This window comes from Streptomyces sp. HP-A2021, from assembly GCF_022807935.1.
Classification (GTDB): domain Bacteria; phylum Actinomycetota; class Actinomycetes; order Streptomycetales; family Streptomycetaceae; genus Streptomyces; species Streptomyces afghaniensis.
Window position 1 is genome coordinate 3,071,164 of the sequence record NZ_CP094344.1, and the last position, 56,968, is coordinate 3,128,131.

General features: G+C 71.2%; 53 protein-coding genes and 1 riboswitch (2 of these 54 running past the window's edge). Of the genes, 16 read left to right on the forward strand and 37 right to left on the reverse strand.

Annotated elements, in window-relative coordinates:
* From MQE23_RS13800 to MQE23_RS13825, 6 genes are all read right to left on the reverse strand, one after another.
* A protein-coding gene (locus MQE23_RS13800) for a bifunctional diguanylate cyclase/phosphodiesterase (RefSeq protein ID WP_243379294.1) crosses the window boundary here: on the reverse strand, positions 1-2,069 show its 5' portion. It extends 229 nt beyond the left edge of the window; 2,069 of the gene's 2,298 nt are visible here — the first part of the coding sequence; its start codon is at positions 2,067-2,069; the stop codon falls past the left edge of the window.
* A gap of 257 nt (positions 2,070-2,326) precedes the next feature.
* Positions 2,327-4,522: an NAD-dependent DNA ligase LigA gene (gene ligA, locus MQE23_RS13805; protein ID WP_243379295.1), complete on the reverse strand. Its 2,196-nt coding sequence runs from the start codon at positions 4,520-4,522 to the stop codon at positions 2,327-2,329.
* 15 nt (positions 4,523-4,537) lie between these two features.
* Positions 4,538-5,545 (reverse strand): methionine synthase, encoded by a 1,008-nt coding sequence (locus MQE23_RS13810; RefSeq protein ID WP_243379296.1) that lies wholly within the window; start codon positions 5,543-5,545, stop codon positions 4,538-4,540.
* 29 nt (positions 5,546-5,574) lie between these two features.
* Complete coding sequence (locus tag MQE23_RS13815; RefSeq protein WP_020269530.1) at positions 5,575-6,273, reverse strand: SDR family oxidoreductase; 699 nt, start codon at positions 6,271-6,273, stop codon at positions 5,575-5,577.
* Between the two features lie 41 nt (positions 6,274-6,314).
* Positions 6,315-6,854 (reverse strand): TIGR00730 family Rossman fold protein, encoded by a 540-nt coding sequence (locus MQE23_RS13820; protein WP_020269531.1) that lies wholly within the window; start codon positions 6,852-6,854, stop codon positions 6,315-6,317.
* On the reverse strand, positions 6,851-7,654 hold the full coding sequence (locus MQE23_RS13825) for a class I SAM-dependent methyltransferase (protein ID WP_020269532.1): 804 nt from the start codon (positions 7,652-7,654) through the stop codon (positions 6,851-6,853). The genes MQE23_RS13820 and MQE23_RS13825 overlap by 4 nt, the downstream gene beginning before the upstream one ends.
* A gap of 81 nt (positions 7,655-7,735) precedes the next feature.
* On the opposite strand from MQE23_RS13825, the gene MQE23_RS13830 reads away from it, so the two are divergent.
* A complete protein-coding gene (locus tag MQE23_RS13830) occupies positions 7,736-8,059 on the forward strand; it encodes a DUF427 domain-containing protein (protein ID WP_020276688.1) in 324 nt (107 codons plus the stop codon).
* A gap of 61 nt (positions 8,060-8,120) precedes the next feature.
* Positions 8,121-8,903, forward strand: a complete 783-nt coding sequence (locus MQE23_RS13835) for an alpha/beta hydrolase (RefSeq protein ID WP_020276689.1) — start codon at positions 8,121-8,123, stop codon at positions 8,901-8,903.
* 26 nt (positions 8,904-8,929) lie between these two features.
* Here MQE23_RS13835 and mnmA read toward each other — a convergent pair whose 3' ends face one another.
* Complete coding sequence (gene mnmA, locus MQE23_RS13840) at positions 8,930-10,060, reverse strand: tRNA 2-thiouridine(34) synthase MnmA (protein WP_243379297.1); 1,131 nt, start codon at positions 10,058-10,060, stop codon at positions 8,930-8,932.
* 60 nt (positions 10,061-10,120) lie between these two features.
* On the opposite strand from mnmA, the gene MQE23_RS13845 reads away from it, so the two are divergent.
* Positions 10,121-10,786: a peptidoglycan recognition family protein gene (locus MQE23_RS13845; protein ID WP_020276691.1), complete on the forward strand. Its 666-nt coding sequence runs from the start codon at positions 10,121-10,123 to the stop codon at positions 10,784-10,786.
* A 28-nt stretch (positions 10,787-10,814) separates the two neighbouring features.
* Here the strand turns inward: MQE23_RS13845 and MQE23_RS13850 are convergent, their stop codons facing one another.
* The 3 genes from MQE23_RS13850 to MQE23_RS13860 all read right to left on the reverse strand — a co-directional run bounded on the left by MQE23_RS13850 (position 10,815) and on the right by MQE23_RS13860 (position 12,621).
* Positions 10,815-11,984 carry a cysteine desulfurase family protein gene (locus MQE23_RS13850; RefSeq protein ID WP_020276692.1) on the reverse strand — a complete coding sequence of 390 codons (1,170 nt, stop codon included), beginning with the start codon at positions 11,982-11,984 and terminating at the stop codon, positions 10,815-10,817.
* Positions 11,985-12,133: 149 nt separating this feature from the next.
* Entirely contained in the window at positions 12,134-12,400 is a 267-nt protein-coding gene (locus tag MQE23_RS13855) for a hypothetical protein (protein WP_020276693.1), read from the reverse strand.
* 53 nt (positions 12,401-12,453) lie between these two features.
* Positions 12,454-12,621, reverse strand: a complete 168-nt coding sequence (locus tag MQE23_RS13860; RefSeq protein WP_010041793.1) for a hypothetical protein — start codon at positions 12,619-12,621, stop codon at positions 12,454-12,456.
* A gap of 116 nt (positions 12,622-12,737) precedes the next feature.
* Between MQE23_RS13860 and MQE23_RS13865 the strand changes: the two genes are divergently transcribed.
* Positions 12,738-13,376, forward strand: coding sequence for a TetR family transcriptional regulator (locus MQE23_RS13865; protein WP_020276694.1), 639 nt, complete (start codon positions 12,738-12,740; stop codon positions 13,374-13,376).
* 105 nt (positions 13,377-13,481) lie between these two features.
* Here the strand turns inward: MQE23_RS13865 and MQE23_RS13870 are convergent, their stop codons facing one another.
* On the reverse strand, positions 13,482-14,459 hold the full coding sequence (locus MQE23_RS13870; protein ID WP_243379298.1) for a YafY family protein: 978 nt from the start codon (positions 14,457-14,459) through the stop codon (positions 13,482-13,484).
* Between the two features lie 101 nt (positions 14,460-14,560).
* On the opposite strand from MQE23_RS13870, the gene MQE23_RS13875 reads away from it, so the two are divergent.
* Positions 14,561-15,145, forward strand: coding sequence for a TIGR03086 family metal-binding protein (locus MQE23_RS13875; RefSeq protein WP_020276697.1), 585 nt, complete (start codon positions 14,561-14,563; stop codon positions 15,143-15,145).
* On the opposite strand, the gene MQE23_RS13880 is transcribed toward MQE23_RS13875, so the two are convergent.
* Entirely contained in the window at positions 15,132-15,992 is an 861-nt protein-coding gene (locus MQE23_RS13880; protein WP_020276698.1) for a thioesterase family protein, read from the reverse strand. The genes MQE23_RS13875 and MQE23_RS13880 overlap by 14 nt on opposite strands.
* Before the next feature lie 135 nt (positions 15,993-16,127).
* Between MQE23_RS13880 and MQE23_RS13885 the strand changes: the two genes are divergently transcribed.
* Positions 16,128-17,363 (forward strand): alpha/beta hydrolase-fold protein, encoded by a 1,236-nt coding sequence (locus MQE23_RS13885; protein WP_020276699.1) that lies wholly within the window; start codon positions 16,128-16,130, stop codon positions 17,361-17,363.
* Here the strand turns inward: MQE23_RS13885 and MQE23_RS13890 are convergent.
* From MQE23_RS13890 to MQE23_RS13930, 9 genes are all read right to left on the reverse strand, one after another.
* Entirely contained in the window at positions 17,254-17,928 is a 675-nt protein-coding gene (locus tag MQE23_RS13890) for a trimeric intracellular cation channel family protein (protein WP_082320062.1), read from the reverse strand. The two genes, MQE23_RS13885 and MQE23_RS13890, sit on opposite strands and share 110 nt — an antisense overlap.
* 64 nt (positions 17,929-17,992) lie before the next feature.
* Positions 17,993-19,114 carry a dipeptide ABC transporter ATP-binding protein gene (locus MQE23_RS13895; RefSeq protein ID WP_243379299.1) on the reverse strand — a complete coding sequence of 374 codons (1,122 nt, stop codon included), beginning with the start codon at positions 19,112-19,114 and terminating at the stop codon, positions 17,993-17,995.
* 14 nt (positions 19,115-19,128) lie between these two features.
* Complete coding sequence (locus MQE23_RS13900; protein WP_020276701.1) at positions 19,129-20,211, reverse strand: ABC transporter ATP-binding protein; 1,083 nt, start codon at positions 20,209-20,211, stop codon at positions 19,129-19,131.
* Positions 20,208-21,218 carry an ABC transporter permease gene (locus MQE23_RS13905; RefSeq protein WP_037673243.1) on the reverse strand — a complete coding sequence of 337 codons (1,011 nt, stop codon included), beginning with the start codon at positions 21,216-21,218 and terminating at the stop codon, positions 20,208-20,210. Before MQE23_RS13905 ends, MQE23_RS13900 begins: the two co-directional genes overlap by 4 nt.
* Before the next feature lie 91 nt (positions 21,219-21,309).
* Positions 21,310-23,079: an ABC transporter substrate-binding protein gene (locus MQE23_RS13910; RefSeq protein WP_243379300.1), complete on the reverse strand. Its 1,770-nt coding sequence runs from the start codon at positions 23,077-23,079 to the stop codon at positions 21,310-21,312.
* Positions 23,080-23,087: 8 nt separating this feature from the next.
* Complete coding sequence (locus tag MQE23_RS13915; protein WP_020276704.1) at positions 23,088-24,086, reverse strand: ABC transporter permease; 999 nt, start codon at positions 24,084-24,086, stop codon at positions 23,088-23,090.
* Positions 24,087-24,427: 341 nt separating this feature from the next.
* Positions 24,428-25,228, reverse strand: a complete 801-nt coding sequence (locus MQE23_RS13920; RefSeq protein ID WP_020276705.1) for an enhanced serine sensitivity protein SseB C-terminal domain-containing protein — start codon at positions 25,226-25,228, stop codon at positions 24,428-24,430.
* A 163-nt stretch (positions 25,229-25,391) separates the two neighbouring features.
* Positions 25,392-26,180, reverse strand: a complete 789-nt coding sequence (locus MQE23_RS13925) for an enhanced serine sensitivity protein SseB (RefSeq protein WP_020276706.1) — start codon at positions 26,178-26,180, stop codon at positions 25,392-25,394.
* Positions 26,181-26,247: 67 nt separating this feature from the next.
* Entirely contained in the window at positions 26,248-26,916 is a 669-nt protein-coding gene (locus MQE23_RS13930; RefSeq protein ID WP_020276707.1) for an AAA family ATPase, read from the reverse strand.
* Positions 26,917-27,098: 182 nt separating this feature from the next.
* Positions 27,099-27,198: riboswitch (glycine riboswitch) on the forward strand.
* Positions 27,199-27,344: 146 nt separating this feature from the next.
* Between MQE23_RS13930 and gcvT the strand changes: the two genes are divergently transcribed.
* From gcvT to MQE23_RS13955, 5 genes are all read left to right on the forward strand, one after another.
* Positions 27,345-28,466 carry a glycine cleavage system aminomethyltransferase GcvT gene (gcvT, locus tag MQE23_RS13935; RefSeq protein ID WP_243379301.1) on the forward strand — a complete coding sequence of 374 codons (1,122 nt, stop codon included), beginning with the start codon at positions 27,345-27,347 and terminating at the stop codon, positions 28,464-28,466.
* A 100-nt stretch (positions 28,467-28,566) separates the two neighbouring features.
* Positions 28,567-28,944, forward strand: a complete 378-nt coding sequence (gene gcvH, locus MQE23_RS13940) for a glycine cleavage system protein GcvH (protein WP_020276709.1) — start codon at positions 28,567-28,569, stop codon at positions 28,942-28,944.
* A gap of 14 nt (positions 28,945-28,958) precedes the next feature.
* Positions 28,959-30,221 carry a serine hydroxymethyltransferase gene (gene glyA / locus MQE23_RS13945; protein WP_020276710.1) on the forward strand — a complete coding sequence of 421 codons (1,263 nt, stop codon included), beginning with the start codon at positions 28,959-28,961 and terminating at the stop codon, positions 30,219-30,221.
* A 95-nt stretch (positions 30,222-30,316) separates the two neighbouring features.
* Entirely contained in the window at positions 30,317-31,684 is a 1,368-nt protein-coding gene (locus MQE23_RS13950) for an L-serine ammonia-lyase (protein ID WP_020276711.1), read from the forward strand.
* A gap of 135 nt (positions 31,685-31,819) precedes the next feature.
* Entirely contained in the window at positions 31,820-32,377 is a 558-nt protein-coding gene (locus tag MQE23_RS13955) for a GH25 family lysozyme (RefSeq protein ID WP_020276712.1), read from the forward strand.
* A gap of 25 nt (positions 32,378-32,402) precedes the next feature.
* Here the strand turns inward: MQE23_RS13955 and MQE23_RS13960 are convergent, their stop codons facing one another.
* Positions 32,403-33,065 carry an NAD(P)-binding domain-containing protein gene (locus tag MQE23_RS13960; RefSeq protein WP_243379302.1) on the reverse strand — a complete coding sequence of 221 codons (663 nt, stop codon included), beginning with the start codon at positions 33,063-33,065 and terminating at the stop codon, positions 32,403-32,405.
* A 78-nt stretch (positions 33,066-33,143) separates the two neighbouring features.
* Positions 33,144-33,836: an FCD domain-containing protein gene (locus MQE23_RS13965; protein ID WP_037673249.1), complete on the reverse strand. Its 693-nt coding sequence runs from the start codon at positions 33,834-33,836 to the stop codon at positions 33,144-33,146.
* Between the two features lie 195 nt (positions 33,837-34,031).
* Between MQE23_RS13965 and MQE23_RS13970 the strand changes: the two genes are divergently transcribed.
* Both MQE23_RS13970 and MQE23_RS13975 read left to right on the forward strand, forming a co-directional pair.
* Positions 34,032-35,744, forward strand: a complete 1,713-nt coding sequence (locus MQE23_RS13970) for a 2-isopropylmalate synthase (RefSeq protein WP_243379303.1) — start codon at positions 34,032-34,034, stop codon at positions 35,742-35,744.
* Complete coding sequence (locus tag MQE23_RS13975; RefSeq protein ID WP_020271013.1) at positions 35,741-36,532, forward strand: ATP-binding cassette domain-containing protein; 792 nt, start codon at positions 35,741-35,743, stop codon at positions 36,530-36,532. The genes MQE23_RS13970 and MQE23_RS13975 overlap by 4 nt, the downstream gene beginning before the upstream one ends.
* A 64-nt stretch (positions 36,533-36,596) precedes the next feature.
* Here MQE23_RS13975 and MQE23_RS13980 read toward each other — a convergent pair whose 3' ends face one another.
* From MQE23_RS13980 to MQE23_RS14015, 8 genes are all read right to left on the reverse strand, one after another.
* Positions 36,597-36,809: an EF-hand domain-containing protein gene (locus tag MQE23_RS13980; RefSeq protein ID WP_020271014.1), complete on the reverse strand. Its 213-nt coding sequence runs from the start codon at positions 36,807-36,809 to the stop codon at positions 36,597-36,599.
* A 48-nt stretch (positions 36,810-36,857) separates the two neighbouring features.
* Positions 36,858-37,772 (reverse strand): MerR family transcriptional regulator, encoded by a 915-nt coding sequence (locus MQE23_RS13985; protein ID WP_020271015.1) that lies wholly within the window; start codon positions 37,770-37,772, stop codon positions 36,858-36,860.
* A gap of 46 nt (positions 37,773-37,818) precedes the next feature.
* Entirely contained in the window at positions 37,819-38,454 is a 636-nt protein-coding gene (locus tag MQE23_RS13990) for an ADP-ribosyltransferase (protein WP_020271016.1), read from the reverse strand.
* Between the two features lie 93 nt (positions 38,455-38,547).
* Positions 38,548-39,726, reverse strand: coding sequence for a YncE family protein (locus tag MQE23_RS13995; protein ID WP_243379304.1), 1,179 nt, complete (start codon positions 39,724-39,726; stop codon positions 38,548-38,550).
* Between the two features lie 108 nt (positions 39,727-39,834).
* A complete protein-coding gene (locus tag MQE23_RS14000; protein ID WP_037667854.1) occupies positions 39,835-40,338 on the reverse strand; it encodes an ATP-binding protein in 504 nt (167 codons plus the stop codon).
* Between the two features lie 272 nt (positions 40,339-40,610).
* Positions 40,611-41,378, reverse strand: a complete 768-nt coding sequence (locus tag MQE23_RS14005) for an enoyl-CoA hydratase-related protein (RefSeq protein ID WP_243379305.1) — start codon at positions 41,376-41,378, stop codon at positions 40,611-40,613.
* An 87-nt stretch (positions 41,379-41,465) separates the two neighbouring features.
* The gene (locus tag MQE23_RS14010; RefSeq protein WP_243379306.1) at positions 41,466-42,692 is read right to left on the reverse strand and encodes an Ig-like domain-containing protein; all 1,227 of its coding nucleotides are present in this window, start codon (positions 42,690-42,692) and stop codon (positions 41,466-41,468) included.
* 161 nt (positions 42,693-42,853) lie between these two features.
* Complete coding sequence (locus tag MQE23_RS14015) at positions 42,854-44,098, reverse strand: Ig-like domain-containing protein (RefSeq protein WP_037667856.1); 1,245 nt, start codon at positions 44,096-44,098, stop codon at positions 42,854-42,856.
* Between the two features lie 186 nt (positions 44,099-44,284).
* Here MQE23_RS14015 and glgX point away from each other — a divergent pair, with 186 nt between their 5' ends.
* Positions 44,285-46,552, forward strand: a complete 2,268-nt coding sequence (gene glgX, locus MQE23_RS14020; RefSeq protein WP_243379307.1) for a glycogen debranching protein GlgX — start codon at positions 44,285-44,287, stop codon at positions 46,550-46,552.
* A 79-nt stretch (positions 46,553-46,631) separates the two neighbouring features.
* On the opposite strand, the gene MQE23_RS14025 is transcribed toward glgX, so the two are convergent.
* Together MQE23_RS14025 and MQE23_RS14030 are read right to left on the reverse strand one after the other, a co-directional pair.
* A complete protein-coding gene (locus tag MQE23_RS14025; RefSeq protein ID WP_020271024.1) occupies positions 46,632-47,315 on the reverse strand; it encodes a TetR/AcrR family transcriptional regulator in 684 nt (227 codons plus the stop codon).
* 117 nt (positions 47,316-47,432) lie between these two features.
* Entirely contained in the window at positions 47,433-51,287 is a 3,855-nt protein-coding gene (locus tag MQE23_RS14030) for a type I polyketide synthase (protein WP_020271025.1), read from the reverse strand.
* Positions 51,288-51,539: 252 nt separating this feature from the next.
* Here MQE23_RS14030 and MQE23_RS14035 point away from each other — a divergent pair, with 252 nt between their 5' ends.
* Positions 51,540-52,358 carry an AfsR/SARP family transcriptional regulator gene (locus tag MQE23_RS14035; protein WP_243379308.1) on the forward strand — a complete coding sequence of 273 codons (819 nt, stop codon included), beginning with the start codon at positions 51,540-51,542 and terminating at the stop codon, positions 52,356-52,358.
* An 8-nt stretch (positions 52,359-52,366) separates the two neighbouring features.
* Here the strand turns inward: MQE23_RS14035 and MQE23_RS14040 are convergent, their stop codons facing one another.
* From MQE23_RS14040 to MQE23_RS14055, 4 genes are all read right to left on the reverse strand, one after another.
* A complete protein-coding gene (locus tag MQE23_RS14040) occupies positions 52,367-53,122 on the reverse strand; it encodes an alpha/beta fold hydrolase (RefSeq protein ID WP_243379309.1) in 756 nt (251 codons plus the stop codon).
* Between the two features lie 98 nt (positions 53,123-53,220).
* Positions 53,221-54,453 (reverse strand): beta-ketoacyl-[acyl-carrier-protein] synthase family protein, encoded by a 1,233-nt coding sequence (locus tag MQE23_RS14045; protein ID WP_020272691.1) that lies wholly within the window; start codon positions 54,451-54,453, stop codon positions 53,221-53,223.
* Positions 54,453-54,692 (reverse strand): phosphopantetheine-binding protein, encoded by a 240-nt coding sequence (locus MQE23_RS14050; RefSeq protein WP_020272690.1) that lies wholly within the window; start codon positions 54,690-54,692, stop codon positions 54,453-54,455. The genes MQE23_RS14045 and MQE23_RS14050 overlap by 1 nt, the downstream gene beginning before the upstream one ends.
* A gap of 65 nt (positions 54,693-54,757) precedes the next feature.
* Complete coding sequence (locus MQE23_RS14055; protein WP_243379310.1) at positions 54,758-55,768, reverse strand: beta-ketoacyl-ACP synthase III; 1,011 nt, start codon at positions 55,766-55,768, stop codon at positions 54,758-54,760.
* 355 nt (positions 55,769-56,123) lie between these two features.
* On the opposite strand from MQE23_RS14055, the gene MQE23_RS14060 reads away from it, so the two are divergent.
* Positions 56,124-56,968, forward strand: the 5' portion of a protein-coding gene (locus MQE23_RS14060; RefSeq protein WP_037669253.1) for an aldo/keto reductase. The gene runs 148 nt beyond the window's last position; the window shows 845 of its 993 coding nt (coding positions 1-845); it begins with the start codon at positions 56,124-56,126; the stop codon falls past the right edge of the window.

Consider the following 56,968-nt stretch of genomic DNA (forward strand, 5'->3'; position numbering starts at 1 on the left):
AGGTCGACCGTGCAGCGCACGATCTCCGCGTCCTCGGTGTCGACGGCGAGCCGGGCGACGAACGAGCGGTCGATCTTCAGCTCGCTGACCGGGAGCTTGCGCAGGTGCACCAGCGAGGAGTAGCCCGTGCCGAAGTCGTCCAGGGACATCTTCACGCCGTGGCCGGTCAGCCCGTTGAGGGTGTCGGCGGCGCGCTGCGGGTCCTCCAGGAGGACGTGTTCCGTTATCTCCAGTTGGAGCGCTCCCGCCGGGACGCCGTGCCGGGCCAGCCGGGCGGCGACCGAGCCGGCGAAGCCGGGGGTGTGCACGTCACGCGGAGAGACGTTGACCGCGACCGGGACGAACAGTCCCTGGGCCCGCCACCGCGCGACCTGGCCGAGCGCGGTCTCCAGGACGTACTCGGTGAGGTGGGGCATCAGGCCCGAGGACTCGGCGATCGCTATGAACTCGTCCGGCGGGACCTTGCCCCGCTCGGGGTGCACCCAGCGGACCAGGGCCTCCAGACCCGCGACCTGTCCGTCGAAGCGGACCTTGGGCTGGTAGTGCAGCTCGACCTCGTGGGCGTCCAGCGCCCTGCGGAGGTCTCCCAGCAGACCGAGCCGGTCCGGGGTGTTCGAGTCGCGCTTGGACTCGTAGACCTCCACGCCCGTACGGTCCCGCTTCGCCTGGTACATCGCCACGTCCGCCCGTCGCAGCAGCCCCTCGGCGTCCAGCGCGTGGTCGGGGAAGACGGCGACCCCGGCGCTGGCCTCCAGGACGAGGGTGAGGCCGTCGAGGTCGAGGGGTGAGCTGAGCGCGGCGACCAGGTTGCGGGCGACCCGGGTCGCGGACGTCGTGGAGTCGGCGACCGGCAGTAAGACGGCGAACTCGTCCCCGCCGAGCCGCGCGGCCTCCGCCCCGCGCGGCAGCGCCACCCGCAGCCGGTCGGCGATCTGGAGGAGCAGCCGGTCACCGGCCAGATGACCGAGCGTGTCGTTGACGGACCGGAAACGGTCGAGGTCGATCAGCATGAGGGCGGCGCGCGCGTCGATCCGCTCGGCGTCGTCGAGTGCGGTCCAGATGCGCTCCAGCAGCCACTGACGGTTGGGCAGCCCGGTCAGCGGGTCGCGCAGCTGCTCCTCGGCGCGGGCCCGGGCTATCCAGAGGGTGGAGTCCAGGGCGATGAGGGGGATGGAGAACAGCGGCAGCAGGATCGGCTTGGCCATGGCCACCACGCAGACCAGCGGCGCGATCCCCAGCAGCGCGACGGCGACCAGCCCCTGTCTGACCAGGGCCGTGCGGGCGACGGTGGGCAGGCCGGGGCGCGGGGCGTGCAGGTACCAGAGCAGGACGCGGGTGATCGCCAGGTAGGAGACGGCGACCAGGACGACCTCGGGCGCCGTGTAGAGAGTCCAGCTGTCCGGATCCGAGGGGGACTCGACGGACGGTACGGACCCGAAGACGCCCAGCACCAGTGCGCCGGCGCCGATGCCGAGGAGGTCGACCGCCCCGTGCAGGATGCCCTGGCGCCAGCGGTTGCGGCGGGCTATGCCGACCAGCACGACGACCGTGAGGCTGACCATGCCGGCCGGCAGCCAGCCGTACAGCAGCAGCACGGCGAGCGTGAGGGCGGCGCCCGAGCCGGTGCCGCCCCACCAGCGGGAGCGGCCCAGCATGACGAGGTGGCCGACGATGATGCCGGTCAGCACGGCCAGCGCCCAGCCGGCCGTGCCGGACGGGAAGAGCGCGTGGCCGCCGGTGAAGGCGCGGTAGAAGCCGGCGCCCAGGACGAACCCGGCCGCCGCGACGACGGCCGCGGGCAGCGCGGGCCAGGACAGGTGCCGTTCGGGGTCCGCGTCCGCGCCGGTCAGGCCGGATGTGTGCTCGGTGACCGGCTGTGCGCCGCCGCGGCCGTCCGCCGCGGCGCGCCCCCCGGGGGTGCGCCCGTCCGCGGTGTACTGTCCGACGGCGCGCACTTTCGCGCCCGGACGCCCCGCCGGCCGGCCCGTCCCACGGACTGCACGCCAGACGACCGCCATGCGGCGCAGGCGCAGCCGTGAGCCCGGCACGGCGCTCTCGGTCGGTTCCATTCCCGTCCCTCTCACAGCCGGCGGTGCCCACGCCCCGCGGCCCGGTGCCCGACAACCCTTGGGCGGCCCGCGTTGGAAAAAACTTCCTCGTGCTCCGCGAGCACGAAGATGCCCCGACCGCAGCTGGGCACGGCAGGCGCACATCTCAACAGTAGGCCGCAGAAGGCTTCCACGGGCAGCGGTCGCCGACGGTTGCCTGAATGCGCCCCGGCCACCCGTATGCATCTGGTATGCGCCGAACGGGTGGCCTTCAACCGCTACTCCTCGGCCGAAAGAGCGACTTCGGCCGCCGCGTCCGGTCCTTGTTCCAGCAGGACCCCGAAACCCTCCTCGTTCAGGACCGGGACCTTCAACTGCATCGCCTTGTCGTATTTCGATCCAGGACTGTCACCCACAACGACGAATGAAGTCTTCTTCGAAACCGAGCCGGTCACCTTCGCTCCGCGGCTCTGCAGCGCCTCCTTGGCGCCGTCCCGCGTGAAGTGTTCGAGGGTGCCCGTGACGACGACCGTGAGCCCTTCGAGCGGGCGCGGTCCCTCGTCCTCGCCGGTGCTCTCCTCCTCCATGCGGACGCCGGCGGCCTTCCACTTTCGGATGATCTCGCGGTGCCAGTCCTCGGCGAACCACTGCTTGAGGGAGGCGGCGATGGTCGGGCCGACGCCCTCGGTGACCGCCAGCTCCTCCTCCGTGGCCTTGTCGATGCGCTCGATCGAGCGGAACTCGCGGGCCAGCGCCTCGGCGGCGACCGGTCCCACGTGACGGATCGACAGGCTGGTGATGATGCGGGCGAGCGGGCGCTGCTTGGCCGCCGCGATGTTCTCCAGCATGGCGAGCGCGTTCTTGCGGGGCTGGCCCTCCTGGTTGGCGAAGATCGTGGCGACCTTCTCCTCGCCGGTCTTCGGATCGCGCTTGGGCAGGCCGCTGTCCGAGTCGAGGACGTACGCCTTGATGGGCAGCAGCCGGTCGACGGTGAGGTCGAACAGGTCGCCCTCGTCCACCAGCGGCGGGTCCTCGGGCTCCAGCGGCTTGGTGAGGGCGGCGGCGGCGACGTAGCCGAAGTGCTCGATGTCCAGCGCCTTGCGGCCCGCGAGGTAGAACAGGCGCTCGCGCAACTGGGCCGGGCAGGTGCGGGCGTTCGGGCAGCGCAGGTCGACGTCGCCCTCCTTCATCGGCCGCAGGGCCGTACCGCACTCGGGGCACTCGCTCGGCATGACGAACTCGCGCTCGCTGCCGTCGCGCAGGTCGGCGACCGGGCCGAGGATCTCCGGGATGACGTCACCGGCCTTGCGCAGCACCACCGTGTCACCGATGAGGACGCCCTTGGCCTTGACCACGTCCTGGTTGTGCAGCGTGGCGAACTCGACCTCGGAGCCCGCGACCGTGACCGGCTCGACCTGGGCGTACGGCGTGACCCGGCCCGTGCGGCCCACGCCCACGCGGATGTTGACGAGCTTGGTGTTGACCTCCTCCGGCGCGTACTTGTACGCGATCGCCCAGCGCGGGGCGCGCGAGGTCGAGCCGAGGCGGCCCTGGAGCGGGATCTCGTCGAGCTTGACGACCACGCCGTCGATCTCGTGCTCCACGGAGTGGCGGTTCTCGCCGAAGTACGCGATGAACTCCCGTACGCCGTCGAGGCCGTCGACCACCTTGTTGTGCCGGGAAGTGGGCAGGCCCCAGGTCTTGAGCAGGTCGTAGGCCTGGGAGAGGCGGGTCAGGCCGGTGAAGCCCTCCAGGGCGCCGATGCCGTGGACCACCATGTGCAGCGGGCGGGTGGCGGTGACGCGCGGGTCCTTCTGGCGCAGGGAACCGGCCGCCGCGTTGCGCGGGTTGGCGAACGGCTTGTCACCGGCCTCGACCAGACGGGCGTTGAGCTCCTGGAACTTCTCCATCGGGAAGTAGACCTCGCCGCGGATCTCCACGAGGTCGGGGACGGAGTCGCCCTTGAGGCGCTCGGGGATCTCCGCGATCGTCCGGACGTTCGGCGTGATGTCCTCGCCTGTGCGACCGTCGCCGCGGGTCGCCGCACGGGTGAGACGGCCGTGCTCGTAGGTGAGGTTCACGGCGAGGCCGTCGACCTTCAGCTCGCACAGGAAGTGGTAGTCCTGCTCGCCCAGTTCCCTGGCGATGCGCTCCGTCCAGGCGGCCATCTCCTCGTCGTTGAACGTGTTGTCGAGGGAGAGCATGCGCTGGCGGTGCTCGACCGCCGTGAACTCCGTCTCGTACGCGCCGGCGACCTTCTGCGTCGGCGAGTCCGGGGTGCGCAGCTCCGGGAACTCCTCCTCCAGCGCCTCCAGGGAACGCAGCAGCTGGTCGAACTCCGCGTCGCTGACGACGGGAGCGTCCTTCACGTAGTAGCGGAAGCGGTGCTCCTCGATCTGCTCCGCGAGGCGCGCGTGCTTCTCCCGTGCCTCGGCGGGCACCGTCGTCGTCTCCGCTTGCTTGTCGCCGGCCACCGTGTCGTCCTCCCGTTACTCTGGGTTGTCCGCGAGGGATCTCGCCGCCCGGGCGCAGTGCGCGAGAGCCGTGCGCGCGTACCCCGGGGAGGCCCCCGCGAGTCCGCACGCCGGAGTGACCGTGACCGCCTCCGCGAGAAGCCCCGGTGACAGCCCCAGCCTGCGCCACAGCGTCCTGACACCCATGACGCTACCGGCAGGGTCTGACAATGGGCCCTCCGCGGACGGGACGACACCGGTGAAGAGCCGGGTACCGCCCTCCACCGCCTCCCCGATCGCCTCGTCGTCACGCTCGGTGAGCAGGGAGAAGTCGAAGGAGACGGCCGCGGCACCCGCCCGGCGAAGCAGGGCGAACGGGACGTCGGGGGCACAGGAGTGGACGACGACCGGCCCGTCCGTGTGCATCCCGACCAGGTCGCGCAGCGTCTGCTCGACGATCTGCCGGTCGGCGGCCCGGTGGGTGCGGTAGCCGCTGGCGGTCTTCACCTGGCCGCGCAGGACGGCGGTGAGGGACGGCTCGTCGAGCTGGAGGACGAGCTGCGCGCCGGGGATCCGCCGCTGCACCTCGGCGAGGTGCTGCCGGAGGCCTTCGGCGAGGGAGGCGGCGAGGTCGCGGCAGGCGCCGGGGTCGGAGAGGGCGGCTTCGCCGTTGCGCAGCTCCAGGTTGGCGGCGAGGGTCCAGGGCCCCACGACCTGCACCTTCAGCGGCCCCGCGTACCCCTGCGTGAATTCCTCCAGCGCGTCGAGGTCCTCGCCGAGCCAGGAGCGGGCCCGTTTGGTGTCCCGCCCCGGGCGGTCGCCGAGCCGCCAGCCGCTGGGCTCCACGCGCGCGTACAGCTCGACGAGCAGGCCGGCGGTCCGCCCGATCATGTCCGCGCCGGGTCCGCGGGCGGGCAGTTCGGGCAGGAAGGGGAAGTCCTCGAAGGTTCCGGTGACCGTTTTGACGGCTTCCCGGGCGTCGCCCCCGGGCATGGAGCCGACACCGGTGGCGGCACCGAACCTGAACTGGCTGTTTTCGCTCACCGCAGCAGCCTACGCAGCGGCCCGGCCGGTCAGTTCCCCGGTCGGACCGTCAGGTCGTTGACCTCGGCGTCCCTCGGCAGGTCCAGGGCCATGAGGATCGTCGTCGCGACCGACTCGGGGTCGATCCACTTCGACGCGTCGTACTCCTTGCCCTCCTGCTGGTGGACCTTGGCCTGCATGGGGCTGGCCGTGCGGCCGGGATAGACGGAGGTGACGCGGACGCCATTGCCGTGCTCCTCGTGACGGAGGGAGTCGGCGAGGGCCTTCAGACCGTGCTTGGAGGCGGCGTACGCGGACCAGCCGGCGTGGGCGTTGAGCCCGGCCCCGGAGTTGACGAAGACCACGTGGCCGCGGGCGGCGCGCAGCTGGGGCAGGAAGTGGCGGGTCAGCTCGGCCGGGGCGACGAGGTTGACGTTGAGCTGGTGGCGCCAGGTCTTCGGGGTGAGCTCGCCGACCGGGCCGAGGTCGACGACCCCCGCGATGTGCAGCAGCGAGTCCACGCGGTCGGGCAGCGACTGGTGGGAGAAGGCCCAGGAGAGCCTGTCGGGGTCGGCGAGGTCGCCGACCAGGGTCCTCGCCCCGGGGAACTCGGCCGCCAGCTCCTTCGCGCGGCCCGCGTCGCGCGCGTGCAGCACGAGGTCGTCCCCGCGCGCGTGCAGACGGCGGGCCACGGCCGCGCCGATGCCGGAACCGGCTCCGGTGATCACATGAGTAGCCATGCCCGCCATGCTCGCATCACGCGGCGGTCACACAGGGCGCAGGCCCAGGTTCACGCCACGCCCCGGCTCTCCTCCAGGTACGCCAGCGCGCCCACCGGCTCCTCCGCGAAGAACACCAGGTCGGTGAGCGGGCGGGGCAGGAAGCCCTCGTCCTCCATGCGGCGGAACTGCTCCTTCAGGCCGTCGTAGAAGCCCGCGGTGTTGAGCAGGACCACGGGCTTGTCCGTGTGGCCGTGCTTCTTCAGTTCCAGGATCTCCGTCGCCTCGTCGAGCGTGCCGGTGCCGCCGACCATGATCACCACGGCGTCGGCCTTCTCCAGAAGCAGCTTCTTGCGCTCGGCGAGGTCACGGGCGACGACCATCTCGTCGACGCCGGGGCGGGCCTTGGCGGAGAGGAACTGCACGGAGACCCCGACGAGCCGGCCGCCCGCCTCCTGCACCCCGTCGGCGACCACCTTCATGAGGCCGACGTCGGAGCCGCCCCACACGAGGGTGTGGCCGCCCTTGCCCAGCAGTTTGGCGAACTCCCGCGCGGGAGTGGTGTAGCGCTCGTCGAGGTCGGCGGCGGAGAGGAAGACACAGATGTTCATGAGCCCACCGTACGGGCCCGGTCCGCCGTCGCGGTGATCCGCATTTTGGACTGCCGGTGCGGGAGTTGTTCCCAGTCGTCCATGAACCGGGCGTTCAGGCCGTACTTGGCGGCGAGTGCCGTCAGCGTCGCCGTCCGGTAGTAGAAGTCCTCGTGCAGCACCTGGTGCTCCTCGCCCTCGGTGCGGTCGAACGTGAAGTCGAAGAACCCGCCGGGCGCGAGGATCCGGCCGACGTGGGCGAAGCACTCCTCGATGACGTGCAGCGGGGAGTGCGAGAAGACGCTGTGCGCGTGGACGACGTCGAAGTGCGCGTCGGGCAGGAAGGCGAAGGTGAGGTCGTCGGCGAGCGCCAGGTAGGGCAGTTTGGACTGGAGGCCCTCGGCCACGAGGGTGTCCTGGGCGGCGAGCAGGATGTGCGGCGAGATGTCGATGCCGTAGTAGTGCGCGGTGTCGAGGTAGTCGATGAAGAGGCGCCCGGCGCGCAGGTTGCCGCAGCCGATCTCCAGCATGCGGTGGTGCGGCTGGAGGCCGTGTCCCACGAGGTAGTCGAACTGCATGCGCCCGATCCGCGTCCACGCCTCGCGCGAGGGGTTGTGCCCCACCGCCGCTTCCGCGCTGCGCGCCGCGTCGGAGGCCATGACGGCGCGGTAGTACGCGATGTGGTCGCGGTAGCGCAGCCGCAGCCAGGCGTCCCGCACCGCGCGCCGGGCGTGCGCGGGCACGCGCTCGGGGTGGCGCAGGGCGTACCGGATCTGGTGGACCAGGGCGCTGCGGTTTCGGGCCCGTTCCGTGGCTCGCATGGGTGGCCTCCTGCGGCGAGGGAAGAACTCCGCTTCAGCGTGCGCTGTATCCGGGGAGTCGGCTACCCAAGGAGCGCGATCGTGACCACCGGGCATCGCATCACCGTCGAGAAGAGTGACCGGCCCGTGCGGGTGGCGCACGCCGGGCAGGTCCTGGCCGAGAGCGACCGGCCCCTGGTCCTGCGCGAGACGGGCTGTCCCGACCGCTACTACATCCCGGCCGAGGACGTCCGCCTCGACCTGCTGACCCCGTCCGGCACGCGCACGTACTGCCCGTTCAAGGGCACCGCGTCCTACTGGTCCCTGCCGGACGCCGCGGACCTCGTCTGGGCGTACCCGGAGCCCAAGCCGGACGTCGCGGAGATCAAGGACCACCTGTGCTTCTACGAAGTGGAAGTGTTGTGATCGGCTGACGCACGGCCCGCCTCACCCATGAACACCGTGCCGTGCGGCAGTCTGCACTGACATGGACAAGAGGATCCTTTCGCGCGACGGCACCCGCATCGCCTACGAGAGCACCGGCCGGGGACCCGCCGTCGTCCTGGTGAGCGGTGCGATGTCGACGGGCGGCACCCTGGCGCCGCTCGCCGTGTCGCTCTCGGAGCGTTTCCAGGCCGTCGTGTACGACCGCCGGGGCCGCGGTGCCAGCGGGGACACGGCGCCGTACGCAGTGGAACGCGAGGTCGAGGACCTGGCGGCGGTGATCGAGGCGGTGGGCGGCGAGGCGTTCCTGTACGGCATCTCGTCGGGCGGGGCGCTGGTGCTGGAGGCGGCGGCGAGCGGACTGCCGGTGCGGCGGGTCGCGGTGTACGAGACGCCGTTCGCGATGTCGGAGGAGGGTGCCGAGGAGCGCGCGGAGTACACCCGGCGGCTGACTCAGGCGCTCGGTGAGGGGCGGCGCGGGGACGCGGTCGAGCTGTTCCTGCGGCTGACCGGCCTGGCCGAGGGGGTGATCCAGGGCGCCCGGCAGTCCCCCATGTGGGCCGGCATGGAGTCGATCGCCCCGAGCCTCGCCTACGACGACGCCGTCATGCGCGACGGGCGGGTCCCCCGGGACCGGCTGGCGTCGGTCGGCGTCCCCGTCCTGGCGATCGCGGGCGACGCGAGCCCCGGCTGGCTGCGCGAGGCGGCCCGGGCGATCGCGGACTCCGTCCCCGACGGGTCGTACCGCACGCTCCAGGGCCAGACGCACATGGTGGAGCCGAATGTGATGGCGCCGGTGCTGGTGGAGTTCTTCTCGCGGGGGTGAGAGGGACGGCGGCCTGTCCGCCCAGGTCAGGCCACGCCCGCCGTCGCTCGCCTGGTCGACGCGATCGTCGCCGAGCCCACCACGCGTGTGCCGTCGTACAGGACGATCGCCTGGCCGGGGGCGACGCCGCGGACCGGCTCGGCGAAGGACACCTCCAGCCGGCCGTCGACCAGCTCGGCGGTGACCTCGGTCTCGCCGCCGTGGGCGCGGAGCTGGGCCGTGTAGGTGCCCGGGCCGGTGGGGGCGACGCCGCACCAGCGCGGCTTGATCGCGGTCAGGGCGCTGACGTCCAGCGCGTCGGCCGGGCCGACCGTGACCGTGTTGGTGACCGGGGAGATGTCGAGGACGTAGCGCGGCTTGCCGTCGGGGGCCGGGGTGCCGATGCGCAGGCCCTTGCGCTGGCCGATGGTGAAGCCGTACGCGCCCTCGTGCGTGCCGAGCCGGTTGCCGGACTCGTCGACGATGTCGCCCTCGGAGCGGCCGAGCCGGTTCGCGAGGAAGCCCTGGGTGTCGCCGTCGGCGATGAAGCAGATGTCGTGCGAGTCGGGCTTCTTGGCCACCGCCAGGCCCCTGCGCTCGGCCTCGGCGCGGATCTCGTCCTTGGTGGTGACCGTGTCGCCGAGCGGGAACATCGCGTGGGCGAGCTGCTTGTCGTCCAGGACGCCGAGGACGTAACTCTGGTCCTTGGCCATGTCGGAGGCGCGGTGCAGCTCGCGGGTGCCGTCCTCGTGGACGATCACCTTGGCGTAGTGGCCCGTGCAGACCGCGTCGAAGCCCAGCGCGAGCGCCTTGTCCAGCAGCGCCGCGAACTTGATCTTCTCGTTGCAGCGCAGGCAGGGGTTGGGGGTGCGGCCGGCCTCGTACTCGGCGACGAAGTCCTCGACGACGTCCTCACGGAAGCGGTCGGCGAGGTCCCACACGTAGAAGGGGATGCCGATGACGTCCGCGGCGCGGCGGGCGTCGCGCGAGTCCTCGATGGTGCAGCAGCCCCGCGCGCCCGTGCGGAAGGACTGGGGGTTGGCGGAGAGCGCGAGGTGGACGCCGGTCACGTCGTGGCCCGCCTCGGCCGCGCGGGCGGCGGCGACGGCGGAATCGACTCCGCCGGACATGGCGGCCAGGACGCGGAGGGGACGGGAGCGCTGCGGGGTGTGAGTCATAACGCTTCCAGGGTAAGGGGGCGCGGGAACCAGGGCCGCCGGGTATCCGTTGGCGATCACATGGGGGCGAGACGAGCATCCAAGGACACGGACCGGCGCATCGGGCGGCGGGCCCTGATCGTCGGCGGGGTGGCGGCCGCCGCGGGTTCCGCGGTGCTGGCCCGGGACGAGCTGGGCCGGCTGTGGTGGCGCGTGCCGGGCGTGGAGAAGCCGCGCAAGGAGGGCGAGGTCGACTACGCGGGCGCGCGCTGGGTGGCCGCGTCGGACGCGAACTGGCGCCGTGCGGACCGGCCCGACGACTACGGGATAGACATGGTGGTCATCCATGTCACCCAGGGCAGCTTCGACAGCGCGGTGAAGGCGTTCCAGGACCCGGCGCACAAGGCGGCCTCGCACTACATCGTCCGCAAGGACGGGCACATCGCCCAGATGATCCGCGAGCTGGACGTGGCGTACCACGCGGGCAACCGCGACTACAACGAGCGCAGTGTCGGCATCGAGCACGCGGGTTTCGTGGACCGGCCGCAGGACTTCACGGACGAGATGTACGAGGCCTCGGCCCGCCTCACGGCCCGGATCTGCGCGCGCTACGACATACCCGTCGACCGCGAGCACATCATCGGCCACGTGGAGGTCCCGGGCACGGACCACACGGACCCGGGGCGGCACTGGGACTGGGACAGGTACATGCGGCTGGTGCGTGAGGCGCGTACGTCACCGGCCTGACCGGCCGAGCAGGCGGAGACGGCGGAGACTACGTCAGCCCCGCCGCCCGCGCCCGTTCCACCGCCGGGCCGATGGCCTTCGCCAGGGCCTCCACGTCGGCCTCCGTGGAGGTGTGGCCGAGGGAGAAGCGGAGGGTGCCGCGGGCCAGGTCCGGGTCGGTGCCGGTGGCGAGGAGGACGTGGCTGGGCTGGGCGACGCCGGCGGTGCAGGCCGAGCCGGTGGAGCACTCGATGCCCTGGGCGTCGAGCAGGAGCAGCAGGGAGTCGCCCTCGCAGCCGGGGAACGTGAAGTGCGCGTTGGCCGGGAGGCGCCCCTCCGGGTCCGGGTCGCCGCCGAGGATCGCGTCCGGCACGGCCTCACGGACGGCGGCGACGAGGGCGTCGCGCAGGGCGCCGATCTCGCGGGCGAACCACTCGCGCTGCTCGGCGGCCAGCCGCCCGGCGACGGCGAAGGAGGCGATGGCGGGCACGTCGAGGGTGCCGGAGCGGACGTGGCGTTCCTGGCCGCCGCCGTGCAGGACGGGTACGGGGGTGTGTTCACGGCCGAGGATGAGCGCGCCGATGCCGTACGGCCCGCCGATCTTGTGACCGGAAACCGTCATCGCGGCGAGGCCGGAGGCGGCGAAGTCCACGGGGGTCTGACCGAAGGCCTGGACGGCGTCCGAGTGCAGTGGGACACCGAACTCGGCGGCGGCGTCGGCGAGTTCGCGGATCGGCAGGATCGTCCCGATCTCGTTGTTGGCCCACATGACGGTGGCGAGGGCCACGTCGTCGGGGTTGCGGGCGATCGCCTCGCGCAGGGCGTCCGGGTGGACGCGGCCGTGGATGTCGACCGGCAGGTACTCGATGGTGGCGCCCTCGTGTTCGCCGAGCCAGTGCACGGCGTCGAGGACCGCGTGGTGCTCGACGGGGCTGGCGAGGACGCGGGTGCGGGCCGGGTCGGCGTCACGGCGTGACCAGTAAAGGCCCTTGACGGCGAGGTTGTCGGCCTCCGTGCCGCCCGAGGTGAAGACGACCTCGCTGGGGCGGGCGCCGAGGGCTTCGGCGAGGGTCTCGCGGGCCTCCTCGACGGTGCGGCGGGCCTGCCGGCCGGATGCGTGGAGGGAGGACGCGTTGCCGGTGGCACCCAGGTGGGCGGTGAGCGCCTCTGCCGCCTCCGGGAGCATCGGGGTGGTCGCGGCGTGGTCGAGGTAAGCCATGGTGAGCCCGATTCTACGGCTCCCCTCCGGCGGTCCTCAGATCAAGGTTGGCCGAACCTGAAGGGAAGTGAACCGCTTTCCCGCGCGGCTGCGGCCCGTCGTCCCCGGGCCGGCCGCGGCTCGTCGGTGAGGGACGGTCCGACGGCGGCTCAGAAGCTCCACGAGATCGTGCTGTCGGCCTGCACGAACGCGGCCAGGACCAGCAGGTCGGCGACGCCGAGACCCAGACCCAGCAACGCGCGGCCGCGGCGCTGGGTACCGCGCCACAGGGCGACGCTCGCCAGCACGATGGCGATCGGGCCGAGGAAGACGTTCAGGACGAGGAGGCCGAGCAGGCCCAGGATGAAGGACGCGACGGCCATGCCGTCGGTGTCGCGGATGCCGGTGCGGCGCGTGGCCGGAGCGGTGAGCTGCATGGTGATCGACTCCCGGTGTCGGGTCGGTGGATGGTCGGTGAGTGTGTGCGGCGTCAGTGGGCCTGGGTGTGGCGCCGGCGGCCGTGGCGCTCGCGGAGCGCGAAGATGCCGAGCCAGACGGCGATGACGACGCCCGTGGCGACGGAGAACGTGAGCGGCGCGTGGGCCACGGTGCCCAGGACGAAGCCCAGCAGCAGGAGTGCGGCGACGATGAACAGCACGGGAAACAACCCCCAGGGTTTCGGTGAACGGTTGTGGTTACAGTTGTTCACTGACTTCCCAGTCTAGCCCGTCTCATGACTTTCCAATTACAGAGAACAGTTGTTAACTGCATGGTATGAGTCACACCCTCGGCATCCGGCAGGCCCAGAAGCAGAAGACCCGGCAGGCGCTCCTGGACGCGGCTCTCGGGCTGCTGGAGGAGCAGAGTCTGAGCAGCCTGGGGCTGCGCGAGGTCACCCGCGCCGTCGGTGTCGCCCCGACGGCCTTCTACCGCCACTTCCGCTCCACGGCGGATCTGGGCGTGGCCCTGGTCGAGGAGGCGCTGGGCAGCCTGCACCCGATGATCCGGACGACGGTGTCCACGACGGGCGACAGCGAGGAACGCATCACGCGCACCATCGAGCTGATCGCCCGTCACGTCGACGGGTACCCCGCACATGTCCGGTTCATCGCCCGTGAACGACATGGCGGAGTCCAGCCGGTCCGGGAGGCCATACGGGACCAGCTCGCCCGGTTCGCCCAGGAGGTCAAGGACGAACTGGCCAAGGACCCGGTGTCCGCGGGCTGGAGCGAGGACGACCTGCTGATGCTCGCGCACCTCTACGTCGACCAGATGCTGATCACCGCGTCGCTGTTCCTGGAGGCGCTGGAGGGACCGGAGCAGGAGCGCGAGGAGCGGACCCGGCACGTCGCGCAGGTGGCGACCCGGCAGATGCGGCTGATCGGCCTGGGCCGGCTCCACTGGCTGGACTGACCGCAGGAGAGGGCGCGGCGGGACGACGGCAGGGACGGCTGTCCGTCCCCGCTGCCCCCGCCCCGCCGCACAGCGCACCTCAAGACACCCCGCCGACCAGGCGTTTCACCCCGGGGCCTCGCCGGAGCGCTGGTACAGCTCCGTGACGGAGGCGGCAGCCCGGGCCAGTTCCTCGCGCACCCGAGGGGGCGAGAGGACCTCAACCTGGTCGCCGAACACGAGCAGTTGGCGGGTCTCCGGGAGCAGTCCGTACGTCAGCCGCACGGTCGCCCACTCGCTCTCCCCGTCGTCGTCGAGGAATTCCGACGGGAGGAAGGCCGTCAGCCGCAGGAACATGTCGAGCCGGTCGCGCCGCACCCGGACGGTGACGTCCAGTCCGCTGGGCCGCTCCTCCACCTGGCGGCGCAGGCCCTCCCAGGCGTCGGCGAGTTCGACGCCCGGGCGCCGCCGTACGGGCTCGTCGAGGAGTCGGGCGGAGCGCACCCGGTCCGCCCGGAAGAGCCGGGGTTCGGCCCGCCGGTCGGCTACCAGGTACCAGACGCCGGCCTTGGCGACGAGACCGTACGGGTCGACCGTGTACGTCCGCACCTGGCGCTCTCCGCTGTGCCGGTAGCGCAGCCGCAGCCGGCGGTCGGCGAAGACCGCGTCCCGCAGCACCTCCAGGTCGACGGCCGGCTGCGGTCCGCCGCGCCAGCGGGTGGCGTCGACGAGGATGCGGCGGGAGGCCGTCTCGGCGGCCGGGCGGTGCGGAGCCGGCAGCGCGGCCATCACCTTGCGCAGCGCCGAGCCGAACGCCGCGTCCAGACCGAGCGCGGCGTGCGCGCCCTGCGCGGCCAGGACGAACAGCGCGCGCGACTCGTCGGCGGTCAGGCCCGTGACGTCCGTACGGAATCCGGCGAGCAGTTCGATGCCGCCGTGCCGTCCGCGTTCGGCGTAGACCGGGACGCCGGCGGCCGACAGGGACTCGACGTCGCGGTAGACCGTGCGGACCGACACCTCCAGCCGTTCGGCGAGTTCGCGGGCGGGGACCCGGCCGCGGGTCTGGAGGAGCAGCAGGATCGACAGCAGGCGGTCGGACTTCACGGCATCAGCATCGTGGCGGGCGAGGGCCCGGGCAAATGTTGACGGCGGCTGTCAGGTTTTCCGGCCATGCTCCTCCTGTCCACGCACTCAGGAGGAGTCTCATGACCGACGATCCCCGTCCGCTGTTCGGCCGCGCCGCGGAGCAGGCCGCCGAACTCATCGCGTCCGTCCGCGCGGAGCAGCTGGACGGCCCCACGCCGTGCACCGAGTTCGACGTGCGCACTCTGCTCAGCCATCTCACCGGCGCGACCCACCGGGTGGCCGTCGTCGCCGAGGGCGGCGACGCGGTCGCGGTACGGCCGTTCGCCGAGGGCGTGCCGGACGACGGCTGGACGGCCGCGTACGACGAGGCCAGGACCCGGGCCGTGAAGGCCTGGGCGGGCGACGACCTGCTGGACGCGGTGGTGCGCCTGCCGTTCGGCGAGATGCCCGGCCGGGCCGCCCTGTCGGCCTACGTCCTGGAGACGGTGACCCACACCTGGGACCTGTCCGAGGCCCTGGGGCATCCGCGCGAACTCGACCCGGAGCTCGCCGAGTTCGCGCTGACGGTCGCCCGGCGCATGCTGCCGGACGAACAGCGCGACGAGAACACGCCGTTCGCCACGGCCCGGCCGGTCCCCGAGGGCGCCGACGTCTACGGCAGGCTGGCGGCCTGGCTGGGGCGCGAGCCCCTCAGCCGAGCCTGACGCGCGCGAGCTGACGGGACTGCGCCACCAGCCGGTCGGCGCTGTCCCACACCTCGGCGTCCTCCTCCAGGAAGCCGCCGGCGAGGTTGCGGGTGGTGATCGACACGCGCAGCGGGCCCGGCGCCGGGCGGCAGCGGACGTGCACGGTCAGCTCGACGGTGGGCACCCAGCCCTTCAGCCCGAGTTCGAAGGCGGTGGGCGGCAGGGCGTCCACCGCCAGCAGCAGCGAGAGCGGGTCGTGGTCCCGGCCGTCCGCGAGTCCGAACCAGGCCCGCATCTCCCCCTTGCCGGACGGCTTTCCGAGGGCCCAGCCCAGGGTCGACGGGTCCAGCTTCAGCATCAGCCGGTCGGCGATGGCCGAGCTGCCGTCGACGGGGGCGGGCCCGTCCTCCGGGCCGAAGCAGTGCTCCAGCGGCGGGATCGCGGGCGGCCTGGCCGTCGTCCGGACGTCGTCGGGCAGGGTGTCCAGGTTGCCGTAGGAGGCGAGGACGCGGATGCGTTCCACCTCGCGGCCCTCGTCGTCGTACTGGAAGAGGGAGGCCTGGCCGGTCGACAGGGTCCGGCCGGTGCGGACGACGTCCGTGCGGACGACCGCAGGGCCGGGCTGGGACGCGGTCAGGTAGTGCGCCGAGATGGTGAAGGGGTCGGCGTGCGGCAGGGTGTCCGCGAGCGCGCGGCCCAGGACGGCCAGCAGATAGCCGCCGTTGACGGCGCTGATGATCGTCCAGCCGGCGGAGAGGTCGATGTCGTAGACGCCGGGCGCGCGTCGGGTGAGCGCGGTGTCGCGGTCGAACTCGCTGTCCCCGATCGTGGCCCGGACGGCCGGGGCGGAGGCTGCTTCTGGCATGGCTGAACAGTACAAGAACTAACTACTAAGCGGTAGCTTTGGTTGGTTCGGGCTTGGGTGAGGACCGGGCAATTTCTCGGTAAGTGTCCACACTCGTCCGTAAACCCGGAAGGCCGTCCTCCCCTCTGAAGAGACATGAGCCTCACCGGGACCCCGTTCCTCTACACGCTGATCGCGCTGTCGGTCGTCGCGCTCGCGCTGCCGCTCGCCCTGTGGTCGCGCGTCCGCGGCCCCCGCGCCCTGCGTGCCGCGACGCGCGCACTGATGCTGCTGTTCGCCCAGGGAACGGCCGTGGCGCTGGTATTCACGCTGGTCAACAACGCCAACAACCTGTACGACAACTGGGCCGACCTGCTCGGCACCGGCGACCACGTGCAGCAGGCGGCCGACCTCGGCGCCGACGGCACTGGAGGCATCGCGCTGAAGCGGCTGCCCAAGGTGCGCCAGACCTTCCGGCCGGCCACCGGGCCCGGCATGCGCGCGGCCGGCGGGGTGCGCGTCACCCAGCTCAAGGGCCGGGTGTCGGGTGTGAACGCCGAGGTCTACGTCTGGCTCCCGCCGCAGTACGACGAACCGGCCTACCGGCACCACAGGTTCCCGGTCGTGGAGCTGCTGCCCGGCTACCCCGGCTCGGCGAAGGCCTGGTTCGGCTCGCTGCACGCGCACGAGCAGCTGGAGCCGCTGATGCGGGACGGGCAGGTCGCCCCGTTCATCCTGGTGGCTCCGCGCACCAATCTGCTGGCCGGGGTGGACACCGGCTGCGCCAACATCCCGGGCACGGTCAACGCCGACACCTGGCTGAGCGTCGACGTGCCGATGATGGTCATGGACAACTTCCGCGCCGAGTCCGCCCCGCGGGGCTGGGCCGTGGCCGGTTACTCGGCCGGGGCGCACTGCGCGGCGAAGCTCGCCGTCGCCCACCCCGACCGCTACCGGGCCGCCGTCAGCCTGTCCGGCTACAACGACCCGATCGGCGAACGCGACTCGCTCGCCGCGCAGACCCCCGCCCTGCGGGCCGATAACAACCCCTACCTGCTGCTGCGCGAGGCGCCCGTCCCGCCGCGCGTCTCGCTCTACCTCTCCGGCCAGCCGCACGACGGCTACGAGGCGGCCGTCGCCCTGGAACAGACCGCGAAGGCCCCGACGACCGTGCACGTCGTGTACATCCCGAAGAGCGCGGGCGGTCACACCATGGCGCTGTGGCGGCCGCAGGTGGTGCCGGCGTTCCGCTGGCTGACGGAGGTGACGGGCCGCGGCCACGTCACGGCAGGACGGGCTGCTCCTCCTCGCTCACCGTCGACCGCCGGTGCCACGCCCGCGGAGCTCGCCAGTGGAACCGCATCGCGAGCAGGCGCAGTACGAAGGCGGTGATCACCGCGAGGGCGCTGGTGAACGGGTTCAGGGCGTCGTAGCGGAGGCACAGCGCGACCAGGGCGGCGCCGACGATCGCCGGGACCGCGTACAGGTCACGGTCCCAGCGCAGCAGCGAGGGCACCTCGTTGGCGAGGACGTCCCGCAGCACACCGCCGCCCACCGCGGTGGTCAGCCCCAGACCGGCGGAGGCGGTCAGGCCCAGCCCGTACTCGTACGCCTTGATCGTGCCGGCGACGCAGAACAGGCCGAGGCCGGCCGCGTCGAAGACGTTCACGGCGACCTGGATGCGCTCCACCTGCGGGTGCAGGAAGAAGACCAGGAGCGTGGCGAGCAGCGGGGTGAGGAAGTACCCCAGGTCCGTGAAGGCGGCGGGCGGTACGGCCCCGATGACCAGGTCACGGAAGAGCCCGCCGCCCAGCGCGGTGACCTCGGCGAGCACGGCGATGCCGAACACGTCGAAGTTCTTGCGCACGGCCAGCAGGGCGCCGGAGATCGCGAAGACGAAGATGCCGATCAGGTCGAGCGTGTGCTGGACGGACGGGCTGAAGAGTTGCTGGAGCACCCGAACATTTTTACCCACGGCCGAGCCCCCGCCCTGATCTGCGAGGGCGGGGGCTCGGGGGGACTCACTTCTCCACGGGGGTGGCGCCGCCGTTGTCCGCGGCGACCTCCTTGGCCGAGGACAGCAGCTTGGTGTCCTGCGGCTGCTGGTCCTCGAAGTTCTCCGGGTGGTGGCAGGCGACGCGCTGCCCGGCCCGCAGCTCCACCAGCGGCGGCTCCGTGGTCTTGCAGATCTCCGTCGCCTTCCAGCACCGGGTGTGGAAGCGGCAGCCGCTCGGCGGGGCGATCGGCGAGGGCACGTCGCCCTTGAGCAGGATGCGCTCGCTCTTGACGCCCCGGCGCTTGGGGTCCGGGATCGGCACGGCCGACAGCAGCGCCTTGGAGTACGGGTGCATCGGCGACTTGTACAGCTTGTCGCGGTCGGCCAGCTCGACGATCTTGCCGAGGTACATCACCGCGATCCGGTCCGAGACGTGCCGGACGACCGACAGGTCGTGCGCGATGATCACGTACGTCAGGCCCAGCTCCTCCTGGAGGTCGTCCAGCAGGTTCACCACCTGGGCCTGGATCGACACGTCCAGCGCGGAGACCGGCTCGTCCGCCACGACCAGCTTGGGGTTGAGTGCGAGCGCGCGGGCGATGCCGATGCGCTGGCGCTGACCGCCGGAGAACTCGTGCGGATAACGGTTGTAGTGCTCGGGGTTGAGGCCGACCACCGACAGCAGCCGCTGGACCTCCTTCTTCACCCCGCCCTCGGGATCGACGCCCTGGAGCCGGAAGGGGGCGCCGACGATGGTGCCGATGGTGTGCCGGGGGTTCAGCGAGGAGTACGGGTCCTGGAAGATCATCTGGACGTCGCGGCGCATCGGGCGCAGCTCGCCGGTCTTCAGGTGCGTGATGTCCCTGCCCTCGAACTCGACCGAGCCACCGGTCGGTTCGAGCAGCCGCGTGATCAGCCGGCCCATGGTGGACTTGCCGCAGCCCGACTCACCGACGACACCGAGCGTCTCGCCCTTGCGGACCTCGAAGTCGATGCCGTCGACGGCGCGCACCGCGCCGGTCTGCCGCTGGAGCAGGCCCTTGCGGATCGGGAAGTGCTTCTGGAGGCCGGTCACCTTCAGCAGGATCTCGCCGTCGGCGGCGGTGTCCTGGGTGAGGGTGCTCCCGCTCGTTTCCGGTGTGCTCACCGCTTTGTCGTCGCTCACAGCTTCGGCGCAATCTCTTCGGTCCAGATACGCTCCCGCTGCTCCTGCGTCATGTGGCAGGCGGCCCAGTGCGAGCCGCCGACCTCGGTCAGCTCGGGGCGGACCGTGCGGGTGACGTTGTCCTTCGGGATGTCCGCGTACGGGCAGCGCGGGTTGAAGGCGCAGCCCGACGGCAGGTTGATGAGGGAGGGCGGCGCGCCCTTGATCGGGATGAGCCGGTCGGTCTCCTCGCGGTCCATACGCGGCATCGAGCCGAGCAGGCCCCAGGTGTAGGGGTGCCGGGGCTCGGAGAACACGTCCTCGGCGGGACCGCGCTCCACGCACCGGCCGCCGTACATGACCAGCAGGTCGTCGGCCATCTCCGCGACCACACCCAGATCGTGGGTGATCATGATGACCGCGGAGCCGAACTCCTTCTGCAGATCGTGGATCAGGTCGAGGATCTGCGCCTGCACGGTGACGTCCAGGGCGGTGGTCGGCTCGTCGGCGATGAGCAGCTCGGGGTTGTTCACCAGCGCCATGGCGATCATGGCGCGCTGGCGCATACCGCCGGAGAACTCGTGCGGGTAACCGTCCACGCGCTTGGCGGGCTCGGGGATGCCGACCCGGTCCAGCATCTCGATCGCCCGCTGCCGGGCCGCCTTCTTGCTGACGTCGTTGTGGACCCGGTACGCCTCGACGATCTGGTGCCCGACCGAGTAGTAGGGGTGCATCGCCGACAGCGGGTCCTGGAAGATCATGGCCATCTTCCGGCCGCGCAGCCGCCGTACCTCGTCGGCGTCGGCCGCGATCAGTTCCTGGCCGTCCAGCCAGACCTCGCCGGAGACGTGAGCGCGCGCCGAGCGGTGCAGGCCCATCACGCCGAGCGAGGTGACGGACTTGCCGGAGCCGGACTCGCCCACGATGCCCAGGGTCTTGCCCTTGCGCACGTCGAAGCTGACGCCGTCCACCGACTTGACCAGACCGTCGTCCGTGTCGAAGTGGATGCGCAGATCGCGGACGGACAGGAACACGTCGTCCGGGACGGACGGGGCGACGGTGTCCGGTTCGCCGAGCGCGGCTTTGTCGAGCTTGCTCACGAGTACCTCACCCGGGGGTCGATGGCGGCGTACACCAGGTCGACGACGAGATTGCAGAAGACGATGAAGAACGCGGCGACCAGGGTCACGCCCATCACGATGGGCAGGTCGTTGTCCTTGATGGCCTGTACCGAGTATGCGCCGATGCCCTGCAGGGAGAACACGGTCTCGGTGAGCACCGCGGTGCCGACGAGGGTGCCGAAGTCCATGCCGAAGATGGTGACGATCGGCGTGAGCGCGGAGCGCAGGCCGTGCTTGGTGACGACCGTGGTCTCCTTCAGGCCCTTGGCCCTGGCCGTTCTGATGTAGTCCTCGCTCATCGTCTCCAGCATGCCCGCCCGGGTGAGCCGGGCGTACAGCGCGGAGAACAGGAAGGCGAGGCTGATCCAGGGAAGCAGCAGGTGCCAGGCCCATTCGGCCGGGTTCTGGGTGAAGGGGACGTAGTCGATGCTGTCCCAGATGGGGATCTCGTAGACGAAGAGCGCGTTCAACACCTGGCCGGTGAAGAAGATCGGGAGTGAGACGCCGGCGAGCGCGATGAACATGGAGATGCGGTCGATCGGCTTGCCCTTGCGCAGCGCCGAGATCACGCCGGTCGTGACACCGCTGATCAGCCAGATCGCCGCCGCACCGACGGCCAGCGAGAAGGAGACCGGGATCCGCTGCTCCAACTGCGGCCACACCTCGATGTGGCTCTTGAAGGAGTACCCGAAGCAGGGTGCGCCGCAGTGCGTCGCCTCGGGACCGAACCGGTAGTCGGCACCCGCCACGAGGCCCTTCAGGAAGTTCCAGAACTGCTCGTAGACGGGCTGATCCAGTCCCAGGTTCTTCTTGATCGCGGCGACGGACTCGGGGTTCGCGTCCTTGCCGACGTACTGGGTGGCCAACTGGTCGGCCGTCTGGCCCCCGAGACGGGGCACCAGGAAGAAGATGGCGAAGGTGACTGCGCTGACCACCAGCAGCAACAGCACCGCGCCCATGACGCGTCGGAGGATGTACGCAGCCACAGCTGTACGGCCCCGGGTGGCCGCGGCGGGATCATCCGCCGCGGCCACCCGGTGCCTTCACCTGCCTTTCGAAGGATCCGGCCTGCTGGTGTTACTTGGAGGAGCTCATCAGCAGGTAGTCGTACATGCCGAGGTAGGCCTGCGTGACCGTGACGTTGGTCGCGGACTGCGGCCGGAGCAGCAGGTTCTTGCGGTAGACGACCGGCACGACCGAGGCGTTGTCGAGCACCATCTTGTCGATCTCGCCCCAGGCCTTGGTCCGGGCCGCGTCGTCGGTGTTGGCGATCGCGTCCGTCAGGGCCTTGTTGATCTTCGGGTCGTCCAGCTCCATCAGGTTGTTGCCGCCCGAGGGCTTGATGGCCGCGCCGTTGACGATCTGGTCGAGGAAGCCGTAGCCGGTCGGCCAGTCGGCACCCCACGCCATCGAGAGCATGCCGAGCTTGTTCTCGTGGACGTAGCTGGGGACACCGGCGAAGTTGGAGAAGTACTTACCGGCCGGGAACTGCTTGATCTCGACGTTGATGCCGATCTTCTTCAGCGACGCCTGGACGGCCGTGGCCTGCGCCACCTCGGCGGGGCGGTCGGAGCGGGCGGTCAGGATCGTGTTGAAGCCGTTCGGCTTGCCGCACGCCTTCAGCTCTTCCTTGGCCTTGGCCGCGTTGCCCTTGTGACCCTCGGTCGCGTAGGTGTCGAACTTGGTGTAGCCGTTGACCGACGGCGGCAGCAGCGTGGTCGCCACGTCACCCTTCGGCGTACCGCCCATGGCGTCCAGCACCGACTGCTTGTCGAGGCCCCACTGCACGGCCTTGCGGCAGTGGATGTTGTCGAACGGGGCGACCTTCAGGTTCAGCGCGATGTACTGCGTGGCGCCGGCGTACGAGCTGTCCGTCTGGCCCGCGTTCTTGCCGGCCAGCACCTTCGGCTGGGTCTGCGGCGCCACACCGGTGCCCGCCGCGTCAGCCGTGATCTTGTTGGAGAGCAGGTCGTTGTCGATCGTGACCTGGTTGACCTTGAACTTGATCGTGACCTTGTCCGGCAGCGCCTTGCGGATCGGGTCCGTCTTCGCGTCCCACTGCGGGTTGCGCACCAGGGTGGCGCCGCGGCCCTCCTCGTAGGACTGGAACTGGTACGGGCCGGAGGACACGATGTTCTGCACGTACTTCGCGCCGTTGTCCTTCGCCTTCGGCACCGGCGCCGTCTGCGAGAACGTGGCCAGGTAGTCGAAGTCGGCGAACGGCTGCTTCAGCTTGAAGACGATCGTCCGGTCGTCCGGCGTCTCGATCGACTTGATGCCCTCGGCGGACTTGTCCTTGTAAGGACCCTGGTACTTGTCGCCGCCCTCCAGGTACGACTTGAAGTACGTCGGGCCGTTGGACAGGGCCTCGGGCGCGAAGTTGGAGCGCTCGATGGCGTACTTCACGTCCTTGGACGTCACCGGGGTGCCGTCCTGGAACTTCACGCCGGCGCGCAGCTTGTACGTCCAGGTCTTGGCGTCCGGGCTGGACTTGCCGAGTCCCTCGGCGAGGTCCGGGACGACCTCCAGGCCTTCCTTGCCCGCCGCCGGTTTGAACGTGGTGAGCGTTCTGCCGTAGAGGCGGGAGAAGTTCTGCACCCAGCCGTAGTACGTGTTGCCCGGGTCGAGGGAGTCGGGCACGTCCGAGTGCTCGTACGTGACCGTCCCGCCCTTCTTGCTCGACGGGTTGACGATCGAGGTCAGCGCGGCGTCCTTCTTGCCGTTGCCTCCGTTCCCGTCGTTGTCGTCACCTCCGCCGCCACATGCGGCAGCGCCCAGCGACAGTGCCAGGACCGACGCAACGCCGGCGGTCACCCTTCTCGTCTTCACCTGAGGAAGCCCCCTCATTCGATGGATCACTTGCTGCGAGGGTCGAGGGCGTCACGCAGCCCGTCACCCAGCAGGTTGAAGGCCAGGACGGTGATGAAGATCGCCAGTCCGGGCACGAACATGTACTGCGGATCAGCCGTGTAGAGATCCACAGCGTTGCTGAGCATGCCGCCCCAGGAGGCCTGCGGCGGAGCGATACCGACACCGAGGAAGCTCAGCGCGGCCTCGAACAGGATGTTCGTCGGGATGATCAGCGTCGAGTAGACGAGGATCGGCGCGACGAGGTTCGGGAGCAGTTCCCGGAACAGGACGTACGGGCCGCGTGCCCCGAGGCTCGTGGCTGCCTCGATGAACTCCCGCTTGCGCAGGGTCATCGTCTGGGCGCGCACGATGCGGCCGATGTACGGCCAGCTGAAGAAGCCGATCACGAAGATCAGCACGCTGATGCGCAGCGACAGGCCGTCGAGACCGAAGAACCCGTCCTGCACGGAAGCCGAGATCGAGATGGCGAACAGGAGCAGCGGGAAGGCGAGGAAGGTGTCCATCAGCCTGCTGATGACACTGTCCACCCAGCCGCCGTAGTACCCGGCGATGACGCCGAGCACGGTGCCGATGCACACGGACAGCAGCGTGGCGCCGCCCGCGACCAGGAGGGAGACCCAGGAGCCGTCGATGATGCGGGCGAGCATGTCCCGGCCGTACTGGGGGTCCACGCCGAGCGGGTGGTCCCAACTCATGCCTCCCCAGCCGCCCTTGGGGGCGAGCAGCGCGGGGTCGATGAGGTCCTGGTTGAACTTGTTGGGATCGAGGTTGAAGATCCACTGGATCGGCTTGGAGAGCACCGCCATCAGCACGAGCAGGATGACGACGACGCCTCCCGCCATCGCCACCTTGTCCCGCTTGAAGCGCATCCAGGCGATCTGAGTGAGCGAGCGCCCTTCGATCTGGCTCTTCTTGACCCCGGAGAGCACGGCCTCGGGCTGTGCTCCGGCTTCCGCCCCGGTGGTCTCGATCGGTGCGGTCACGGTGCGATTGACCCCTCTCGGGCCGGCGATCGCCGAGCCCCTGGCTGCCGCTGTAGCGGTTTGTTTGTCTCGTACACAAGACCGACCCGGCCCGTGTCTTGCGGGGAGTCTTCAACGCTTTGGCGATCTGTTGCCAGACTTGGCGGTGAAAGGATGCGTAAACGTGATGCTGTCTGCGGGGTTCCGTTATCCGGACAGTGGGTAGCGGGGGTCGGACGCGCTGAGACAGGGGCATATTAGGACAGCTCCTCCCTTTTCACCCTTATCTACGCGCGGAGAGCTGAGAGCCGGCCGCGTTTGAAGGTGAGGAAAGAAGGGCTGCCGACGGCCCTCCGGGTGGGTCAGTACCGGCCCTGGACCGGGGGGTAGCCGTAGCCCGAGGCCGGGGCCTGGACAGGGGCGGTGGCGTGGGCCTCGCGGTCGTAGAAGGGGCGGGCGCTCGCGCGCAGCCACATGGCGACCGGGTCGTGCTCGTCGGACATGGCGACGGTCGAGACGGGCAGCCCGTCCGGTACGGCACCGAGGGACTGCTGCATCATCGCGCGCACGGAATCCACGGCCGGCGGCGAGGTGTCGTACACATCCAGTCCGATGGCGAGGTACGGCGCCCCCAGCGCGGGCTGCACCCAGGCCCGGCGCAGCGAGCGGACGGCCGGGGTGCGGTGGGCGTTCTGCGCGAGCAGGGCGTAGAACTGCGGGAGCTCGATGGCCGGTTCGGACAGCCGCAGCGGGCCGGCCGGCTGGCGGTCCAGGCCCGTGGCGATCCGGCGCAGGTCGAGCCAGGGAATGCCGACGCCGCCGCCGGGGGCGTGCGGGTTGAGCCAGAGGCCGTAGTGGTCGGGGTAGAGGGCGCGGGCGACGTCGACTCCGTCGACCACCTCGTAACTGCGGTTCCAGCCGCTGGCCGAGAGCTCCTGGGCGGAGGTCACACAGGGGGCGTAGCCGCAGCCGTCGACCTCCATGTTCCCGTACTGGGCGTCGGGGGAGCCCGCCTGGCCGTGCCAGAGGAGCATCCAGATCTGGCCGGAGTGCGGGGTCGCGAGCGCGCGCAGGAGTGCCTCGTAGGCGTCGTAACGCCCGGGCGTGACCTGGCGCAGCATGTGCTCGACCTGTCCGGCCGCGGCCGTGCCGCTCGCGCTCACCTTTACCGCCCCTTCGTACAACGCCTCGACCGTGACCTAGCTTAAGCCCGTCCGGGGGCTCGGGGATTGGTGCCGGTTCTGCGGCCGCGGGTCGTGGGTGGTCCTCGCGCCCACGCGGCGGAGCCGCATGATGTCACTACCCGCGCCCCGTCAGGGCATTGCCCTACCGCTGGTAGAAGGGACGGACCGTTGTGCGCAGCCAGTCCCCCACCGGGTCCTCCGCCACGTCCAGGAGGACCAGGTTGACCTGCCAGGGGGCCGGGCACCGGGTCACGGCCCGGGACAGGGCCTCCAGGGGGAGGGCCCGCAGGTCGCCTTCCCACTGGGAGAGTTCGACGCCCACGAACATCACCGGGTCCGCCGTCTCGATCGCGGCGAGGCAGCGGCGGGCGGTGAGGACGACCCCGACGGCCTCGAACTCGGCGGAGGCGGCGGCGAGGAAGTCCACCGGGTCGTCCTGCCAGTCGGGCTCGAAGAGGCGGACCCGGCCGCCGCTCGCGGGGCCGTCCAAGGGGGTCCGCCCCGCCCGGCACAGCTCGGCCACGGCGGCAGGCGGGAGCGGTATGCCGACCACACCGCCCGGGTTGACGGCTATCCCGGCGTGCGGGGGCAGGCCGCGGGCGAACTCCACCGCGGGCGCGATGGTGTACGACATGTGGGAGCCGACGACCTGGCGGAACTGCTCCTCGGAGCTGAACACCGGGACGTACGCCTGGCCCTCGATCTCGATGCCGGGCAGATCGAGGGGACCGCTCTGCGGGCCGCCGCCGTTCGGCAGGGGGACCCAGACGAAACTCCGGCCGAGCACCTCGACGATCCGCCCGCCGGCCGACGGCCCGGCGCCGAGGGAGGCCGAGAGCACCTCCTCCAGTTCGTTGCCGGGCCATCCGCCGTGCGGGTGGGTCTGCGTGTGCGCCGGGAAGTCCGCGGAGAAGTCCGCCGGGAAGTCCATCTGCCTACCGCCTGCCTGGAACCACTGCTGTGGCTCAAAAGGCTAGCGGCTCCCCGGCCGCCTGCGGTCAGCCCGTGAAGGCGATCCGGCGCAGGGTGTCCGCCGCGTCCCGGTCCACGAGGATCGCCGAGCCGCAGCCCGCGGGCAGTTCGCCCCGCTCCACGGCGTGCAGCAGGCGGGTGGTCGCCGCGCGGTGGCGCAGGAACGCGTACCGCGAGACACCGCGGCCGCGGTCGCGCTGGCCGGCCAGGGCCTCCTCGGGGGTGACGTCGAGCATGAGCAGATGCAGGGCGCCGCCCCGGCGGCGGGCCTCGCGGGCCAGCCAGCGGCGGACCCAGGCCTGGGTGCCGCAGTCGTGCACGACGACGCCCTCGCCGCTGCGCAGGGCGCGGCGCAGCCCGGCGTAGTGGGCGAGGCGGACGAGCGGGCGGTAGACCCCGTACGGCAGGAAGCGCGGCATGCGGCTGTCCCAGCGGTCGCGGGTGTCCTGGGAGTCGATGCGCCGGCCGGGCACGGTGCGCCGCATCAGCGTGGACTTGCCGCTGCCGGGCAGGCCCGTGACCACGACGAGGTCGCGGGGGCCGAAGAGCAGCGCGTGCGGGCCTCGGCCCTCGCGCTCGCGCAGATCGCGGACGACCGGCACCGGCAGCGGGCCGCAGGCCGCCCGTGCCGCAGCGGCCGGCTGCTCGGGCAGCGCGACGCCCGATGTCGTGGCGTACGCGGTGGTCCTGTTCACCGTGATCGTCCTCCCCTGGGGCCAGGTACTTCAGTCCCATCCCCGCCGAGTGTAAAGAGAAGGTAATGCCCGATGTCTCTGGTTTTAGTCCTCTTCCCGCAACAGCACTGCTACAGGTGGTGCCCCTGCCACCCCGCGACGATGCGTGCAATGATGTGCGCGCCAACTGCATACCGGCCGTTTGAATCCGCGCGGGAGAGTTCCCAGCACCGCTGACGCTGGGGCGCCGAAGGAGCAAGTCCCTCCCTTGAATCTCTCAGGCCCCGTTACCGCGCGGGCGAGGCACATCTGAAAAGCGGGCCGCCGTCCTCGGTGGTCCCACCCAAGGTGCAAGCCATGTCCTGTGTGGCCATGGCGAACCTCTCAGGTTCCGATGACAGATGGGGAGGAACGACCTCGCCCGTCATTGCCCTGGGAGACGACCGACCGTGAGCAGTACAGGAGAACTCCGCCACACCGCGCTCGATGCCCTGCATCGTTCGCTCGGCGCGACGATGACCGACTTCGCCGGCTGGGACATGCCCCTGCGCTACGGCTCCGAGCGCGACGAGCACAACGCCGTGCGCACGAAGGCCGGGCTCTTCGACCTCTCCCACATGGGCGAGATCACCGTCACCGGTCCGCAGGCCGCCGCCCTGCTCGACTTCGCCCTGGTGGGCAACATCGGCGGTGTGAAGCCGGGCCGCGCCCGCTACACCATGATCTGCCGGGCCGACGGCGGCATCCTCGACGACCTGATCGTCTACCGGCTCGCCGAGACCGAGTACCTGGTCGTCGCCAACGCCTCCAACGCCCAGGTGGTCCTGGACGCGCTGGCCGAGCGCGCCGCCGGCTTCGACGCCGAGGTGCGCGACGACCGGGACGCGTACGCGCTGATCGCCGTCCAGGGCCCGGAGTCCCCCGGGATCCTGAAGTCCCTCACCGACGCCGACCTCGACGGGCTGAAGTACTACGCCGGCCTCCCCGGCACGGTCGCCGGGGTCCCGGCCCTGATCGCCCGCACCGGCTACACCGGCGAGGACGGCTTCGAGCTGTTCGTGAAGCCGGAGCACGCGGTCGAGCTGTGGCAGGCCCTGACCAAGGCCGGCGAGGGCGCCGGACTGGTCCCGTGCGGGCTGTCCTGCCGCGACACGCTGCGCCTGGAGGCGGGCATGCCGCTGTACGGGCACGAGCTGAGCACCTCCCTGACGCCCTTCGACGCCGGGCTGGGCCGGGTGGTGAAGTTCGAGAAGGAGGGCGACTTCGTGGGGCGCGACGCCCTGCGGGAGGCCGCCGCCCGCGCCGAGCAGAACCCGCCCCGCGTACTGGTCGGGCTCGTCGCCGAGGGCCGCCGGGTCCCGCGCGCCGGGTACGCGGTGGTCGCCGGCGGCGAGGTGATCGGCGAGGTCACCTCCGGCGCCCCCTCCCCCACGCTCGGCAAGCCGATCGCGATGGCCTACGTCGACGCCGCGCACGCCGCTCCCGGCACGCCCGGCGTGGCCGTGGACATCCGGGGCAGTCACGAACCGTACGAGGTCGTGGCGCTGCCGTTCTACAAGCGCCAGAAGTAGACACTGGCCGTCGGGCCGCACCGGCGGTCCCGGGCACGTCACTGCGCTCACCAGCAGTCCCCTTCATCAGCACTCCCGCGCGTACAGGAGAATCCAGGCCATGAGCAACCCCCAGCAGCTGCGTTACAGCAAGGAGCACGAGTGGCTGTCGGCCGCCGAGGACGGCGTCTCGACGGTCGGCATCACGGAGCACGCGGCCAACGCGCTCGGCGACGTGGTCTTCGTCCAGCTCCCCGAGGTCGGTGACACCGTGTCCGCGGGCGAGACCTGCGGCGAACTGGAGTCGACCAAGTCGGTGTCCGACCTCTACTCCCCCGTCTCCGGTGAGGTCACCGAGGTCAACGAGGACGTCGTGAACGACCCGTCGCTGGTGAACTCGGCCCCCTTCGAGGGCGGCTGGCTGTTCAAGGTGCGGGTCGCCGAGGAGCCGGGCGACCTGCTCTCCGCCGACGAGTACACCGCGTTCTCCGCCGGCTGAGGAGTCGTAGCCGTATGTCCGTCCTGAACACCCCCCTGCACGAGCTCGACCCGGCCGTGGCCGCCGCGGTCGACGCCGAGCTGCACCGGCAGCAGTCCACGCTCGAGATGATCGCCTCGGAGAACTTCGCTCCGGTCGCGGTCATGGAGGCGCAGGGCTCGGTCCTCACCAACAAGTACGCCGAGGGCTACCCGGGCCGCCGCTACTACGGCGGCTGCGAGCACGTCGACGTGGTCGAGCAGATCGCGATCGACCGCGTCAAGGAGCTGTTCGGCGCCGAGCACGCCAACGTGCAGCCGCACTCGGGCGCCCAGGCCAACGCCGCCGCGATGTTCGCGCTGCTCAAGCCGGGCGACACCATCATGGGTCTGAACCTCGCGCACGGCGGGCACCTGACCCACGGCATGAAGATCAACTTCTCCGGCAAGCTCTACGACGTCGTCGCCTACCACGTGGGCGAGGACGGCCGGGTCGACATGGCCGAGGTGGAGCGGCTCGCCAAGGAGTCCAAGCCGAAGCTGATCGTGGCCGGCTGGTCGGCCTACCCGCGGCAGCTGGACTTCGCCGCGTTCCGCCGGATCGCGGACGAGGTCGGCGCGTACCTGATGGTCGACATGGCGCACTTCGCCGGGCTCGTCGCGGCGGGGCTGCACCCGAACCCCGTGCCGCACGCGCACGTGGTGACCACGACCACCCACAAGACGCTGGGCGGCCCGCGCGGCGGTGTGATCCTCTCCACGGCCGAACTCGCCAAGAAGATCAACTCCGCTGTCTTCCCCGGTCAGCAGGGCGGTCCGCTGGAGCACGTGATCGCCGCCAAGGCCGTCGCGTTCAAGGTCGCGGCCTCGGAGGACTTCAAGGAGCGCCAGCGCCGTACGCTGGAGGGTGCCCGCATCCTGGCCGAGCGTCTGGTGAAGGACGACGTCCGGGCCGTGGGTGTGGACGTCCTGTCCGGCGGCACGGACGTGCACCTGGTCCTGGTCGACCTGCGCCACTCGGAGCTGGACGGCCGGCAGGCCGAGGACCGCCTCCACGAGGTGGGCATCACGGTCAACCGGAACGCGATCCCGGACGACCCGCGCCCGCCGATGGTGACGTCCGGTCTGCGAATCGGCACGCCGGCCCTGGCGACCCGGGGCTTCACGGCCGAGGACTTCGCGGAGGTCGCGGACGTCATCGCCGAGGCGCTGAAGCCGTCCTACGACGCCGAAGCCCTCAAGGCCCGGGTGAAGGCCCTGGCCGACAAGCACCCGCTGTACCCGGGTCAGACCGCATAACGAAGAAACCTTTCAGGGCGCCCCGTTCCGCGTGGGGCGGGGCGCCCTGTCCCCCTGCACCACCCCTTGCACCACCCCCGTAGTCAGGAGTCCCCGTGGCCATCTCGGTCTTCGACCTGTTCTCGATCGGCATCGGCCCGTCCAGCTCCCACACCGTCGGCCCGATGCGCGCGGCCCGGATGTTCGCCCGGCGGCTGCGCAACGAGGAGCTGCTCGCCCCGACCGCGAAGGTCCGCGCGGAGCTGTACGGCTCGCTCGGCGCCACCGGCCACGGCCACGGCACGCCCAAGGCGGTGCTGCTCGGCCTGGAGGGCGACTCGCCGCGCACGGTGGACGTGGAGACGGCCGACGAACGGGTGGAGACCATCAAGGCCGGCGGCCGGCTGAACCTGCTGGGCGAGCACCGGATCGCGTTCTCCTACGACGACGACATGGTCCTGCACCGCCGCAAGGCCCTGCCGTACCACGCCAACGGCATGACTCTCTGGGCGTACGACGCCTCGGGCGCGGAGCTGCTGACGAAGACGTACTACTCGGTCGGCGGCGGCTTCGTCGTCGACGAGGACGCGGTCGGCGCGGACCGCATCAAGCTCGACGACACCGTGCTGAAGTACCCCTTCCGCACGGGCGACGAGCTGCTGCGCATGGCCCAGGAGACCGGCCTGTCCATCTCGGCGCTGATGCTGGAGAACGAGCGGGCCTGGCGCACCGAGGAGGAGATCCGCGAGGGCCTGCTGGAGATCTGGCGCGTCATGGAGGCGTGCGTGGCACGCGGCATGTCCCGCGAGGGCATCCTGCCGGGCGGTCTCAAGGTACGCCGCCGGGCCGCGAACACCGCCCGCAAACTGCGCTCCGAGGGCGACCCGAAGGCGCTCGCCATGGAGTGGATCACCCTCTACGCGATGGCGGTCAACGAGGAGAACGCGGCCGGGGGCCGGGTCGTCACCGCACCGACGAACGGCGCGGCCGGCATCATCCCGGCCGTCCTGCACTACTACATGAACTTCGTGCCCGGCGCCGACGAGGAGGGCGTGGTCCGCTTCCTGCTCGCCGCGGGCGCGATCGGCATGCTCTTCAAGGAGAACGCGTCCATCTCCGGCGCCGAGGTCGGCTGCCAGGGCGAGGTCGGCTCCGCCTGCTCCATGGCGGCGGGCGCGCTGGCCGAGGTCCTCGGCGGCTCGCCGGAACAGGTCGAGAACGCCGCCGAGATCGGCATGGAACACAACCTCGGCCTGACCTGCGACCCGGTCGGCGGCCTGGTCCAGATCCCGTGCATCGAGCGCAACGGCATGGCCGCGGTGAAGGCCGTCACGGCCGCGCGCATGGCGATGCGCGGCGACGGCTCCCACAAGGTGTCCCTGGACAAGGTCATCAAGACGATGAAGGACACCGGCGCGGACATGTCGGTGAAGTACAAGGAGACGGCGCGGGGCGGGCTGGCGGTCAACATCATCGAGTGCTGACGGTCTCCTGGCCGTGGCCGGCGCAGAGCTCACGACCAGCGCGAGTTGGGGATTTCCAGGTCAGCCCACAGCGGCCCGTGCCATGGTGGGTAGGCACCAACTCCCCTCCCCCACCAGCACTTCAGGGAGCCCCCCATGCTGCGCGGCATCGACGTGAGCGCCTACCAGTCCAGCTCCTACGACACCGACGGCCTCTCCTTCGTCTTCGTCAAGGCGACGGAGGGGCGTTCCTACGTCAACCCCAGACTCGCCGCCCAGACGAAGCGGGCCCGCGACGCTGGTCTGGTCGTCGGCTTCTACCACTTCCTGTGGCCCGGCAACCTCACCGCCCAGGCCGAGTACTTCCTCGCCAAGGCCCCGGACCGGCCGGGGGACATCCTCGCCGTCGACTGGGAGACGACCAGCGACGGGACGCACGCGAGCAACGCGGAGAAGGACCTGTTCATCCGGAAGCTGAAGGATTTGCGGCCGGACAACCAGGTCATCCTCTACGCGAACCGCCACTTCTGGCTGAACATCGACACGACGTCCTACGCGGGCGACGCCCTGTGGATCGCCGACTACGTCAGCGCGGGCAAGCCCCGCATCAAGGCCAAATGGCGATTCCACCAGTACACCGACGACCCGCTGGACAAGAACGTGGCGGACTTCGAGAGCAAGGCGGCGCTGCGGAGGTGGGCGACGGACACCTAGGCGGACACGTCTAGGGCGGGTCCGCCTAGCCGCTGAACTCCGGCGTGCGTTCCGGGGATGCCTCCGCCAGGGCCTTGGTGACCGCCTCGACGCCGCCGCGCAGGCCGTAGACCGGGGTGTCGGGCTGCTGGCGCCAGGAGTCGTCGAGGCCGCCGGCGTCGACGGTGTCGAAGCCGAGTTCGTCGATCAGGTCGCGTACCTTGCGCTTGGCCGCCTCGTCGTCGCCGGCCACCGGGAGGGCGATGCGGTCGGGGTCGCCGGCCGGGAGCGGCCGGTCCAGGATGTCCTGGGCGTACGTGCCGTTGAAGGCCTTGATCACGGGGTGGCCGAGCTGCCGCTCGGTCCAGCGGCTCTCGGTGAGGCCCTCGTCCTCGATCGCGGCGATCCTGCCGTCCCGCTGGCGGGGGTAGTAGTTGCCGGTGTCGATGACCGCGACGCCGTCGGCCGCCTCGTCGAACAGGCCGGACGGCAGGTCCGGGACCGCCATCAGCGGAATGGTGACGACGACGATCTCGGCGCCCCGCGGTGCCTCCTCGACCGTCACGGGTGTCGCGCCGGTCTCCTCCGCGAGGGCCGTGAGCGTGTGCGGGCCGCGGGAGTTGGCGACGTACACGCCGTGACCGAGGGCGGTGAGCCGCCGGGTCAGATTGCCGCCGATGTTGCCCGCTCCGATGATGCCGATCTTCATGTCCTCGCCTCGCCCTTCCAGGGGGTCAGGAGTTCCTGGCCAGCTTCGTGATCAGGGTCAACCTGCCGGGCGGAGCGGCTATTCCGGCTTCCGGGAAGGTGCGAACGGGTCCTCCAGTTCCCCCCGCACCACCTCCGCCGCCCCCTCCGCGTCCCCGTCCGCCACCGCCCGGACGAGTGCCTCGTGTGCCTCGTCACCGGTGTCCGGGTCGTCGGCGCGCAGGCCGGTCAGGGACAGCAGCTCGATCAGGCCCTCGCGCAGGACGGGGCTGAACTCGGCGAACAGGTCGGCGAGCACCGGGTTGTGGGCGGCGGCGATCACGGCCGCGTGGAAGGCGATGTCCGCGTCGACGAAGGCGGCGTCGTCGGCCGCACCGGCGGCGCGGCGGCCCTCCAGCGCGGCCCGGAGCGCCGTGACGTCCTCGGGGGTGCGGCGGCGCGCGGCGAGCCGGGCCGCGTGCACCTCGACCGCCATCCGGACCTCGTAGACGTCGGTCACGGCGGCCCGGCGCAGCCGGGTCGGCCAGTCCTCGACCGGCTCGGTCGCGATGACGAAGACGCCGGCGCCCTGGCGGGGCCGGACCAGCCCGGCTCCGGCGAGCGCGCGCAGCGCCTCGCGGACGGTGGAGCGGCCCACGCCCAGTTCCTTCGCCAGCGTCGTCTCACCGGGCAGCCGGGTGCCGACCGGCCAGACGCCGTCGGCGATCTGCTCGCGCAGCCGGGCGGCGGCCTGCTCGACCAGAGGGCTGGGACGGACGGCGGCTAGCGGCATCTGGTTCACCAACTTGTCTGAGGAGTGGGAGGTTTCCACTTGTCTGAGGACCTGAGTGGTGGATAGCGTACTGCGCATGATCTTCCGCAGTCTTCTTCTCGGCTGCCGCGGCGGGGCCTGACGCGACCGGCACCCCGCCGCGGGGCGCCGTGCTGCCGGTCACCGTCCGACCGAGCCGGAAGGCCACAGCCGACGATGACCACCACCCCTGCCCCGGTCTGGAACCCCCAGCGCCCGGGCCCCATGCCCTTCCACCGCTACCGCCCCTTCCAGGAGCGCGTGCACGTGCCCGCCGCGGACCGCGACTGGCCCGCCGCCCGGATCGAGCGCGCTCCCCTCTGGGTCCCCGTCGACCTGCGCGACGGCAACCAGGCCCTCGCCGAACCGATGGACACGCCCCGCAAACGCCGCTTCTTCGACCTGCTGACCGGCATGGGCTTCAAGGAGATCGAGGTCGGCTACCCCTCGGCGAGCCGCACCGACTTCGACTTCGTACGGCACCTGGCGACCTCCGGTGCCGTACCGGACGATGTCACGCCGGTCGTGTTCACCCCCGCCCGCCAGGACCTGATCGACCGCACCTTCGAGGCGATCGAGGGGCTGCCGAGGGCCGTCGTGCATCTGTACATCGCGACCTCGCCGGTGTGGCGGGACGTCGTCCTGGGGCGGGACCGGGCCGAGGTGTGGCGGACCGTGCGGGAGGCCGCCGAGCACATGGCCCGCCGGGCGGACCGGGCCTCGTACGTCCGCTTCCAGTTCTCCCCGGAGACCTTCAACCTGACCGAGCCCGACTTCGTCCTGGAACTGTGCGACGGGCTGACCGAACTGTGGGACGCGAGCCCGGACCGGCCGGTCACCCACAACCTCCCGGCGACCGTGGAGATCGCGACGCCGAACGTCTACGCCGACCAGATCGAGTACATCCACCGCCACCTGTCCCGGCGCGACAGCGTGATCCTCTCCGTGCACCCGCACAACGACCGCGGCACCGGCGTCGCCTGCGCCGAACTGGCCGTGCTGGCCGGTGCCCAGCGCGTCGAGGGCTGCCTGTTCGGCAACGGGGAGCGCACCGGCAACGTCGACCTGGTGACCCTGGCGCTGAACCTGTACGCCCAGGGCGTCGACCCGATGATCGACTTCCGGGACATCGACACCGTCAGGGAGACGGTCGAGCACTGCAACCGGCTGCCGGTACACCCGCGCCACCCGTACGCCGGGGAGCTCGTCCACACCGCCTTCTCGGGCACCCACCAGGACGCGATCAGCAAGGGACTGGCCCGGCACGCCGACCGGGCCCGGGAACTGGGGGTGCCGGAGCGGCAGGCACCCTGGTCGGTGCCGTACCTGCCGATCGACCCGGCCGACGTGGGCCGCTCCTACGAGGCGGTGATCCGCGTGAACTCGCAGTCGGGCAAGGGCGGCATGGCCTATCTGCTGCGCACCCACCACGGCGTCGACCTGCCCGCGCGCATGCGGCCGGACTTCTCCCGGGCCGTGCAGGAGGCGACGGACGACAGCGGGCGGGAGATGACGGCGAAGGAGCTGTACGCGCTGTTCCGGGCGGCGTACCTGGTGGCGGACGGGGAGGTGGCGCTGGAGGCCTGGTCCGTGCACCGGGACGAGGACGGCGGCCATCGCTTCGTGTGCACGCTGCGCACCGGTGACCGCACCGGCGACTACGAGGGCACCGGCGGCGGCCCGCTCTCGGCGTTCGTCGACGCGCTGGCCGGCGCCGGGATCACCGTGGACGTCCTCGACTTCTGCGAGCAGGCCGGCGACGAGGGCACGGATGCCTTCGCCGAGTGCCGTGTCCGCGGCAGGACGTGCTGGGGCGCGGGCCGGGACTCCTCGTCCCTGGGCGCCTCGGTGCAGGCGGTGCTGTCCGCGGTGAACAGGGCGCTGCGGTGACGCCGGTCGTCCTGCGCGCCGAGGACGTCCACGTCGTACGCGACGGCCGGCCGATCCTGGCGGAGGTGTCGCTGACCGTCCGGGCCGGTGAGCACTGGGCGCTGCTCGGCGCGAACGGCGCGGGCAAGTCGACCCTGCTCGGCCTGCTCGGCGCGCTCGTCCACCCGACCCGGGGCTCCGTGGAGGTGCTGGGCCACCGGCTGGGCCGGGTCGACGTGCGGGAGCTGCGCGCGCACGTCGGGCACGTCGACCCGCGGCATCCGCTCACCTCGCCGCTGCGGGTACAGGACGTCGTCCTGACCGGCCTGACCAACTCGGTGGAGCCGCTGCCCCGGTGGCGTCCGGAGCCGGAGCAGCGGGAGCGGGCGGAGCGGCTGATCCGGACGCTGGGGCTGGCCGAGCACCGTGAGGCGCGCTGGCCGACGCTGTCCCAGGGGCAGCGCGGCCGGACCCTGATCGCCCGGGCGCTGATGCCTGAGCCGCGGCTGCTGCTCCTCGACGAACCGGCCACCGGCCTGGACCTGCCGGGCCGGGAGCAGCTGATGGAGGCGCTCGGAAAGCTGCGCCGGGAGCATCCGCGCCTGGCGACGGTCCTGGTCACCCACCACCTGGAGGAGCTGCCGGCGCACACCACGCACGCCCTGCTGCTGCGCGAGGGGCGGCCGCTGGCGGGCGGCCCGGTCACCGGGGTGCTGACCGCCGACCAGCTCGGCAAGTGCTTCGACCTGCCGCTGGCCCTGGAGCGGCACGACGGCCGCTGGAGCGTACGCACGGCTCGGCGGGCATGACGAGGGGCCCGGTCCGTCCGCGGACGGACCGGGCCCCACACCTCGCGGCACCTGAGCGCCGCCGTCACTTGTTCAGGTAGGCCCAGAACTCGTCGAAGCTCAGCTTCTTGTCGCCGTCGAGGTCGCGGGTCTTGATGACGACCTCGGCGACCGACTCGGTGACGTTCCAGTCGCCGGACCGGGCCAGGGCGGTCTTGAACTCGGCAGCGGTGATGAATCCGTCACCGTCCGTATCGATCCGCTCGAACTGCTTGCGTGCTTCCTCGATGTCCGCCACCGGTCCGCCCCTACTCTCGTGTTCTGGGTCTTGCTGACGCAGGTCAGATTAACTGCCCGTATGTTCCTCCAGCGCGGCGACCACCCAGGCGAACTCCTCGTCGTAGGTCGGCTGGGGGTCGAGGCCGTTGACGATGGCCTGCAGTTCGCGGTAGCGGGCGATCCGTACGTTGGAGGCGGCCGTGAGGCGTTCGAGTACGGCGGTCCGGTCGGTGTCGCCGAGCAGGTCCCTCAGCACATCGTCGGCCTCCGGCGCCTCGGGGGCGATGCCTCGCTGCCGTGCCTGCGCCGCGAGCTGAACGAGCCGGCTCATGAACCACAGGGACGAACCGGCCGGGACGTCCGGCCCCCGGTCCGCCGCGTTGAACTCGATCATCTGCCGCATCTGCGCGCGGAAGCCGGGGTCCTGGATCAGCTCGGCGATCTCCACCCAGGCGTCCACCTGCTCGGGCGTGGGGTCGTCGGGCAGCTGTGCCGCCGCGAAGCGCAGCCTGCGCCGGATGTCCGGGTCGGCCGTGTCGATCCCCTCGAAGATCTCCGCCATGAAGTCCTCGACGATCCGCCGCCGTTCGGCCGCCGACAGCCGTGCCAGTCTGTTCATCAGGGTCATCTCCTCCGCGTCGGAACCCCGCTTCGCGACCGTCGACAACACCGCACGCGTCACCTGCAGCGACCGGATCTGCGCGTCCAGTGCGACCACGTGCGCCGCGGCGACCTGCGCGACGGTCGTCTCCCCGGCCAGCACCCGGCGGACGTCCGCCAGCCCGAGGCCGAGTTCGCGCAGGGTCCGGATCAGCTCCAGACGTGCCACGGACTCGGCGTCGTACAGCCGGTAACCGCCCGCTGACCGGGTCACCGGGGGCAGCGCGCCCTCGTCGGACCAGTACCTGATGGTGCGCACGGTCAGTCCGGTGACCCGGGCCAGTTCGCCGATGGTGAGCAGTCCGGTGCCGTCGTCGATCATGTCTGCGAGTCTGGGCCTTCCAGCGGGTGGAGACTCAAGCCCCCGCTCAGTGCCAGGGCTCGTAGTGCGGGTTGCTCTCGCACTCGCTCATGATCTCGGTCCTGGTCCGCTTGTCGACCGGGCAGACGCCGACGATGTAGTCGCGGGCGATGCCGCCGGGGAAGGCGACCTCCTGCTGGTCGGCCCACTTGTGGGTGTCACCGATGGTCTTGTTGACGTCGACACCGCCGGGGGCGTCGACGTAGTAGTTGAAGGCGGACTTCCACTTCTTGAACAGATCGTGGTCGTACGTGGTCGACACATACGGGGAGGGCTGGTTGACCAGGACGTACTTCTCCAGGTCGTACTGGCCGTTCACCACGTCCTTGGGGTGGAAGCCCTGCTCGAAGACGACGGACGGGCCGCGGCCGTCGGCGCGGTAGAGGGTGCCGCAACTGGTGCGCCAGGACGGGTCGGGAGTGATGCGGGCGACCTGGACCCGGCGGTCGGCGGCGGCCTTGATCTTGTCGTCGAACTGGACGGGACAGGCGGCAGGACCGGGGGCGGCGACCGTGGCGGCCGTTGCCGCGGAAGCCGTGGAAGCCGCGGGAGCCCGGCCGGGCGTGGCGGCCGTGGTCGTGAGGACGGTCGCGAGACAGAGGGCGGCGGCAGCGGTGCGCCGCCGGATGCTGGTGGTGATCACGAGGGGCACGATCGCGGGTCCGCGGCGCCGGGCCGGGGACCCTCACCCGATCAGGGGCGTGTCAACTGCCCCTCGGTGGACGGCGGATGACCGTCACCGGAAGATGCCCGTGTGACCGAGCGAGTAGCGGCCGGGCTGCGGGTAGACCGCGAGGCCGTGCGGGCCGCTGCCGACCGGGATGCGGGCGAGCTGGGTGCCGGTGCGGGTGTCGATGGCGTACACCTCGCCGTCGTAGCGGCCGGACAGCCACAGCACCTTGCCGTCGGCGGAGACACCGCCCATGTCGGGGCTGCCGCCGTCGGGCAGCTGCCACTTCTTGGTCAGCTTGTCCTGCGTGAAGTCGAAGACGGAGATCGTGCCCTCGCCGCGGTTGGACACGTACATCTCCCGCGAGTCCCGGCCGACGTACAGGCCGTGGCAGCCCTTGCCGGTGGGCATCAGGGTGGGCTCGGTGAACTTGTCGCCGTCCAGGACCCACATGCCGTGGGCCATCATGTCGGCGATGTAGAACCTCTTGCCGTCGGGTGAGATCTTCACGTCCTGCGGCATGGCGCCCTCGAACGGCAGCCGCTGCTGTCCGACGACCTTCATCTTCTCGGTGTCGACCTTGAGCAGTTCGCCGCTGAACTCGCAGGAGACGATGAAGTAGCGGCCGTCGAGGGAGAAGTCGGCGTGGTTGACGCCGTAGCAGGAGACCGGGACCGTCTTCCTGCGTTCCATGGTGTGCGGGTCGCGGAAGACCAGTTCGCGGTCGAGGGAGGCCATGACGACGGCGTACTTGCCGTTGGGCGTGAAGTAGAGGTTGTACGGGTCGTGGACCTCCACCTCCTTGCCCGCCTTGCCGGTCTTCGGGTCGATCGGGGTGAGGGTGTGGCCGCGGTTGTTGTTGACCCAGAGCGTCTTGAGGTCCCAGGAGGGGACGACGTGCTGCGGCTGCCGGCCCACGGGGATCGTCTCGATGATCTCGTACGTCTTCGGGTCGATGACGGAGACCGTGTCGGACTCGGTGTTGGGGACGTAGACCCGGGACGGGAAGTCCTTGACCACGGGCGACAGTTTGTTCGGGCGGTCGGCCGCGTACACGTCCTCGGGGTCCAGGACGGGCGGCATTCCGGGCAGCCCCTGGACGGGCTTCTTCTCGCGCGGCGCGGGTACGGCGGCCTTGGTGCCGCGTGCCTCGGGGGTCCGTTCCCCGTCCTGCGTGCCGCAGGCGGCGAGGCAGGCGAGGGCGGCGCCCACGACGAGGGCGCTCTTGACAAGGTGGCGGTGCATTGCACCATTTAAGGTCCGCTTCACGGGGAAACCGGTGATTCGCCCGATCGGCGGCCAGGCGAGCTGTCGCAGGTCACGCCCCTCGTCGAGCCCGGCCGGTGGCGGTCCTCAGCGGTCGTTGACCCGCATCTCGAACCACGTGGTCTTACCCCGGGGCAGCAGATCGACCCCCCAGCGGTCGGCCAGCTTGTCGACGAGGAACAGGCCCCGGCCGCTGATGTCCAGCTCCTGGACCGGCATCAGACAGGGCAGCCCGCGGGACGGGTCACGGACCTCGACGCGGATCCAGCCGCGGCGCCGGTGCAGACTCAGCCCGAAGATCCGGGCGCCGGTGTGGCGTACGGCATTGCCCACCAACTCGGAGACGAGCAGCACCGCGTCCTCGGTGATCTTGGGGGTGAGCCCCCAGTGGCGCAGGACCACGACCTGGGTCAGTCGTCTGGCGGTGGCCGCGGACTCGGGGCGGGACGGCAGTGGAACCTCTGCCTCCGTCGGATTGCCGTACAACTCCAGCGCCTTCAGCGCGCGTTCGTCCTCGACGGTCGGCGACCAGCGCGCCGCGGCCGCATGTGCGTGTCCCCGCGGCTGTTCCATACCCTCCAGCCCCGCCATGCCCCCCATCATGGCCGCCCGGAGCGGGCTTGGGGGCCGTTCCCGGGGAAAACGCCCCCGGGAGCGGGGTGCAAACAGGCGAGCCGACGGCATATGTCAAAGGCACTTCGAAATCACTCACAGCGCTCTGACCTGCGCCGACGGCCCGTTTCGCGGCAATCGACGGAGACGCGCGACCGGACACGCTTAAGGCTGCCTTAAGGCTGGCATAAACCGCCCCATCGAGGGACGCGGATCAGACGCCGCGTCAATTGCAAGCCCCAGGAGGGGGATCAGAGGAACTTCGCCTTGCCCGGCCCCTCCTCCACGAAGCTGCGCATGCCGCGCTCGCGGTCCTCGGTGGCGAACAGGCCCGCGAACCAGTTCCGTTCGATCGCCAGGCCCGTGTCGATGTCCGTCTCCAGGCCCGTGTCGACCGCCTCCTTGGCGGCGCGCAGGGCGAGGGCCGGGCCCTGCGCCAGCTTCGCGGCCCAGGCGTGCGCCTGCGCGTACACCTCGTCGGCCGGCACGACCCGGTCGACCAGGCCGATCTCCTTCGCCTCGTCGGCCTTCACCATCCGGCCGGTGAAGATGAGGTCCTTGGCCTTGGAGGGGCCGACCAGGCGGGCCAGGCGCTGGGTGCCGCCCGCGCCGGGGATCAGGCCGAGCAGGATCTCCGGCTGGCCGAGCTTGGCGTTCTCGCCGGCGATGCGGAAGTCCGCGCACAGCGCGAGTTCACAGCCGCCGCCGAGCGCGTAGCCGGTCACGGCCGCGACGACCGGCTTGGGGATCCGGGCCACCGCCGTGAACGAGTCCTGCAGGGCGCGGGCGCGCAGGACCATCGCCGTGTGGTCCATCGCCTGCATCTCCTTGATGTCCGCGCCGGCCGCGAACACCTTCTCGCCGCCGTAGACCACCACGGCCCGCACGTCCTCGCGGCGCGCGGCCTCCTCGGCGAGTTCCTTCAGCCGGTCCTGCGTGGCGATGTCCAGCGCGTTCATGGGCGGGCGGTCGAGACGGAGCGTGCCGACGCCTTCAGCGACTTCGAGAGAGACGGTCATAGGCAGCAGGTTAACGGGGACTAACGACCAAGGCCCTGGTGCGGTCCGTCACACCAGGGCCTCGTCGTCAGGGTCGCCGGGTCGGGGCTACTTCTTCCACTTCTCCCACGACATGTTCCAGCCGTTGAGCCCGTTGTCCGGGTCGACGATCCGGTCCTCGGAGTTCTTGACGACCACCACGTCGCCGACCATCGAGTGGTTGAAGAACCACGCGGCCGGCACCTTCTTGTCCCAGCCGCCGCGCACGTCGCGCAGGCCGATGCAGCCGTGGCTGGCGTTGTAGTTGCCGAAGGCGCCGCCCGCCCAGTAGTTGCCGTGCAGGAAGGTGCCGGAGGTGGTGAGGCGCACGGCGTGCGGGACGTCCTTGATGTCGTACTCGCCGCCGTAGCCGACGGTCTCGCCGTTCATCCGGGTCACCGTGAGCATCTCGCTGATGACCATCTGGCCGTTCCAGGTCTCCATGCCGGGCTTGCCGGTCGTGACCGGGATGGTCTTGATGACCTTGCCGTCGCGCATCACCTTCATGGTGAGCTTCTTGGCGTCGACGACCGAGACCTGGTTGCGGCCGATGGTGAACTCGACCTTCTTGTCCTGCTCGCCGTAGACGCCGGAGCGGCCTTCGACGCCGTCGAGGTTCAGGTCGACGGTCACCTTGGTGCCGGGCTTCCAGTACTTCTCCGGGCGGAAGTCGAGGCGGTCGTTGCCGAACCAGTGGCCCTCGACGTCCACGGCCGGTTCCGTCCTGATGCGGATGGCCTTCTCGACGTCGTCCGGGTTGGTGATGCCCCTGCTGAAGCGGATGGAGAACGGCATGCCCACGCCGACCTTGGAGCCGTCCTCGGGGGTGAAGGTGCCGATGAAGGTGTTCTTCGGCGTCAGTGTCGTGAAGCCCGCGTCCTCCGCTGCCGTGCGGCCCTCGGAGTCCTTGGCGACCGCGTGGACCGTGTACTTGGTGGCGGCGGCCAGGTGGGTGGACGGCGTCCAGCTGGCGCCGTCGCCGGATATCTCGCCGTCGACCTTCTTGCCCTTGGCGTCCTTGACCACGACCTCGGTCAGCTTGCCCTTGGCGGCGGTCACCTTCAGCGCCCCGCTGGTGTCGACGGACTTGGCGCCGTCCTTGGGGGTGATGCCGACGACGGCCTCGGACTGCTTGCTCTGCGCGGCGTCCGCGTCCTTGCCGGCGTCCCCGCCGGAACCGGAGCCGGTCCCCCCGCCGCCGCACGCCGTGACGGCGAGCAGCAGCACTCCCAGTATCAGTGCGAGCAGTCCGTGCCTGCCGCGGGCCGACGCCCCCGATATCGGTCGCCCGTTCAAGTTGTTCTCCCCTCCCAGGGCCTGGTCAGGCCCGCACCCCTGCGCGTCCCCCGCGCACCGGCGAATATTAACCACAAGGCTCCGGGCCCCGGCGGCCTGCGATTGTCACTGTTCAGTCCCAACTTCCACGGAGTGTTGAAGCAGCCCGCCCCCCTGTCGGGTTACTTCACCGCACTGCCCGCCTTCCATGCGTTCCAGCCCATGTTCCAGCCTCCGAGGCCGTTGTCGGGAGCGACCTTTTTGTCGTTGCTGTGGACCACCTCGACGACGTCCCCGATGAGGCTGCGGTCGAAGAACCAGCCGGCCGGGGTGTCCGAGCCGCCGCCCTTCACATCGCGCAGTCCGACACAGCCGTGGCTGACGTTGGTCCGTCCGAAGACGGAGTGGTGGGCCCAGTAGTTGCCGTGCAGGAAGGTGCCGGAGTCGGTCAGGCGCATGGCGTGCGGGACGTCCGGGATGTCGTACTCGCCCTTGCCGTCGCGCTTCTTGAAGCCGACCGTGGCGCCGTTCATCCGGGTGACGTCGAGCATCTCGGTCACCACCATCTTGCCGTTGTAGGTGGTGTTCTTCGGAGCCCCGGCCGTGACCGGCACGGTGGCGAGCACCTCGCCGTCGCGCCGCACCTCCATCGTGTGCCGGGCGGCGTCGACCACGGAGACCTGGCTGCGGCCGACGGTGAACGAGAACGTCTTGTGCTGGAGGCCGTAGACCCCGGGCGCCCCCTCGACGTCCCGCAGGCGCAGGGCGACGGTGACCTGGGTGCCGGGTTTCCAGTAGTGCTCGGGGCGGAAGTCGAGGCGGGTCCGGCCGAACCAGTGCGGGCGGACCTCGACGGCCGGGCGGGCCGTGACCCGCACGGCGCGTTCGACGGCGGCGCGGTGGGCGATCTCCCGGTTGAACTCCAGCGAGACGATCATGCCGGTGCCGACCGTGGCCCGGTTCTCCGGGCTGACGTAGCCGATGAAGCGTTCCTCCGGGACGTACGTCGTGAACGTGGTGTGCCGGGCGGAGCGGCGTCCGTCGCCGTCCACGGCCACCGCGTCGACCGTGTACTCGGCGGCCAGCGCGAGCCGTTTCTCGTCGGGCTCCCAGGTCAGTCCGTCGGCGGAGAGGTGCCCGGGCACCGGGGACTCCTGCGCGTCCTGGGACCGGACGACCTTCACCGACTCCAGCCTGCCGTCGGGCACACGCACCCGCAGCTTCTTCCCGGGGCGCACGCCCCTGCTGCCGTCGTCGGGCGAGACCCGGATGACGTCCTCGGGCGCCGGGGGCGCGCCGAACGCCCCGGCGATCCCGCCCGCGTCGTCCGAGGTACAGCCGGTGGCCCCGGTCAGGAGCCCTGCCCATGTCACTACGGCGGCCAGCGCGGCCCTCGCGCGCCGCGCGCGCCCTTGTACGTGCCTCACGAGGTGCCCAACGACCGGCCGCGTCCCCGGGAAACGACCATGCCCGCCCCCGGGGAAACGTGAGTGCGACCCACGCTCTGGGCAGAACAGTGGGGAGGACGACGCGCAGGGGAGCCGCGACCCGGGCCGCAGCAGAGCCGCACCCCTCTGTCCCCCGTCGTCCCACGAGCCGCGGGAGGCTGACAGGTGTCCAGCGCAGCCGAGCAGGAGGCGGTGGCCGGTCATCAGGCCACCGGGAACGGGCGCCAGGCCGCCGCCGTACCCGGCGCACGGCGGGCCGCGCCGCCGCCCGCGGTGCCCGCCCGGCCGGGCGCGCCGACGCCGCTGGGCGCCCGGTTCCGGGTCGGCCCGGACGGGGTGGCGGGAACCAACTTCGCCCTGTGGGCGGGCGGGGCCGAAGGGGTCGAGCTGTGCCTCTTCGACGACCGGGGCAAGGAGTCGCGGGTCCGGCTCGCCGAGCTGACCCACGAGATCTGGCACGGCTTCGTCCCGGGCGTACTGCCCGGGCAGCGCTACGGCTACCGGGTGCACGGCCGCTGGGACCCGTGGACCGGCGCCCGCTGGAACCCGGCGAAGCTGCTCCTCGACCCGTACGCCCGGGCGGTCGACGGTGCCGAGGGAAACGACTACGGCAGCCTGCCGCCGGAGGTCTACGGGCACGTGCGCGACTGGCCGCAGCAGCACGTCGCCGACACCGTGCGCGACGACCGGGACTCGGCGCCGTACGTCCCCAAGGGCGTCGTCGTCCACGATGACGACGACTGGGCGGACGACCGCCGCCCGAAGACGCCCTGGGCGGACTCGGTGATCTACGAGCTGCACGTCAAGGGCTTCACCCGGCTGCACCCGGGCATACCCGAGGAGCTGCGCGGCACCTACGCCGGTCTCGCGCACCCGGCGGCGATCGAGCACCTGGTGAAGCTGGGCGTGACGGCGGTGGAGCTGCTGCCGGTGCACCAGTTCGCGCACGAGGACCATCTGTTGCGCAGAGGCCTGCGGAACTACTGGGGCTACAACTCCATCGGCTATTTCGCGCCGCACGCGGCCTACGCCGCCTCCGGGACGACCGGCCAGCAGGTCGGCGAGTTCAAGCGCATGGTGCGCGCCCTGCACGCGGCCGGGATCGAGGTCATCCTCGACGTGGTCTACAACCACACGGCTGAGGCGGGCGAGCTGGGGCCGACGCTGTCCCTGAAGGGCATCGACAACCGCGGCTACTACCGACTCCAGGACGACCCCCGCCGCTACGCCGACTACACCGGCTGCGGCAACACCCTGCACGTGGTCCAGCCGCATGTGCTGCGGCTCATCACGGACTCCCTGCGGTACTGGGTGACGGAGATGGGCGTGGACGGCTTCCGCTTCGACCTGGCGGCGGCGCTGGCCCGCTCCATGCACGACGTCGACATGCTCTCGCCGTTCCTGGCGGTGATCGCCCAGGACCCGGTGCTGCGCCGGGTGAAGCTGATCGCCGAGCCGTGGGACGTGGGGTCGGGTGGCTATCAGGTGGGGGCGTTCCCGCCGCTGTGGACGGAGTGGAACGACCGGTACCGCAACGCCGTTCGGGACTTCTGGCGGCACGCGCTGCCGGACGTGCGGGAGATGGGGTACCGCCTGTCCGGCTCCAGCGACCTGTACGCCTGGGGCGGGCGCCGGCCGTACGCGTCCGTCAACTTCATCACCGCGCACGACGGTTTCACCCTGCGCGACCTGGTGAGCTACGAGCGCAAGCACAACGAGGCCAACGGCGAGGGCAACCGCGACGGCACGGACGACAACCGGGCCTGGAACTGCGGCGCCGAGGGCGAGACGGACGACGAGGGCGTCACCGCGCTCAGGCGGCGGCAGCTCAGGAACCTGCTGACCACGCTGCTGCTGTCGACCGGTGTGCCGATGCTGGTCGCGGGCGACGAGCTGGGCCGGACGCAGGGCGGCAACAACAACGCGTACTGCCAGGACAACGAGATCAGCTGGGTGGACTGGAGCCTGCTCCAGGACCCGGGCTGGAAGGCGCTGTTCGAGCTGACCTCCCGGCTGATCGAGCTGCGCCACCGGCACCCGGTACTCCGGCGCCGGGCCTTCTTCTCGGGCCGGGCCCAGACCGCGGACGGGCTGCGCGACCTGGCCTGGTTCACGTCCCGGGGCACCGAGATGACGGAGCAGGACTGGTACGCGCCCGCCGCCACCCTGGGCATGTACCTCTCCGGCCGGGACATCCCGGGCCGCGACGAGCGGGGCGACCAGATCCTCGACGACAGCTTCCTCGCCGTCCTGCACGCGGGCGAGGCGCCGGTGAGTTTCGTGCTGCCGGGGCCGCCGTGGGCGGAACGGTACGAGGTCGTCGTCGACACCAGCCTGGAGGAGCAGGAGGGGGCGCCGGGCGTGGAGCACCCGGCGGGGGCGGAGATCACGATGCCGGCGCGGGCGGTGCTGCTGCTGCGGGTGGCGGGCTGAGGGACCGTTTCGCCGGACCCCCGCGACAGCGGCCCGCCGACCTCACGGTCGGCGGGCCGGTCCGCACCCTGGCCGGTTTCTACGCCGGCGACGACGGTGCGAGCGGAGTCGCGGCGGGAGTCGACGACGCCGGGGCGCCGCGACCGTGCTGGGAGTACGACAGGACACCCGTGAGCACGATCCGGAGGACCTCGCGCAGTTCGATGTGGAGCGGTAGCCGCCCGTCCGGGTTCTGCGACCAGCGGTAGAGCAGGCCCAGGTACGAATCGCGCAGGATGTTGCCGACTCTCATCGGATCGATGTCGAAGGTGACCTCCCCGCGCCGGCGCCCGGCTTCGATGATGTCGGCGAAGACCTGGCCCGCGTAGGGCTCTTCGAGGAGTGGCTGGCCGGCCTTCACCCAGGCCTGGAGCATGGCGGCGGTGATCTCCCGCTCGGACTCGTTGAACTCCGCCAGTGCCGCCATGCACCTCTCCAGGTGCACCGTCACATCGTCGTTCCGGGACTTCATCGACTCTTCCATGCACAGCTCCAGGCGCCGCTTGCGGGCCTCGGCCCAGGCGGTGACCAGGTCTTCCTTGCGCTGGAAGTAGTTGAAGAAGGTACCCCGGGCCACGTCGGCGTGCTCGGCGATCTGATCGATCGTGGTGCGGTCGTACCCCTGCTCCGCGAAGAGGGTCAGGGCAGAGGTGTAGATGCGGTCCCGAACCCGCTGCTTGCTGCGCTCTCTGCGCCCGAGGGGGCGGGCAGGTTCAGAGGCCATGTGCTTCCTCGCCTTCTCACGTCGTTGTGCGGGCTCCCCCGGCCATGAAAAAAATATACCACGGTACATCTATGAGTCATGGTCTTCGTTTTCTGAGATGACGTCAGGGCGGTGGCGTCAGGGCTGTGACGCCACGGAAGCGGCGATCACGCCAATGGGTTCGCGGCCCAGCAGCCGCCTGGCGGATATGTCGACACCCGCCGTGCGGTGCAGACGCACCCTGAGCTCGGTCGCCAGCAGCGAATCCAGGCCCAGGGTCCGCAGCGGTCTGCGCGGATCGAGCCGGGTCGCCGAGAGGCCGAGCACGGTGGCGGCCTGCTTCAGTACGTCGTCGGGCGTGGGGGCGCGCCCGGGGGCCGTGGTCGCGGGAACCGGCACCGGCACCGGGCCTTCCGCGTCGAGCGCCTCGCGGGCGGGACCCGCCGCCCGGCGACGCAGTCGTATGTCCCGGAACTCCGCGATCACATGGCCGTCCTCGGCCGTCAGCCACACATCACAGCGCGCGTCGTCCGTACCGTCCGAGGGCGTGAAGCGGGCCACGCACCAGTGGTCCTGGCCGACTCCCGCCTCGTCCCGGACCAGGACACGGCCGAAGGACACCGGCACGTAGCCGTCCGGCCTCCCCCCTGCCCCCGTGGCGTGCGGCCACGCGGCGAGCATCGTCAGCAGCCCCGCTTCGAGCCCCGCCGTCCCCGCGCCGGGCGAGCGGCGCATGCGAGCCACCGACTCGCCTTCGGACCCCCACAGTTGCGCCACGGTGCACAGCGCCGCGTCGATGGTGTAGCCGCGGGCCTGGGCACGGCGGTAGAACTCCGCCGCCGGCACGTACGCGGTGCACCGGGTTAGGCCGGCGTCCAGCAGCTCCCGGCCGTACGGCTCGGCCGTCCCGCTCCGGCCGGCAGCGCCCTCTCCCTCCTCGGCGGCCGGGGCGGCCGTGCGGAACCTGCCGGTCATGCACAGCTCACCGTCCCGGGTGCCGTCCGCAGTGCGCAGCGCGGTGACGGTGAACACGAAACAGCCCTGCTGCGCGGCGGGCGTCAGGCACACGCGTACCGCGGCATCGCGGGCGTGTGCCAGCTCCCAGGGCCGGTCCCCGAACTCGACGTCCTCCAGCACGCCTTCACCGCGTGGCCCGATGCCGTCCGCCGCCCGCAGGACGGCCTTGACGTAGAGCACCGGCGGTACGACGGCTGCGCCGTCCCCGGTGCGGACGCTCTGGCCGAGGTCATCCAGGCCCAACTCGCGCAGTTCGACCTCCCGTACGTGCTCGGCCGGCGCGGCGGGCGCCGGAGCGGGGGCCGGCTCCTTCCTGAACTGTTCCTGGTCCCAGGCGTACGTCGGCAGCGGCACGCGGGGCGCGGCCCCCTGGAAGTAGCTGTTCCAGTCGATGCGTCCGCCGTGGGAGAAGAGCTGCCCGAGCGCCCGGGTGAGGTTCTCGCCGTCGTCCTGGTGGCGCTTCAAGGTGGCGACGGCGGCCGGTGCGGCGCCCTGCTCGTCGAGGACCGCCGTGACGGACTGGGCGAGCAGCGGGTGCGGGCTGACCTCCAGGAACACCGTCTCCTCCTTGGCGGCTGCGCGCACGGCCTCGACGAAACGCACCCGCTCGCGGAGGTTGTCCACCCAGTAGGCGGCGTCCAGTTCGGGTCCGTCGACCGGCTCGCAGCGGGTGGTGGAGAACATCGCGGTACGGGCGGGCAGCGGCGTGAGGTGGGCGAGGGCGTCGGCCAGGTCGTCCCGCAGTTCCGCCATGTACGGCGAGTGGGACGCCACGTTGACCTTGACGTACCGGCAGGACACTCCTTGGGCCTGGAGGCGTTCGGCGATGAGGTGCAGAGCGCGCGCGTCCCCGGCGAGGACGGTACTTGCGGGGGCGTTCTCCGCCGCGACGCACACCGCGTCGCCGTGGGGCGCCGCCGCGTCCGCCGCGGCCGGCGCGTCGAGTTCGACGGCCAGCATCGCGCCGCGCCCCGCCTGGCCCTGCATCAGGGAACTGCGCCGGCAGATGACCGAGGCGGCGTCCCTCAGCGACAGTGCCCCGCAGACCTGGGCGGCGGCCACCTCGCCCATGCTGTGCCCGACGCACAGGTCGGGTTCGACTCCCTTGGCGCGCAGGAGCGCGGCCAGTGACACCTGCACGGCCCACAGCAGGGGTTGCACCACGGCTACGTCGTCGGGGAGTTCCTGTGCCGGTGCGTCCTCGCCGTCGCCGGTCAGCAGGCCGATGACCGACCACCCCAGCTCCTCCCGGACGGCCCCGTCGCATTCCGTCAGGGTCCGGCGGAACACCTCTTCCGAGGCCAGCAGGCGGCGGCCCATGCCGAGCCATTGCGAGCCCTGCCCGGGAAAGACGAACGCGGTCCGGCGGTCGCCCGTGAATCCGGCGTCGGCCGTCCCTCCGTCCGGTGTCTCCTCGCCCGCGGCCAGGGCGCGCAGAGCGGCGGCGAGTTCGTCGTGCGTGCGGCCGACGGCCCACAGGCGGTGGGGGTGTGCGTCACGTCGTGTGGCCGCAGTGTGACAGATGTCGCGCAGGGGGAACGCGCGGCCCTCGTCGCCGTCCAGGAAGTCGGCGTAGCGCGCGGCGAGCCGGCTCAGGGCGGCCGGGGTGCGGGCGCTGAGCAGCATCAACTGCGCCTCTTCGGGAGCGTCCGAAGTGCGGTGCGGGAGCCGGCCTGTGCGCGGCTCGGGCACGTACTCGCCGACGATCACGTGCGCGTTGGTACCGGAGAGGCCGAAGGAGCTGACACCCATGAGTGCGGGCCGATCACCGGGCACGAGCGGGGTGTTGCGCGTGACGACAGCGAGGGCGGCGGCGTCACCGGCCAGGACGGGGTGCGGCGTGCGCAGGTGGAGGGACGCGGGGATGGTGCGGTGCCGGGCGATGAGCACCGTCTTGATCAGGCCCGCGATCCCGGCGGCGGCTTCGGCGTGGCCGATGTTGGTCTTGACGGAGCCGATGGGCAGCGGACGGGACCGGGACCGTCCTTCGTCGCCCACGGCCTCTGCCAGTGCGCGCAGTTCGACGTCGTCCCCGACGGGGGTGCCGGTGCCGTGTGCCTCCACGTAGTCCAGTCGGTCCGGGGTGATGCCGGCGCTGCGACAGGCGGAGCGGATCATCTCGGTCTGTCCGGACACGGCGGGCTGAAGCAGCGTTCCGCTGCCCTGGCCGTCGTTGGTGACGGCGCTTCCGCGCAGTACGGCGAGGACCTGGTCGCCGTCGCGCAGGGCATCGGGCAGCCGCTTGAGCAGGACGGTCCCCACTCCTTCGCTGCGGACGAAGCCGTCGCCGGAGGCGTCGGCGAACTTGCAGCGTCCGTCGGGGGCGAGCATGCCGCCCTGGGAGTAGGTGATGGCGTCGGACGGCGAGAGTACGGCGTTGACTCCGGCGGCGACGGCCAGGTCGCTCTCCCCGGTCAGCAGACTCTGCCGGGCCAGGTGCACGGCCACCAGGGACGAGGAGCACGCGGTGTCGACCATCAGGCTGGGCCCCCGCAGGTCGAGGGCGAAGGAGAGGCGCCCGGCGGTCATCGTCCGCAGCCGGCTGCCCGCCATCCCGTGCACGTCCTGATGCCCGTCGGACTCCGCCAGGTCCGCGTACTCGGCGGTCGCCTGGCCCACGAAGACACCGGTGCGACTGCCCGCCAGCGAGGACGGGCGGATGTGCGCGTCCTCCAGTGCTTCCCAGACGACCTGGAGGAGGACCCGCTGCTGAGGATCCATGGCCAGCGCCTCGCGCGGGGCGATCCCGAAGAAGGCGGCGTCGAAGCCGTACAGGTCGTCGATGAACCCGCCGTGCCGCGAGACGGTCGTGCCCGGTTCGCCCGGCCGCGCCGAGTGGTACCGGCGCACGTCGAACCGGTCCTCCGGCACGGGCGTGACGGCGTCGGTGTTGCGCTCGAGCAGGTGCCAGAACTCCCGCACCCCGGGCGCTCCCGGAAATCTGCATCCCATCCCGACGATCGCGATGTCAGGCATGCCGCCTTGCTGCACGAAGCCCCCCTTGTTCTGCGGTGTCAGGTCCAAAAGTAAACCAGAGGCCAAGTTTGACTTCCAGTTGACTCGATGAACGACAGGAGAAGAGTGCGTCACAGGCGCATTTCCCCAGGCTTCGCAAGGTAGGCGACCTGCTGTTTCCTTGCATAGGGCGAGGAGTTCGCAAACGACACCGGTCAAAACATGGGCTACAGTCCATTGATAAACCGCTACACACCTGAGCGAGGAGGACGGATGATCGCCAGAGTGCTGGGCCCCCTGCGCGTGACGATGAACGGCGTGTCGGTGGTTCCCACGGCGCTGAAGGCCAGAAAGCTCCTCGCCGTGCTCATCCTGAACCGGGGCCGCGTGGTGCAGCGGGCCGCCATCGAGCGCGAACTGTGGGGCCTCGACGTGCCCATGAGCGCCTCGACGGGCATCCAGAACTGCGTCATGCAGATCCGCAAGAGCATCGGCCACGCCCTCACCGACGGCCCCTCGGACCGTCTCCCCAAGGAGACGCTGATCACCGAGGCCACCGGTTACCGGCTCGAAGTCCCCGGCGAGCAGTTCGACATCGTCGGCTACCACCGGCTCGTGTCGGCGGCGGGTGAGGCGGAGGCCAGGGGGGACCTGTCACAGGCGTCGGCGCAGCTGAACAACGCGCTGAAGCTGTGGCGTGACGCGCCCCTGGCCGATGTGCCGGCCGGGCCCGTACTGCACCCGCACGTGCTGCGACTGGAGGAGGACCGCAAGGCGGTGCTGAGCCAGCGCGTCGGCCTGGACCTGCGGCTGCGCCGTTACGCCGAGGTCATCGGCGAACTGCACGCCCTCGTGGCGCTCAATCCCTACGACGAGGTGCTGCACGAGTACCTGATGCTGGCGCTGTACCTCTCCGGGCGCCGCAACGACGCGCTGGCCGCCTACCAGGGCGTTCGCACCGCGCTGACCGACGGGATCGGCCTGGAACCCTCGCACCGGCTGCGTCGCCTCCAGCAGCAGATCCTGAACTGTGACGACGCGCTGGAGCACACGTTCCTGGACGACCGCTCCCCCCATCTCGTCGGGGCGTAGCGCCCGTCTCAGTGGGCGAGTGCCCCCGTGTGAGCGGCCGTCAGGGACGCGAGGAGCTCTTCGAGCAGGACGCCCTGGCCGTACGGGGTGAAGGGGAAGAAGTGCCCGCCCCGGGCGAACCGGCAGCGGAACGGGCCCGACGTGAAGCGGGCCCACAGGGGCAGCGCGTCCGGCGGGACGAGCGGATCGTCCGTACCGGCCAGTGCCGTCACCGGCACGGTGAGCCGCAGCGGCTCCACGGCGCGCAGCGCGTCCCGCGCGAGCGCGAGGTCATGGGCCAGGATCCGTCGCGCGGGGCTGAGCGACGGGTCGTGCAGGGCGTCGGCGGGCAGGCGGTGGGATGCGAGGATCTCGGCCAGTTCGGCGGCCGTGCCCGGGAGTTGCGGGCGTGGCCGGCTGTGCGCGCCCGGTTGCGAGCAGCTCACGACCAGCCCGTCGCAGTGTCCGCCGGCGTCGGCGACGGCGAGGGCCAGCAGCCCTCCCAGGCTGTGGCCGTAGAAGACGGTGGGGGCGGGGTCGAGGGCGCTCAACTCCCGGCGGATGCCCGGCACGGCGGCCGCCAGCGTCGTACGTGGTGCGAGGCTCGCGCGCCGCTCCCGCCCGGGCAGGGTGACACCCACGACCTCCACCGTCTCCGGCAGACTGGCCAGGACGCTCGCGTAGCGCTGCGCGCCGGCGCCCGCGTGGGGGAAGACGACGACGCGGCTGCCGCGGTCTGCGGAGGGCCGCAACACGTGCGTCCAGTCCTCGGAGTGGGAAGCCATGCTCATTCCTTGGTGGGTCGGGGCCATGGGACGCGTGCAGCGCCCGCGCCGGGCGGGGAGCATGCTCCCCGCCCGGCGCGGACCTCGCGGCGCCGGACTCAGGCCGACGTGATGACGAGCGCGGCGTTGTGGCCGCCGAACCCCAGCGACGTGCTGACGGCGACGTCCACCGGGGTGGTGCGGGGTTCGCCGCTGACCACGTCCAGCTCGATGGCGGGGTCCGGGTTCTTCAGGTTCGCCGTGGGCGGCACCGTGCCGTGCTGCACGGCCAGCACCGTGTACGCCGCCTCGATGGCGCCCGCGGCGGCCAGCGCATGGCCGGTGACCCCCTTGGTCGACGTGACCAGGGGCGTGTCGCCCAGGACGCGGCGCAGCATCCTGCCCTCGACGAGGTCGTTCATCGCGGTGGCGGTGCCGTGCGCGTTGACGTGGCGGACGTCGGCGGGGCCGGCGCCCGCGTCCGCCAGGGCGGCGCGCAGGGCCCGCTCGATGCCCTCCCCGTCGGGGTGCGGGGCGGTGGCGTGGTGGGCGTCGGAGGAGGATCCGTAGCCGCTGACTACGGCGCGGATCCTCGCACCCCTGGCGCGGGCATCGGCCTCCCGTTCCAGGACCAGCACGCCGGCCGCCTCGGCGGCCACGAAACCGTCCCGTTCCGCATCGAACGGTTTGCCGGCGTGCTCGGGCGCGTCCCCCGACTTGGACAGGGCGCCCATCTTGCACAGCCCGGCCATCACCGTCGGGGTGAGCGCTGACTCACTGGCACCCGCCAGCACGATGTCGCAGGCACCGGAGCGCAGCAGGTCCCGGGCGGTGCCGATGGCGGTCGCCCCGGACGCGCACGCGGTGGCGGTGACCAGACTCGGCCCCCGGGCACCGACGTCGATCGCCACATAGCCGGCGAGCATGTTCGGCATGTACTTCGTCACCAGCAGGGGCGAGACCTTGGCGGCGCCGCGCTCGCGCAGCGTGTCGTGCTGCTCCGCGAAGGTGGCGGCGCCGCCGAGCGAGTTGCCGAGCACCACCCCGACCCGGGTGCCGTCCCAGGTCGTTGAGTCCCATCCGGCGTCGGCGACGGCCATCCGGGAGGCCACGAGGGCGAGTTGGACGAAGCGCTCCAGCTGCCAGCCGGCGAAGCCGCCCAGCAGTTCACCGGCGTCGAAACCCGGTACCCGGCAGGAGAAGTCGACCGACAGCTCGGTGAGTGCGGGGTCGCGCGTGGCGCAGGAGCGTCCGGACAGCACCCGCTCCCAGTTCTCCTCCAGGCCGATTCCGGCCGGGGTCACCAGGCCCAGGCCGGTGACGGCCGTGCCGTGTGTGGGACCGTCCGCCATCAGACCGCCGCTCCCTTGGCCGACAGCAGCTGGACCAGGTCGTCCAGGGTGTGCTCCTCGGTGAGCTCACCGTCCGCTATCTCGACCCCGAACTCCTTGTCCAGGACGAGGCCGAGCTCGATCAGGACCAGGGAGTCGAAGGACAGCTTGCCGAGCGTCACCTCGGACGCGATGATCTCCGGCTTGACCTTGAACTGGTCGGAGAGAAGGACCGAGACCCGCTCCGCGATCGCCTGCATGGTGTGTCTCCTTGTGATCGGTGAGTGATGAGAGGTGAGGGTGGCTGTGATGGGAGGGGCAGGCGTCAGGCCGCCGTGATGTCGGGCCACACGAGCGCCACCGACCCCCAGGTGAGTCCCCCGCCGAACCCGCCGAGCACGACGCGCTGGCCGGGGCGCAGTTCGCCGTCGGCCGACGCGTCGGCCAGGGCCAGCGGGATCGAGGCCGCGACGGTGTTCCCGACCCGCTCGATGTTGGCGGGGAACCGTTCGAGCGGTACGTCGATGCGCTCGGCGACCGCTGCCAGGATGCGCGCGTTGGCCTGGTGGAGGACGACCTTGTCGATGTCCTCGACCGCCCAGCCCGCGGCGCCGGCCGTCGTCGTCACGGAGGCCGCCATGTGGCGCACGGCCTCCGCGAACACCGGGCGGCCCTCCATGGTGAAGTAGCCGGCGTCCGCCGCGGCCGGCCGGCCGGTGGACCGCTGCCGTGAACCGCCGGCGGCCACCTGGATGAGGTCGCTCTGGCCGCCGTCGCTGCCGAGGTGGAGTCCCTTCAGGGCGCCCGGCTCCGTCGCCGCGCCGGCGCGCAGGTACACCGCTCCGGCGCCGTCCCCGAAAATGGCCCGGGTCGTACGGTCGGCCGGGTTGAGGATGGTGGAGAAGGTGTCCGCCCCGATGACCAGGACGGAGCGGGCGAAGCCCGCCTGGACGAAACCGGCCGCCGCCCCCAGCGCGTAGACGAAGCCCGTGCACACGGCGGCGATGTCGAACGCGCCGACCCCGCCGAGACCCAGCCGGTCGGCGACCTCGGGCGCGGTGGCCGGGCAGGGGCGGTCCGGGGTGCTGGTGGCGACCACGACGACGTCGGCCCGCTCCTCGCCCGCGGACTTCAGGGCCCTGCGCCCGGCCTCGACGGCGAGGTCGCCCGTCGATCCGCCCGGGTCGATGACGTGCCGCCGGCGGATCCCGGTCCGGCTGCTGATCCACTCGTCCGAGGTGTCCAGTTGCCGGGCGAGGTCGTCGTTGGTGACCACCGTGGGCGGGACCCAGGCGCCCAGGCCGGCGACGACCGCCGCGCGGTCCGACCCCGTCATCCGGCGTCCCCGTCACCGTGGGAGTCGTTCGGGGTGTTGCTGTCAGCCACAGCCGTTGTCGCTGTCGTAGCCGTCACTGCGTCGTTCCTCCTGGCTGCTGTCGTGGTGCACCGATGTGCTGTGGCGCCGTCGGAGTTCTCACCCTGACAACGCGGGCTCCGCTTTCCCTCACGAGCGGCCCACGCAGGGGACATGTGCCGCTCACGTCGGCCGTGAGCGGCACATGAGTGGTGCGTAAGTACGCGCTGCCAGCCTGGAATGCGTCCGGCGGCGGCCCTGCGCCGCGGTGCAGGCGACCGCGCTCCGGACACGCCTTCTCACGACCCCGCTCACGACCGCGCACGAGGAGAACTGAGTGCAGCAACGCAGGATTGGCACGAACGGCCCGGTGGTCTCCGCCATCGGTCTCGGCTGCATGGGGATGTCGGAGTTCTACGGTCCGACCGACGAGGCCCAGAGCCTGGCGACCCTCCAGGCGGCCCTGGACAGCGGGGTCACGTTGCTCGACACCGCCGACATGTACGGCAAGGGCCACAACGAGCAGCTGGTGGGCCGGGCCATCGCGGGCCGCCGCGACCAGGTGGTCCTCGCGACCAAGTTCGGCATCCGGCGCGACGACAGCGACCCGAGGCAGGGCCGGAACATCGACTCCAGCCCGGAGCACTGCCGACGGTCCGTCGACGCCTCGCTCAAGCGCCTGGGCGTCGACCACATCGACCTCTACTACCTCCACCGCAAGAGCCCCGACATCCCCGTCGAGGAGACGGTCGGAGCCATGGCGGAGCTCGTGCGGGCCGGCAAGGTCGGGCACCTGGGGCTGTCCGAGGTGACCGCGCAGACCCTGCGCAGGGCGCACGCCGTCCACCCCATCGCGGCCCTGCAGACCGAGTACTCGCTGTGGACCCGCGAGGTGGAGGCCGAAGTCCTGCCGGTGGCCCGGGAGCTGGGCACGTCGCTCGTGGCGTACTCGCCGATCGGGCGGGGCTTCCTGACCGGTGCGATCAGCCGGCCCGAGGACCTTGACCCCACCGACTTCCGGCACTCGCACCCCCGCTTCCAGCAGGAGCACCTGGCGCGCAACATCCGGATGGTCGAGCGGCTGCGCGAGCTCGCGGCGCTCTACGGGTGCAGCCCCGTACAGCTGGCCCTGGCCTGGCTGCTGGCCCAGGGCGACGACATCGTCCCCATCCCGGGCACGCG

Excerpts from the sequence above, each read along its gene's own strand:
- MQE23_RS13855 (WP_020276693.1), bottom strand. The coding sequence starts at position 12,400 with ATGCAGCTCACCGCTCCGGCCACGCGCCGCACCGGCATCCGCGACACC.
- MQE23_RS13865 (WP_020276694.1), top strand. The coding sequence starts at position 12,738 with ATGAGTCACACCCTCGGCATCCGGCAGGCCCAGAAGCAGAAGACCCGG.
- MQE23_RS13955 (WP_020276712.1), top strand. The coding sequence starts at position 31,820 with ATGCTGCGCGGCATCGACGTGAGCGCCTACCAGTCCAGCTCCTACGAC.
- MQE23_RS13850 (WP_020276692.1), bottom strand. The coding sequence starts at position 11,984 with ATGGCTTACCTCGACCACGCCGCGACCACCCCGATGCTCCCGGAGGCG.
- MQE23_RS13835 (WP_020276689.1), top strand. The coding sequence starts at position 8,121 with ATGGACAAGAGGATCCTTTCGCGCGACGGCACCCGCATCGCCTACGAG.
- MQE23_RS13960 (WP_243379302.1), bottom strand. The coding sequence starts at position 33,065 with ATGAAGATCGGCATCATCGGAGCGGGCAACATCGGCGGCAATCTGACC.
- MQE23_RS14005 (WP_243379305.1), bottom strand. The coding sequence starts at position 41,378 with ATGACCGTCTCTCTCGAAGTCGCTGAAGGCGTCGGCACGCTCCGTCTC.
- MQE23_RS14055 (WP_243379310.1), bottom strand. The coding sequence starts at position 55,768 with ATGACGGGGTCGGACCGCGCGGCGGTCGTCGCCGGCCTGGGCGCCTGG.
- MQE23_RS13925 (WP_020276706.1), bottom strand. The coding sequence starts at position 26,180 with ATGGACTTCCCGGCGGACTTCTCCGCGGACTTCCCGGCGCACACGCAG.
- glyA (WP_020276710.1), top strand. The coding sequence starts at position 28,959 with ATGTCCGTCCTGAACACCCCCCTGCACGAGCTCGACCCGGCCGTGGCC.
- mnmA (WP_243379297.1), bottom strand. The coding sequence starts at position 10,060 with ATGACTCACACCCCGCAGCGCTCCCGTCCCCTCCGCGTCCTGGCCGCC.
- MQE23_RS13885 (WP_020276699.1), top strand. The coding sequence starts at position 16,128 with ATGAGCCTCACCGGGACCCCGTTCCTCTACACGCTGATCGCGCTGTCG.
- MQE23_RS14040 (WP_243379309.1), bottom strand. The coding sequence starts at position 53,122 with ATGGCTTCCCACTCCGAGGACTGGACGCACGTGTTGCGGCCCTCCGCA.
- MQE23_RS13985 (WP_020271015.1), bottom strand. The coding sequence starts at position 37,772 with ATGATCGACGACGGCACCGGACTGCTCACCATCGGCGAACTGGCCCGG.
- MQE23_RS14050 (WP_020272690.1), bottom strand. The coding sequence starts at position 54,692 with ATGCAGGCGATCGCGGAGCGGGTCTCGGTCCTTCTCTCCGACCAGTTC.
- MQE23_RS13815 (WP_020269530.1), bottom strand. The coding sequence starts at position 6,273 with ATGGCGGGCATGGCTACTCATGTGATCACCGGAGCCGGTTCCGGCATC.
- MQE23_RS13845 (WP_020276691.1), top strand. The coding sequence starts at position 10,121 with ATGGGGGCGAGACGAGCATCCAAGGACACGGACCGGCGCATCGGGCGG.
- MQE23_RS14045 (WP_020272691.1), bottom strand. The coding sequence starts at position 54,453 with ATGGCGGACGGTCCCACACACGGCACGGCCGTCACCGGCCTGGGCCTG.
- MQE23_RS14030 (WP_020271025.1), bottom strand. The coding sequence starts at position 51,287 with ATGCCTGACATCGCGATCGTCGGGATGGGATGCAGATTTCCGGGAGCG.
- gcvH (WP_020276709.1), top strand. The coding sequence starts at position 28,567 with ATGAGCAACCCCCAGCAGCTGCGTTACAGCAAGGAGCACGAGTGGCTG.
- MQE23_RS13880 (WP_020276698.1), bottom strand. The coding sequence starts at position 15,992 with ATGCCAGAAGCAGCCTCCGCCCCGGCCGTCCGGGCCACGATCGGGGAC.
- MQE23_RS14025 (WP_020271024.1), bottom strand. The coding sequence starts at position 47,315 with ATGGCCTCTGAACCTGCCCGCCCCCTCGGGCGCAGAGAGCGCAGCAAG.
- MQE23_RS14035 (WP_243379308.1), top strand. The coding sequence starts at position 51,540 with ATGATCGCCAGAGTGCTGGGCCCCCTGCGCGTGACGATGAACGGCGTG.
- MQE23_RS14000 (WP_037667854.1), bottom strand. The coding sequence starts at position 40,338 with ATGGCGGGGCTGGAGGGTATGGAACAGCCGCGGGGACACGCACATGCG.
- MQE23_RS13825 (WP_020269532.1), bottom strand. The coding sequence starts at position 7,654 with ATGCGAGCCACGGAACGGGCCCGAAACCGCAGCGCCCTGGTCCACCAG.
- MQE23_RS13875 (WP_020276697.1), top strand. The coding sequence starts at position 14,561 with ATGACCGACGATCCCCGTCCGCTGTTCGGCCGCGCCGCGGAGCAGGCC.
- MQE23_RS13970 (WP_243379303.1), top strand. The coding sequence starts at position 34,032 with ATGACCACCACCCCTGCCCCGGTCTGGAACCCCCAGCGCCCGGGCCCC.
- MQE23_RS13910 (WP_243379300.1), bottom strand. The coding sequence starts at position 23,079 with ATGAGGGGGCTTCCTCAGGTGAAGACGAGAAGGGTGACCGCCGGCGTT.
- MQE23_RS13995 (WP_243379304.1), bottom strand. The coding sequence starts at position 39,726 with ATGCACCGCCACCTTGTCAAGAGCGCCCTCGTCGTGGGCGCCGCCCTC.
- MQE23_RS13965 (WP_037673249.1), bottom strand. The coding sequence starts at position 33,836 with ATGCCGCTAGCCGCCGTCCGTCCCAGCCCTCTGGTCGAGCAGGCCGCC.
- MQE23_RS13820 (WP_020269531.1), bottom strand. The coding sequence starts at position 6,854 with ATGAACATCTGTGTCTTCCTCTCCGCCGCCGACCTCGACGAGCGCTAC.